Origin of the sequence: Plantibacter sp. H53, assembly GCF_001650455.1 — a bacterium.
In the GTDB taxonomy this organism is placed as follows: Bacteria; Actinomycetota; Actinomycetes; order Actinomycetales; family Microbacteriaceae; genus Plantibacter; species Plantibacter flavus_A.
Genome location: NZ_LWCT01000008.1, coordinates 1 through 55,903, shown reverse-complemented (window position 1 = coordinate 55,903; position 55,903 = coordinate 1). Strand labels below are relative to the sequence as shown.

The following is a 55,903-nucleotide window of genomic DNA, read 5'->3' as shown; positions in this document are numbered from 1 at the left end:
CAGGAGGAGCAGGGTGCTCCCGATCCAGACGACGCGGGCGTGACGGGAGATCAGACGGGCGATCCCACCCCACAGACCGGTGGTCGGCACAGCGGTGTCGTCGGTCGATGAGGCGCGCACCCGGTGCTCGCTCCCGTATTTCGGGCGCAGCGGCCAGAACGAGGTGCGACCGCAGGCCAGCAGGAGCGCGGGGAGGAAGGTGAGCGCCGCGAGGACCGAGAAGACGATCCCGATCGAGGCGACCGGCCCGAGCGCCTTGTTCGAGTTCAGGTCGCTGAGCAGCAGGCAGAGCAGTCCGGCGATGACCGTGCCGCCCGACGCGACGATCGGCTCGAACGATCCACGGAGCGCAGCCCACGTCGCATCCCACCGCCGCTCGTGGTCGCGGAGGGCCTCCCGGTACCGCGAGACGTAGAGCAGCGAGTAGTCGGTCGCCGCACCGATCACGAGGATGAAGAGGATGCCCTGCACCTGGCCGTTCAGCAGGACGACGCCGGCCTTCGCGAGCCACCACACGGTCAGGAGTGCGGTGCAGAGGGCGAACAACGAGGTGCCGAGTACGAGGAACGGGAGGACCGGCGAGCGGTACACGACGATGAGGATGAGGAAGACGGCGCCGAGCGCGGTCAGGAGGAGGATGCCGTCGATGCCGGCGAAGGCGTCGGTGAGGTCGGCGGTGAACCCCGCCGGTCCGGTGACGAAGACGTCGAGGCCGGCCGGGGCCGCTTCGGCGAGCTGTGCACGGATGGCCTCGACGACGTCGCCGACCTCCGCGTGACCGCTGATCGGGACGAAGACCTCGACCGCGGCTCCGTCCTCGGAGGGGATGGCCGGCGAGACGCCGTCGGCGACGCCCTCCGTCGAGGACAGCGCTGACAGCTCGTCGTCGATTGCGCCCCGGTCCTCGTCGGTGATCCCGCCGTCGCGGACGAACAGCACGAGGGCCGGGATGTCGTCGCCCTCTCGGAACCCGTCGAGTGCTGTCTGCACCTCGGTCGCGTCCGCGCTCGCGGGGAGGAAGCTCGTCTGGTCGTTGGTTGCGACCTCGCTCACCTTCCCGAAGTACGGACCGCCGACGCCGGCGGCCGTGAGCCAGAGGAGGATGAGGACCGCGGGGAGCACGACCCGCAGCCACCGCGGCGCACCCGCACGGTCCCGCTGCTGCGTCCGGGGTTCCGCGTCCGTCCGCGTTCCGCCGTGTCGTCCGTGCGTCATGCGCGCGCCCCGTTCTCGCCCTGCTCCGAAGAATACGCAGCTAGCTTACTATCTGCGTCGGGCACCCGGGGACGGAGGTCACACGGGGACGACCACACCCCCGGCCTCGGCGATCTCGGCGAGCGCCGCATCCCCGGCGGCCTGGTCGACGGGCGCGACGAGACCGGCGAGGACGCGGACCTGCAGGCCATGCTCGATGGCGTCGAGGGCACTGACCCGGACGCAGTAGTCCGTCGCGAGGCCGACGACGTCGACGTCGGTGATGCCCGCCTCGGCGAGGACATCCCCCAGGCTCCGACCCTCCGGCGTCACGCCCTCGAAGATCGAGTATCCGTGGGCGCCCTGGCCCTTGCGGATGTGGGTGTCGACGCTCTTGGTGTCGAGCGCGTGGTGGTACTCGGCGCCGGCACTCCCCGCGACGCAGTGCACCGGCCAGTTCGTCACGTAGTCGGGCTCACCCGTCGCGAAGTGACCGTCGTTGTCGCCCTCGGCGTCGTGCCAGTCGCGTGAGGCGAACACGTGCGCGTATTCGTCCCCGTGCTCGGCCAGCAGCCGCGTGACCCCCGCGGCGACGGCCTCGCCGCCGTCCACACCGAGCGCACCGCCCTCGGTGAAGTCGTTCTGTACGTCGATGATGAAGAGCGCGCGCGCCACGATGCCTCCGGGTTGTCGTCGTCCCGCCTCGGTGGAAGTGGGTTCCATCGAGGGTAACGCCGGGGAACCGACCGGGTGAGGTGGTTGCGCCGCGGTGACTCAGAGGCGACGTGCGCGTTCCTTGCGGCGATCGAAGAACTGCAGACCGATGTTGACACCCATCAGGACGGTGCCGAGCAGCATGGACACGAGCCCGGCGATGCGGAACCCGACGGGCAGCTCCAGGAGCAGCGCGAAGACGATCCCGAGCACGATGAGCGCGGCACCCGCGGAGAACAACACCAGATACTTCATGCCCCAACGGTACCGGCTGAGCGACGACCCCCGGACGGGACCGCGACCTAGGGTGGAGACATGAACCGTCTCCGTCGTCGCGCGCAGCTGCTCATCGCGGCGGGCGCCGCCGTCCTGCTCGCGGTCACCGCCGCCGGCTGCTCCACCTTCCCGAGTGGTGCGAGCTCCGACACCGGACCGACCCATTCAGCGGGCGGGTTCCCCACGGACGTCGTCTTCGACTACCAGCTCGGTGGCGGCTACGAACCGGCGGCAGGGGTGGGCGGCGTCGCGCGCGACAGCACCGACTCCCCCGACCCCGACCGGTACTCCATCTGCTACGTCAACGGGTTCCAGAGCCAGCCGGCCGATCGCGAGGCCTGGCTGGCCGAGCCCGACCTGGTCCTCACCGACGACACCGGTGAACCGATCATCGACGAGAACTGGCCCGACGAACTCATCTTCGACCTCTCGACCGACGACCGTCGTGCGCGCATCGCCGAGCGGGTCGGTGCGAGCATCACCCGCTGCGCTGAGGCAGGCTTCGACGCCGTCGAGATCGACAACCTCGACTCGTACACCCGGTCCGACGGTCGACTCACCGTGGAGGACGCGATCGCCCTCGCCACCCGGTACGCCGACCTCGCCCACGATGCCGGCCTCCTCATCGGGCAGAAGAACGCCGCCGAGCTCGGCACACGTGGTCGGGACGACGTCGGGTTCGACTTCGCCGTCACGGAGGAGTGCCACCGCTTCGACGAGTGCGCCACCTACACCGAGGTGTACGGAGGCGCCGTGCTGGACATCGAGTACACCGACGACCTGCGCGGCACCTTCGACGAGGTGTGCGCCGATCCGCAGGTCCCGTTCTCGACGATCCTGCGGGACCGCGACCTCACGCCGTCGGACGACCCCGACCACGTGTTCGAGGCCTGCGCACCGTAGGCACCGACCGGGCATCCGCTCCGGAGCAGGAGCCCCCGCAGCGGGGCATCCTGCTGTGGGGATCCTCGGCGCTCAGGCATATCCAGCAGGTGTCGGTACCGTGGAGGCATGATCCGGATCCACGACGCATGAACCTGGAGCAGCTGGAGGCGGTCGTCGCCGTCGTCGACTACGGCTCGTACGCCGCAGCGGCCGACGTCCTCCGCATCTCGCAGCCGTCGCTCACCAGACGCATCCAACGCTGCGAGACGGACCTCGGGCTCGCGCTCTTCACCCGGGTGGGTCGACGCATGCAGGTCACCGATGCCGGCCGGTCCGTGCTCGGTCCGGCGAGACGGATGCTCCAGGAGGCGAAAGGGCTCCGCGCGCTCGCCGACGCGCAGCAGGCGCTCACCGCCGGCACGCTCCGGATCGGTGCGCTCCCCTCGCTCGTCGCGACCCACGTCCCGGAACTCGTCGCCCGGTTCCACGCCGCGCACCCAGACGTCCGCATCGAGGTCACGGGTTCCGTCGACTCCGCCGAACTCCTCGAAGCCGTCGACCTCGGGCGCATCGACCTCGGTGTCGCCGATGTGGCCACCGCCGGCCCCGGTGTCGAGGTGCGCCTCCTGGAGGAACAGCGGTTCGCGATCGTCCTCCCCGGCCTGATGACCGTCGCCGAGCGCGAGGCCGGCCACACGCCGCCGACCATCACCGGCGACGAGCTGGCTGCGCACACCCTGGTGACCCTCCCGCGCGGGACGTCGATGCGCGCCGTGACCGACGAGGCCTACGCCCGCTTCGGCGTGCAGCCACCGCGGGTGATCGTGACCACCCAGCGCGACGCGCTCACGCGGTTCGCGACCGCCGGTGTCGGGCTGACCGTGGTCCCCGAGCGGCTCGCCGACTGGGCGGCGGCGAACGGCGCCCGGGTCCGCCGGTTCCCGACACCAGTCACGAGGGACATCGGCCTGCTCGTCCGCCACGACAGCCTCGGGACGCCGGCCGTGAGTGCCTTCCTCCGCTTGGCGGAGCGGGTCCCACCCGGGGTCTGACGACGCCCCGCGTCAGCCGCAGAGGTCCGCGGCGGCGTTGCGGGACTCGACCTCGACGGGCGCCGGCGCGGCAGGCGGGGTCAGCGAGCCGAAGTCGTCACCGATGACGAGCACGACGTCCTCCTCGTCCGGCCCCGGTTCGCCGCTCACGACGACCGTGATCCCCAGCTCCTGGGCGAGGGAGGCGGCCGTCGCCCGAGCCGCGTCCGAATCGCGCGCGAGCAGGACCGTCACCGGGGTGTCCGTCTCCGCGTCACCGATCGACGCGACGGTGTAGCCGAGGGCGGTCAGTCGGTCGGCCGTCGCCGTCGCGACCCCGTTCGTCTGCGAGCCGTTGAGGACGCTGACCGCCTCGACCCGCACCGGTTCGACCGGGGCGACCGGCTCCGCCGGGGACGCGTCAGCGACTCCCGCGATCGGCACCGGGACATCGGTGGCGAGGCTCGAGAAGACGATCGCCGCGTCATCGCTCGGGACGACCCGGTTGGCGTCCGACGGTGCCTCGGTCCACGGCATCGTCAGGAAGGTGATGGCCGACGCCGGCACCTGTGAGACCCGGTGCGCGAGCGAGGTCAGGCTCGCGAGGTCGCCGAGCGCGGTGTCGACGGTGAGCGAGGAGGTGACCGCGTCCAGGAAGCGGATGAGGCGGTCCGGCCGGGTGAGCACCTCGGCACTCAGCGCCCGCTGCACGATCGCGGACATCACCATCTGCTGGTTGCCGAGGCGCGAGATGTCACTGCCGTCACCCACCGCGTGCCGGGTGCGGGCGAGCGCGAGCGCCTGCGTCCCGTCGATGACCTGTGCTCCGGCGGGCAGCGCGAGGTTCGAATAGGGGTCCTCCATGTCCGCCGGCAGACACACGGCCAGCCCGTCCATGCCGTTGACGATCGCCTGGAAGCCGCTGAAGTCGAGCTCGATGAAATGGTCGATCGGCACACCGGTCATCGCTTGCACCGCGGCGACTGAACAGGCGGCCCCCGAGTTCAACGCCGCGTTCACCATCCCGTAGTCGTCGGGCGTCCCCCGCCCGGTGTCCGTGCACATCGACAGGTCGGTCAGCGTGTCACGCGGGATCTGCATCGCGTCGATCCGCGTGTTGCCCTCGGACACATGCACGAGCACCATCGCGTCGCTGCGCTTGGTACCGGTGTCCTCGCCGTAGTCGCCGATCTCGAGGTCACGACTGTCGGAGCCGAGGAGGAGGACGTTGATCGCCGGGTCCGGTGCGCCTGGCTCCGCAGGCTCGGTCGAACGTCCGGTCGGGGCGGCGATGGCCTCGGAGCTGAGATTGCCCTGCAGCCGCAGCGCGAGCGCACCGACACCTCCGAGGAGCGCGAGCACGAGGCCGCCTGCGATGCCGACGATGAGGCGCCGGCGGCGGACCCGTGCGCTCACCCCACCGCCGTGACGGCGAGCGTGGGCGGCACGTGGGCGGACGGGTGCCTCGGGGAGATCGGGTCTGCGCATCGTCCCAGTGCACCAAGCGCCGAAGCGGCGGACAAGCAGCCTGCCCGGTGCGACTCATACGCGGCGCGCATGCGTCGGAGGATCAGCTCACGGGCGAGGCGACCTCCGAGCCACGCAGTCCGGGCACCGCACGCTTCCCGAACTGGCCGGTGACGACCAGGATGAGCGCCGTCGCTGCGAGGAGGATCCAGCCCGGCCAGCCGAGCAGGGTGCCGAACACACTGCCGGTGTCCTGCATCGACGTCGGGCTGGCGAACAGCAGCAGCGCCCCGACGGCGGCGTTCACCGCGCCGTGGGCGATCACCGCCGGCCAGACCGAGGCCGAGCGGAGCCGCAACCATCCGATGAGCACGCCGAGCAGCATGCACCAGCCCACCATGAGGAGCAGGCCGACCACGTCGGTCCGCTGGTAGTTGTAGCCGAGGAGGACGAGTGGTGCGTGCCACACGCCCCAGACCGCCCCGGACAGCAGGAGGGCGGGCCAGGTGCCGAGCGGCAGGAGGTTCGGCAGCAACCAGCCGCGCCAGCCGAGTTCCTCCCCGAACGCGGACAGCGATGCCACCAGGACGCCGAGGGGCAGGGTGAGGAGCTGGACCAGGGCGACCGTGGTGAGGTCGTCCCGCCCGAGCTCGCCGGCGCCCGAGGCGGTCATGATGGCGGCCAGACCGGACAGGCCGACGAGGTCGAGCTCGATGAGCCCCATGGCCTGCCCGAGCAGCATGGAGCAGAACGCGAGGACGGGGAACCCGACGAGCGCCGCCGCGCAGAGCCCGAGGGTCCGGCCGAGGGGGCGCAGCGGCGCGAGTCCGAGCAGCCGCGGGATGCTCCTCGGCCGGGCGACGAACAGCACCACGACGAGCGCGGCGATGGTCGGGGTGTACATCATGCCGAGGGCGATGAGCTGGAACCAGGGGTTCGCGAGTCCCTCACCCGACAGCCACAGCGGTGCGGCGACGAGCCAGGCGAGGCCGACGGCGAGCACGGTGAAGACCGTGACGGCGACCCACGGGACCCTGGTGGGCAGGATCGGGGCCAGCTCGCGGTTGCGCCGGCGCTCGCGGTCCGCCGCCGACTCCGGCTGCTGCGCGAGCACGGCACGCCCGGCGGCACCGATCACCGGAGCCGCGGCCGGTGCCGGTGCCGGTGCTGGTGCCGGCGATCCGTCGGCGAGCGTCGTCCGGATCGGTCCAGGCGCGGGCTGTCCGATCGGCGCCCAGCCGCCCTCGTTCGGTGTGTCGTCCGGTCGCTGCATGTGATCCCCCGTGGTCGCGAACAGCTTCCCACGCTACGGAGCGACGGCGCGGGGCGCATCCGCCGCCCGGGGGATCACGCGGTGAGGTGACAGCCGCAGGACTCCCGCAGGAGGAGCCCGACGGGGACGACGGTGCTGCGCTCGTGCTCGCCGTCCGCGTCACCGAACCGGGCGAGCGCCCGGGTGGCGGCCAGGCGGCCCAGGCGTGCCGGGTCCTGTTCGATGACGCTGACCGCCGGATCGAGCTGGTCGGCCATCGGGAAGTCACCGAAGCCGAGCGAGGCGATCCCCCGTGAGCGCAGCGCGGGGACGAGCGCCATCGTCACGCGCGCGTTCGCCGAGAACAGGGCCGTCGGTGGGGAAGCGAGGGCGAGGAGAGCGTCGACCACGGCGGCGGCCGGCTCGCGGTCCGTCGCGTCGAGGCTGACGAGGGCGTCGTCGAGGTCGATCCCACTCTCGGCGAGCGCCGAACGGTAGCCCTCGAGCCGGCGACGGGTGCTCGGCGGGTGTGCCGAGTCGGCGATGAAGGCGACCCGGGTGTGCCCGTGCTCGAGCAGGTGCCTCGTCGCGAGGTAGGCGCCGCGGTGGTCGTCCTCGACGAAGCTGTCGGCGTCGAGTCCACCGGGGGCGCGGTCGACGAACACGATGGGCGTGTGCTCGGCCCACGGCGCGAGCCACGACTGGTCCTCCGCGACGGGCGCGAGGACGAGCCCCATGAGCTGTGACCGGAGCAGCGAGTCGAGCACGGCACGCTCGCGCGCCGGGTCGTCGCCGATGCTCGTGACGAGGGTGGTGATGCCCGAGACGGAACAGACCTCCTCGACGGCGCGGACGACCGCGGCGAAGAAGGGGTCGACGACGTCCGGGACCGCGACGCCGACGGAGGAGGACCGCCCGGCGCGGAAGGTGCGCGCCAGGACGTTCGGGACGTAGTTCAGCTCCCGCATGGCCGATTCGACCCGCGACCGCGTCTCGGGGAGCACGTGCGGGTCGTCGTTGAAGACGCGGGAGACCGTCTTCGAGCTCACCCCGGCGAGGGACGCCACGTCCTGCATCGTGGCCATGGCTGCTCCTCGGGTGGTTCCACCTGCGTGGCGTGGTCGGATCGGGCTGGTTCGCGGGCGGCGACCGAGGACGCCGCCCACGATCCGTCAGCGACCGGCGAGCGCGGTCTCGATGACCTGCTCGAGCTCACGGAGGCGGGGCAGCGCCCGGTTCGTGAGCAGTTCCTCGCGCTTCGCCGACGAGATCGAAAGGCTATCCTTCCACAGCGAGCGACCGGCCATCGCGCCGCCGGCACCGTTCTCGACCGCGGTGCGGACCTGACCGACGAAGGTCTCGTGGTCGACGCCGGCGGACAGCACGGCCCACGGCACGCCGGCAGCGGCCTCGGTCACGGCTGCGGCGGCCTCGGCGGAGCCCGGGTACTGGAGCTTCAGGACCTTGGAACCGGCGGCGACGGAGATCTCCGCGGCGCCGCGCACGAGCTCGGGGAAGATCTCGGCGTAGGCCTCGTCGCTCTCGCCGTCGAGCTGGTACACGAGGATCTCGACGATGAGCAGCACGCCCTCGGCGGTGCACTCCTCCACGAGGCGGGCGATCTCGTCGATGACGACCTGCTCGGCCTCCCGCTGGTCGGAGCGCAGGTAGAAGAGCATCTTGGCGGCGTCGCCACCGAGTTCGCGGACCCGGCGGGCGTCCATGCCGGGGACGTACTTCGTCCGGCGCAGACCGTTCTCGGTGTCGAATCCCGAGGAGTCCATGCCGACGACGAGACCGGTCGTGCGGGAGAGGGTGCGCTCGTCGACGACGAGCGGGAGGGCGACCTCCGGGTCGAGGAGGATGGCGGGTGCGTGGTTGCCGAGGAACCGGACGAGGTCGCTCTTGGCCTCGGCGAGTTCGTCACGGCTGATGCCGGCCGCGCCGTTCGGGGCGTCGGTCATGACGGCCTTCATGCCGTTGCGCTGGTCGCCGGCGACGATGAGCATGCCACCGCCCGGGGTGCTGATCGTGGCCATGGCGCGGCGTTCGAGCGTCGTCAGCTCGTTGGTCCTGGTGGCTACTGCGTTCATGAGGTACTCCTTGTGCTTCGGATGGGGTCTGGTCCCGGCAGCGGTCGCGCCGGGGAGGATCGGTCTGCGTGGTCGGGTGGTCGGTCAGGGATGTGATCGGGAGGTGGCGGGTTCGAGGAGGGCCCCGGCGAAGACGGCTGCGCCGTATGCCGTGTCCTGAGACCGGTGCGACACCTGCACGCCGGGCAGGACGGCCGCTCGGGCGCGTTGCACGGACCGCATGCCGGCCCAGCCGCCAGTGAGCAGCGCCGAGGTGGCCGGGGCGACCTCGCGGTCCATCGCCGCGATGAGCACGGCGAGTTCGTCGTTGCCATGCCGGAGCACCGCTTCGAAGATCTCGGCCGGTCCCGCACCGTCGGCACGGACCGTGAGCTTGAGGACGCCGTCGTCGTTCCGGGCGCCCGCGACCGAGACGTCGCCGTCGCCGAGCAGCCCGCGCGCCGGGAGCGCCATGACCTCGTCGTCCAGGCGGTCGCGCCCTGCGCGGTCGGTCACCCCGACGAGCTGGAGGGTGCGACGCATGAGCAGACCGGTCTTGACGCCGGCGACGAGCACCCAGGTGCCCGGCACGACGTGACGGACGCAGTTGATGAACACCTCGGCGAGCCGCTCGCGGGCGGCGAACGGGAGTGGTTCGTCGAGGCGTCGCAGCAGGACCTCGGCCGTGCCCATCGACACGTGGTACCGCTCGGCGGGGAACGAGCCGGTGGAGACGGCCGACACGAGGTGGTCGTGGCCGGCGACGGTCAGTGCCGCACCGGAGAAGACCGCCGGCACCCACGGACTGCTCGCGGTGCCGAGCGGGGCACCGGCGTCGGTGAACGGCGGGAGGAACGAGGCGTCGACGCCGAGGTGGTCGAGCAGCTCGGGCCACGGCTCACCCGTGTCCTGATCGAGCAGGCCGGTGCGCGACGAGAGCGAGTACTCGGCGGCCTCCTCGCCGCCGAGGGCCGCGACGAGGTACTCCGGCAGGTTGAGCCAGCGCGTCCCGGCGAGGTCGAGTCCGGCGTCACGGAGGTGGAGGAGCTTGACGACCGAGACCTGCACGCCGAGCGGCAGGCCGGTCCGACCGGCGAACTGCTCCGCGATCTCGGCGGGGAGGGCCGCGAGCTGTTCGGCGCCGCGCGGATCGAACCAGGCGATGGCGGGCGCGACGGGCCGGCCGACGGCGTCGAGGACGATCCCGGACTCCCCCATGCCGGAGACGGCGAGCGCCCGAACCCGTGCGGCTGGCCCGAACCGGTCCACGAGTTCCGCACCGACGTGGTCGAGGAGCTCCCGGACGGTGGCGATGAGGGACGCTGCCTCCATCACGGTCGTGCCGCCTGGACCGGCGAGCCACGGGGTGGGCAGCTGGTGGATGAGGACCTCGGCACCGTCGGCGTCGGTCACGAGGATCTTGACGCCGGTGCTGCCGAGGTCGAGGCCGGCGACGAATCGATCCGAGGCCACGGAGGTGACGGCGGTCGAGTCGAGGTTCGCAGCAGGGTGCACGGCGGTGTCCGTTCAGGTTCCGACGTCCGTGTCGGCTTCCGACGATGACTCCATGTCATCGATGTCATGGCGAGCATACCTCGTTCATGTCATCGATGACATACCCGAGCGCGAATTCTTCGGAAACCGGGAACCGGATGGTGACGGAGGCCGGTGGGCTCAGTCGCCGAAGTCGTCGGCCGCCGGCTCGAACACGATCTCGAGGTCGACCTCGAACGACTCCCCGGGCTCCACGATCCAGCCCGCCTTCCCGCGATCCGGACCGGCCGCGTGACTCGGCCAGCAGGTGCCGGGTTCGATGCCGAGGGCGTACGACCCCGCGGCCGTGCTCCGCCACACCGTGAGGAACGGCAACTGCTCCGGTCGGAACCGGACCGTGACCGTGCCGGCCTCGCCCGACAGGGTCGCGATGGACCAGCCGTCGGGCCCGGCGACCGCGTCGAGGGCATCGACCTGCTCGTCGGCCGCCGGCTCGGGCTCGCCGATCACCCGCCGCCAGCCACCGGGGTCCGTGCGTTCGGACCCCGCCCCGCCAGGGACGTCGGCCTCGGCCGCCACGACGGCACCGCCGTGCAGCAGCGGCCAGCCGAGGTTCACGTGGTAGAGCAGGCGCACCGGCTCGGCGACGAACCCCTCGTTCCGGACGACGTCGTGCAGACGGATCCGCGCGACGCCGACCTCCGCTCGGATGTTGCGGGACACCGTGAGGTTCTGTTGGAAGACGGCGCCCTCGCGGAGCAGGCCGCCGACGAGGAGCTCGTACCGGCCCGCCGCAGTCCATCGCCCCTCGCGGCGGGTCACGGTCGCCGGGATGCGATGCGCCCGACCGTGCATCCCGCCGTCCGCCTCCGCGGCCACGCCGACCGCGGCGAGCCCGCAGGTCGTCAGCAGACCGCCCTGCCAGCGACGGGCCCAGCTCTCGGCCTGCGGAGCGGTCGTCGGCGCGACGAAGGACACGACCTCGCCGTTCCAGGAGGCCTCGCCGAGGTCGAGGAACTGGTCGACCTCGACCGTCACCTCGAGTCCGCCGAGGTGGCGCAGTTCGACCTGGCGCCGGCCCGTCGACGGCCCGTCGTCGACGCGGACTGCACGCGGAGCCCACGCACGCTCGACGGCACCGGATCGGGCCTCGACGAAGCGTCGACGCCTGGCGCCCCACACGGCGTCGCGGTCGGCCTGGTCGTCAGGCGTCTGTTCGGGCGGCGTCGTCGTCATTGCGGGTCCTCGGGTCGGTGTGGTCGGGTCGAACGGTTCGGCGGGTGGGGCCGGCTCAGAGGGCGGTGTAGCCGCCGTCGATGACGAGGCTCTGGCCCGTGAGGTACGAGGAGGCGTCGGATGCGAGCAGCAGGACGAGCCCGTGGAGGTCCTCGGGCTGACCCATCCGGCCCGCCGGGATGGCCGCGGTCCACTCGGCGGCCAGGTCGGGGTTCGCCTCGGTGAACTCACGGGTCATGTCCGAGAGGAAGTACCCGGGGGCGATCGCGTTGACGCGGACACCGGAGGGTGCCCACTCGACCGCGAGCGACGACGCGAGGTGACTGACCGCCGCCTTCGACGCGTTGTAGGAGGCCTGGAACTGCGGCTGGTTCACGATGAACGCCGACATCGACGAGATGAAGACCGCCGAGGCGGGCCGGCCCGCGGCGATGGCTCGACGGGCGAAGGACTGCGCGGCGAAGAAGGTGCCGTCGAGGTTCACGGCGAGCACCTTCCGCCAGGTGTCCGCCGGCACGTCGACGCTGTCGCCCCAGATGGTGATGCCCGCCGCGGTCACGAGCAGCGACGGCGCGCCGAGCTCGGCCTCGGCAGCGGCGAAGGCGGCCTCGACGGCGGTGGCGTCGGTGACGTCGACCGCATGCGCCGAGGTGCGGACGCCGTACTCGGACGCCAACCGCTCGGCCGACTCGTGGACGGTCGGCAAGAGGTCGAGCAACGCCACCTGGACGCCCTGCGCGGCGAGCGCCGTGGCGATCGAGTAGCCGAGCCCGCGGGCCCCGCCGGTGATGACGGCCGTACGGCCGTGGAGGTCAGAGAACATGTGTGGTCCTTCGATCGGGGCGGGCTGATGGAGGTGTCGTCGGGCGACGCGAGTCGCTCAGATCTCCTGGTCGGTGGGCAGGATGACGAGGTCGCGGATGGTGACGTGTCGGGGTCTGGTGAGCATGAAGAGCACGGCGTCGGCGACGTCCTCGGAGCGGATGCCGGTGCGTGCGGCGATCTGGTCCTCCACGCCTGAGGCCCCCTCCGCGATCCCCCACAGCTCGTTGAGCACGACGCCGGGGGCGACCGCGCCCATCCGCACCCCGGATCCGACGAGGTTCCGCCGGGTGGTGTGGACGAACGACTGCATGGCGTGTTTCGTCGCGGAGTAGACGGGCTCCCAGTGGATGTCCTGGTGCCCGGACACCGAGCTCGTCACCAGGACGTCGCCCGCACCCTGCTCGACGAGGTGCGGCAGCGCTGCGCGAACCGTCGCCATCGCTCCGAGGACGTTGACGCCGACGAGCTCCTCGATCGCGGTCATCGGGGTGTCGACGACGTCACCACCGACGTAGAGGCCCGCGTTGGCGAGGACGATGTCGAGGCGTCCGAAGGCGGCGAGCGCCAGGGCGACGGCCTGCTCGGACACGGCGGGGTCGGCGAGGTCGCCCGCCAGGAACACGCTCGGTGTCGGCAGGGCGTCGGCGACGGCCGAGAGTCGCTCGGTGGAGCGTCCCACGAGGACCGTGCGCACCCCGGCGGCGGCGAGCGCCTGGGCGTACGAGCGGCCGATGCCCGAGGACGCTCCGGTGATGATCGCGACCTGCCCGGTGAGGTCGGTGGCGCTGGTCGGCTGGCTCATGTCGTGGTCCTTCCGTGCGCCGTCCCGGCGCGGTGGGTCGTGGATTCCTGTGCGGCGAGCGCGGCTCGACGCAGCAGTTCGTCGGGTCTCGTGTCGATGCGTGCGACGGCCTCGTCGCTCAGGTACACCGGCCCGCCCGCGGCGAGCGTTCCGAGGAGCACCTGGGCGACCTTCACGGCCATCTCGGTGATCCGGAGGACCTCGGCCGCACTCGAACCGAGGGCGAACATCCCGTGGTTCTGCAGGTACACGACCTTCGGCACCCGGCCGGTCGTGGCGAGCTGCCCACGGAGCATCCGGCGGACCGTGCGGGCGAGTTCGAGCCCGGGGTCGACGTAGGGCACGAGCAGCGGATCGGTGCCGAGGACCACGATCTGGTCGGGGAAGAGCGAACCGCGGGTCAGTGTGTCGGCCGACGGCGAGCAGAGCAGGGCGTTGACCGGCACGGGGTGGGTGTGGCCGACCGCGACGACGCCGGGCAGGTCGAGGCAGACGGCGTGGAGGATCGCCTCCACCGAGGGGCGCCGACCGTTCCCCGCGAGCGCCGCGGCATCGAACAGCGCGGCCACCTCGGCGTCCCCGCCCGCGTGCGAGTCGACGAGGTCGAGCACGGGTCCGATCGCGAGACGGACCGCGTCGTCGGCGGTCGCCACGGCCATGGACGCGCCGCTCGCCTTCACGAGCATCGCCCGAACACCGTCCTCTGGCAGGAGCAGGGAGGTGTTTCCCTCCGCCAGGAGCGCCCACGCCCGATCGGGGCGGCCGAGGTCGCGCGAAAAGGCGACGAAGCGGTCGAGGAGGTCCGTCTCGGTCTCCGGCTGGTCTATGCGGTCGGTCATGTCGGTGTCCGCTCATGGTCATGGTCATGGTCGTGATCGTCCTGGCCGTGCCGGTAGACCGCGTCGAGCGACGGCGCGTGACGGGCCGCGACGAGTTGCACGGCCAGGTTGCCGAGCGCCGAAGCCTCCGCCGGGCCGACGGTGACCGGAAGACCGGTCCGTGCCGCTGTGCGGGCACACAGGAGCCGGTTGCGCGATCCGCCGCCGACGATGCGGACCGAACGGATCGTCACCCCGGTGATCGCCTCGCAGGCCCGGACCGTCTCGGCGTAGGCGACCGCGAGGCTCTCGACCACGCTGCGCACGGTGTCGCTCCGTCCGCCCGGTGGACGCTGTCCGGTCTCCCGGCAAAGCGTCGCGATGCGTTCCGGCATGTCCCCCGGCACGAGCAGGCGTGGGTCGGCGACGTCGAACACGGCGGGCGTGACGTCCGTGGCCGCGTCTGTTTCTGCCTCCGACACGGCCGCCACGAGTTCGACGAGGTCGACCGCGCTCCCGTCCTCTGCGGACCAGGCGCGGGCGCACTCCGTGAGCAGCCACATCCCCGCCAGGTTGCGGAGGAGCAGGGAGGATCCGGCGGCACCGGCCTCGTTCGTGAAGCCGGCGTCCCGCGAGTGCTCCGTGAGCACCGGCGCCGGCAGGCACACCCCGACGAGGGACCAGCTGCCGCTCGAGACGAGGAGCTCCGCGCCGTCCGGGCGGGCGAAGGCGAGTGCGGACGCGGTGTCGTGCTCCGCGACGCGGTGGACGGGGATCGGCACGCTCGACCCGAGACGCGCGGTGACCTCCGGCGTCGTCGGGCCGGCGACCGTCCCCGGTGCGACCACCGGCGGGAAGTCGAAGCCGTCGAGACCCCAGCGACGGATGAGCTCCGCCGCCCAGTCGCCGGTGCCCTGATCGAGCAGCTGCGTCGTCGAGGCGATCGTGCGCTCCGCTCCGACGACGCCTGTGAGCAGCCACACCCAGAGGTCCGGGACGAGCAACACGGTCGGGCGATCGCCGTCGGCTCGGCGGACGTCGAGCTCCTCGGCACGGGACCGCAGCTGGTAGGAGGTGTTGATGGTCTGCTCCAGCACGCCGGTCACCGCGTAGGCCGTCGCGGCGTCGACGAGCACGGCGGCACGTGCCGGACCGTCGGCGTCGGCGCCGCGGTGGTGCGGCACGGTCGGGAACGCGGTACCGCTGCCGACGCCCACGAGGGCGACATCGACGCCCCAGCTGTCGACCCCGATCCCGTCGAGCACACCGCCCGCGGCCGCTGCGATCCGGACGGCCTCCGCGAGCCCGACGAGGGTCTCCTCGAACAGGCGCTCCGCATCCCACCGGAGTCGACCGTCCTGCGTGATCGGGCCGTTGGGGAACCGGTGCACCTCGGTGAGCGCCAAGCGGCCGTCGGCCCAGCGGCCGAGCATGACGCGACCGCTCGACGCACCGAGGTCCACGGCGGCGTGGAAGCGTGGAACGGCCTGATCGATCATGGCGTCGCCGTCTCGTCGCGTGGCGGCGTGGCCGGCTCGCTCAGCGGTGTCGTCGGGTCGGGGTCCTGGACGGCGACCGGTGTGGTCAGCGCCTCGAGGGAGGTGAGGATGGTCGTCGCGCTCGACACGGCGAGCGCACCCCAGGCGGCGGCCGACGCGACCGCGGCCGCCGGGTCGTCCCGGCCGTCCTCGCCGTGGAGTCCGACGAGGAATCCGGCCAACGAGGCGTCGCCGGCACCGGCGGTGTTCACGACCGTGGCTGCGACGTGCGCGTGCCACAGCCCCGCCGCGGTGCGGAGGAGCGCCCCGTCTGCCCCCATGCTCACGTAGACGAGGTCGCAGCCGGCACGGTGCAGTTCGTCGGCGGCGGACGCGACGTCACCGATCGTCAGCAGCTCACGGCCGGTGAGCTCGGCCAGCTCGTGCGCGTTCGGCTTGAGCAGGTGGACGAGGTCGAGGTTCGCGACGGCGGTCTCGAGCGCCGCACCCGCGGTGTCGACGGCCACGCGCGCTCCCCGGTCACCCGCCTGACGGAGCAACTGGAGGATGTCGACGGGGCCGGTGCTTCCCTGGACCGTCGGGATCGTGCCGGAGAGGACGAGCCAGTCCGCGCCGATCCGGTCGATCTCCGCGCCGGAGGTGGCGACGACGGCGGCCCAGTCCTCGGCACGCAGCGGGATCGCCGGTTCGTTGACCTTGGTCGTCCCGGTCGCGGCGTCGAGGATGGTCGTGTTCACCCGCGTCCGACCGTCGGTCGGAACGACGGCGAGCAACGTCCGGAGCGCCGGGTCGTCGGCGAGGATCCGTCCGTCCGCACCCATCGGCACCACCGCACGGACCGGGAGCGGCGAGAGGGTGACCGCCCGCGCGACGTTGACGCCCTTGCCGCTCAGCTCGGTGGACACGCCCACCGCCCGGTTGACGTCGCCGAGTCGGAGCCCGTCGACGCGGTAGGTCTGGTCGATCGCGGCCGCCGGCGTGACCGTCACGATGCCGCTCATGCGTCCACCCCGACCGTCTCGACGCGGACGCCGGTCGTGAGGAGGGCGTCGAGGGTCGGTTCGTCGACGCCGTGGTGCACCACCGCCACGTCGAGGCGGGCGGCCGGGACGGAGGCCGCGAGGCCGTCGGCGCCGAACGTCGCCGGGTCGGCCAGGAGGATCGCCGCGGAGGCGAGTTCGACCGCGGCCGCGACGACCGCCGCCTCCTCCGGCGAGGCGTGGAGCAGTCGGCCGTCCGCGGAGACACCGAGCGCCTCGACGACCGCGACGTCGAGGCGGAGGCCGGCGAGCTGCTCGCGCGCCCAGGCACCGATGAGGACGCCGCGCCCGTCCGCCGTTCCGCCGACGAGGTGGACGACGGCCGCTCCCTCGGCAGCGGCCGCGGCCAGGGCGACCGGCACCGAAGCGGTCACGATGACGGTCCCGGCGGTCGTCGCGAGGCCCCCGGCGAGCGCTTCGCAGGCTGAGCCCGCGCCGAGGAAGACCGCTGAGCCCGGGTCGACCAGGGTCAGCGCCCGCGCGGCGAGCGTACCGGACACTCCGGAGTCCTGGCCCGGGTCGAGGTCGGTGCGCACCGCCCCGCCGTGCGCGCGTCGGAGGCGTCCGTCGAGTTCGAGCACGCGGAGGTCGCGCCGGATCGTCTCCTCGGTCACACCGAGGTCCACTGCGAGCACGCCGACTTCGACCCGCCCGTCCTGGTCGAGTCGGGTGAGGATCTCCCGACGCCGGTCGTCCACCGGACTGGACGTGGCCGTCCCGCGGCCGCCGACGGACGCGCTCATCGTTCCACCCCGGCACGGTCGTCGCGTTCCCACGCCGGACCGTCCGGGCTCGACTCCTCAGCCCGTCGTCGCCACCAGGGGACGAGGGCATCGACGAGCTCGTCGAACGCGGTTCCGACCCCCGCCCAGTACGCCGCCGAGGCGTCCGTCGGCAGGACGGCGGGTGCGTGTCGGACGACGTCGTGCTGGGCCTGTTCCACCGACGGCAGGAGTCCGATGGCGACCCCGGCGACGATCGCGGCGCCGAGGGCTCCGGCCTCCTCGGAGTCGACGACCGTCACGGGCGCCCGGAGGGCGTTGGCCACGAGTTGCACGTACAGCGGCGACCGCGCGAGGCCGCCGCCGAGGACGATCGGCTCGTCCCACCGGAACCGTTCGCCGAGCGCCCGGGTGTGCCAACGGTGCATGAGCACGATGCCCTCGAGGGCTCCGCGCAGGACGTGTGCCCGGGTGTGCCAGTCTCGGACGCCGACGAGGGTGGCCGACGCCTCGGCGCCGAGCGGCGAGTCCGATTGGAAGGGCAGGACGAGCGGCACCTGCTCCTCCGGAAGGAGTGCTGCTGCCTCGGCGATCAGCGCGTCGCGGCCGGTGGCGTCGGTCACGCCCAGGAGCCGGAGCGTCCAGTCGAAGGAGGGCGATGCCGTCGCCGAGGTGGACATCGCGATCCGCAGGTCCGGGGTGATCGAGAGGCGGGACTGCCACCGCGGGTCCACGTCGGGCTGGGTCGTCGTCACGCCGTTCGTGCTGAACGAGCCGGCCACGAGGGCGAGCCGCCCGGGGACGAGCGCTCCCATGCCGATCGACGAGGCCTGCACGTCGTGGAGTCCCGACACGACCGGCGTCCCGGCGACGAGGCCCGTGACCGCGGCGGCCGCCGGCAGCACCGACCCGACGATCGTGCCGCTCGGGTTGATCGGCGGCAGCAGACGGAGCAGTTCGGCGGGCAGGCCGTAGGCGTCGAGGACCTCGGCGCTCCAGGTGGCGGTCCCGACGTCGAGGAAGGAGGCGCAGGCGTCGGAGTAGTCGGTGGAGATCTCGCCGGTGAGCCGCAGGCGGACCACGTCCTTGCAGAAGAGCATCGCGTCTGCCTGCTGGACACGCTCCGGGTCGTGGCGGAGCAGCCAGCGGAGGAGGTTGCCGGCGGCACCCGGCGTCGGCAGCTGTCCGGAGCGTTCGAGCACCACGCGCAGCCGGTCGGGATCGGAGGCGAGTTCGGCGGCCTCGACGTGCGCCCGGGAGTCCATCGCCGTGATGGCCGGGCCGACCGGCGCTCCGGCGGCGGTCACGAGGTGCAGGCCGTCGCCGTGGCCGGTGATCCCGACGGCGGCGACCAGGCTCGGGTCGACACCCGACGTCGCCATCACCTCCGACACCGCGTCGGCGACCGCGGCCCACAGGTCGTCCTGCGACCGCTCGGCGTGCCGGGCGACCGGGCGGTCGACGGGGCTCGCGCGCCGAGCGACGGCGACCGGGTGCAACCGCTCGTCGTGCAGGACGGCCTTGACGGCGGTCTGCCCGACGTCGATCCCGAGGAGGAACCGCGACCTCGACTCGTGGGGTGCGCTGTGCGGCCCGTGCTCAGCCATCGGCGGCCTTCCGTTCGTCGTCATCGTCGTCGTCGGGTGCGCCCGATCATGTTGATCTTCGCACCGATCCCACCGAATCGGAAGGGATATCGGACAGATTCGGATACGCTGGCCAGACGGGACGGAGCAGTCATGTACCCAGCAGAGCGTCACGCCGCGATCCTCGCGGGTGCCCGCGACGGCGACGGCGCCCTGTCGGTCGCCGAGCTGAGCAGCCGACTCGGCGTCACGCCGGAGACCATCCGTCGCGACCTCGCGGTACTCGAGCGACAGGGGCTCATCCGCCGCCACCATGGTGGCGCGGTCCTCGCCCGGCGACCCGCGTTCGAGCCCAGCCTCCAACGACGCCGCGAAGGCGAGCGCATCGAGCGCGCTGCCGTCGCGCGGCTCGTCGTCGAGCAGCTCCCCGAGGAGGGAGTGGTCCTCCTCGACTCCGGTGCGATGACCCTGGAGGTCGCCGCACTCCTCCCCCACGCCAGCCGACTCCTCGTGGTGACGAACAGCCTGCCGATCGTCGCCCTGCTCGGTGGCCGGCCGCGACTCACCGTGCTCGCCCTGCCGGGGCGGGTCCGCGCCGTCACCCAGGCGACCGTCGGCGCGTGGACCGTCGAACGGCTGTCGGGGCTCCACGCCGACGTCGCCGTCCTGGGCGCCAACGGGGTGGGGCTCACCTCGGGCGCCACGACGACCCTGCCCGAGGAGGCCGAGGTGAAGCGGGCGATGCTCGACATCTCCAGACGACGCATCCTCGCCGTCACCGCCGCGAAGTTCGGCACCACCTCGTTCCACCGGGCCGCGGGACTCGACGAGTTCGACCAGATCGTGACCGACGACGGGCTCGACCCGGACACCGTCGACGCACTCGCCGAGAGCGGACCCGAGCTGCTGCTGGCCACCACCTGACCATCCCCACCGGCACCGGGTCGATCGTCCCGCGTGCACCCCGAGAGGAACCATCATGACGCTCGTCTCCACCGCCGTGCTCCTCGACGCGCAGCGCGCCGTCCTCGCCTTCAACGTCATCCAGCTCGAACACGGCGAGGCCATCCTCCGCGGCGCCGAGCTCGCGGGCCGGGGTGTGATCCTGCAGGTGTCCGAGAACGCGGCGAGGTACCACGGCGGCCTCGCGCCGATCGGGCTCGCGAGTCTGGAGCTCGCCCGCGAGGCCGGCACCGCGACCGCCGTGCACCTCGACCACGCCGAGGACGAGACGCTCGTCGACGAGGCGGTGCGTCTCGGTTTCACCTCGGTCATGTTCGATGCGGCCACCCTCCCCGACGAGGAGAACCGCGAGCGCACCGCAGTGGTCGCCCGCGCGGCTCAGGCGCAGGGCGTGTGGGTCGAGGCGGAACTCGGGGCGATCGGCGGGAAGGGGGGCGCACACACGCCCGGCGTCCGGACCGACCCCGGTGAGGCTGCGGCGTTCGTCGCGGGCACCGGCGTCGACGGCCTCGCGGTCGCGGTCGGCAGCTCGCACGCGATGACGTCGCGGAGCGCGACCCTGGACTTCGGCCTCATCCGCGAACTCGCGTCGGCCGTCCCCGTCCCGCTCGTCCTGCACGGTTCGAGCGGCGTGAGCGACGAGGACCTCGTGCGGGCGGTGGACGCGGGCATGCGCAAGATCAACATCTCGACCCACATCAACGGCGTCTTCACCCGAGCCGTCCGTGAGCACCTCGACGCGACCCCCTCGCTCGTCGATCCGCGGAAGTACCTGGGGCCCGCGCGCGACGCCGTCGCCGCCGAGGTCGCGCGCCTCCTCACCCTCGTCGCCTAGGACTCGTCGCCGACCCGACCGTCAGTCGATCGAGTCGTTCACAGCCAGTGGACGATGTCCGGGTCCAGGCGGATCCCGCCGAGGCCCTCGGTGGTGGTGACGCCGTCCGCGAACCGGATCACCACGGCCGGTCCCTCCATCCGCACGTACTCGGCCCGGAGCCCGATTCGGAACGGGACGTCGGTCGACGCGCTGACCGCATGGCTCGCGCGTTCGGGGACCGTGATGACCAGGCGGTGGGCTCGCCCCGCCGCATCGACGACCTCCGCCTCGATCCGTCCCGGAGCATCGTCGGACAGCCGGCGCACCGCGGTCGCCGCGACGATCACCTGGGTCATGTCGCGATTCTCGCACCCCGTGGAGGGTGGCGTCGAGGCAGGGCGGACCGGACACAGCGCGACGGCGCCGGAGCTCGATGCTCCGACGCCGTCGCGGTCTGGTGATGCGGAGTGGCCGGAAGGCCTAGCCGCACTTGGACTGGTAGACGGCATCCTTCGCGTCGCCGTCGACGTTGTCCTTGGTGATGATGGTGAAGCCGGTCTGGATCTTGGCCTCGACCTTGTCGCCGTTCAGCGCAGCGATCGCCTGGGCGACACCATCGGAACCGATGGTGGCCGGCTCCTGAGCGACGAGCGCCTGGACGGTGCCCTCCTTCAGCTGCTTGACCTGGGCGGGACCCGCGTCGAACCCGACGATGGTGACCGAGTCCTCCTTGCCGGCCTGCTTGACACCGGTCGCGGAACCTTCGGCCGCGAACAGGTTCGCTGCGAAGATGCCCACGATGTCGGGGTCCTTCTGGAGCGCCGCGGTCACGATCTCGGCAGCCGTGGACGGCTCGTTGTGGCTGTACTGCACGCCGAGGTCGGTGAACTTGTCATCGCCCTTGACCGCTTCCTGGAAGCCCTCGGCACGGGCGTCCGTGGTCGAGATGCCGGGGTCGACCGAGACCACGAGGACCTTGCCGCCCTCAGGGTGCGCTTCCTTGATCGCGTCGAACGCCGCAGCGCCGCCGCCCTTGTTGTCGCTCGAGATCTGCGAGACCGCGAACGACGGGTCGTCGACGGTGGTGTCGACGAGGACGACCTTGATGCCCGCGTCGGCCGCAGCCTTCAGCGGGGCCTCCATGGCCTTCACGTCGGTCGGGGCGACCAGGATCGCGTCCGGCTTCGAGGCGACGACCGAGTCGACGAGCGGCTTCTGCAGCGTCGGGTCGAACTTCTCCGGACCCTGGGTCGTGACCGTCGCGCCGGCATCCTTCGCCGCCGATTCGATACCGCACTGCATCGAGATGTAGAACTCGTCGCCTGCGACGCCCTGGATGAACGCGATCTTGTAGCCGTCGGAACCTGCGCCTGCGCTGCTGCCGCCCGAGCTCGCGCCACCGGAACACCCGGTGAGCATGAGGCCTGCCGACGCGCCGAGCGCGAGGACTCCGAGAACTGACTTCTTCCACTTCATTGTGATTTCCCGTTTCTCTTGAACTGCTGGACTACTGGGATGGTGCGGGGGGTGTTGATCTGTGTAGGGGTTATTTCTTCTTCCTGCTGACGAGGGCTCGCCAGAAGCTCGTGGATCCACCGCGGGCTGCGGAGGAACGGCGGACCTGGTCGACGTAGACGGCCAGGATGAGGACGGCGCCGACCGCGACCTGCTGCCAGAAGGGCTGCACGCCGGTGATGACGAAGCCGTTCTGGAGGACGGCGGGGATGAACAGACCGACGACGGTGCCGAAGATCGTCCCGTAGCCACCGAAGAGCGAGGTGCCACCGATGACGACCGCGGCGATGACGTTCAGGTTCGTCTGCGACTGACCGGCGATCGCGGTGGTGCCGAACTGCGACAGCGACAGGATGCCGGCGAGACCCGCGAGGCCACCCGAGATCGCGTAGATGCGGATGAGGTGACGGTCGACCTTCACGCCGACGCGTCGTGCCGCCTCCTCGCTCGAGCCCACCGCGTAGGTGTACAGGCCGAACTTCGTCTTGTGGAGGACGAGCGCACCGATGATGACGACGACGAGGGCGATGACCGAGATGATCGGGACTGCGCCGAAGATGTTGCCGTACCCGATCGAATCGGTGAGGACCGACGGCACCTCGCGGATGTCGACGCCGCCGGTGAGGATCTGGGCGAGGCCGAGCGCCATGCCGAGGCTACCGAGGGTGACGATCAGCGGCGGCACCTTCGCTTTGGAGATGAGGATGCCGTTGAAGGTACCCCAGAGGATGCCGACGCCGATCGACACGAGGATGCCGACGATCGCGGTCCCCCAGTCGTCGCCGCCCATGGCCCGCATCGTCGTCGCGGACACGACGCCCGAGAAGACGAGGACGGAGCCGATCGAGAGGTCGATGCCGGAGGTGATGATGACGTAGGTCATGCCGACGCCGAGCACCGCGAGGATGGAGGCGTTCTGCACGACGAGCCGCAGGTTGGACAGCTGCGCGAAGGTGTCGGGTGCGATCGCGGAGAAGATCGCGATGACGACGAGGAGGACGATGAAGATCTGGAAGGCCTGAGCCTTGAAGAGCTTCTTGATCGGGGTCTCCCGGTCCTTGGCCGTCTCGATGGCGGTCGTCTCCGGCCCCATCTCGGCCTGCTTCACCGCGCTCATGCGACGTTCCTCGTGCTGGCACCGGTCATGAGACCGACGAGTTCTTCCATGTTCGTGTCCTTCGTGTCGACCGTCGCCGCGCGGTGGCCGAGCCGCAGCACCTGCACGCGGTCGGACACCTCCATGACGTGCGGCATCGAGTGGCTGATGAAGACGACCGCGATGCCCTTGTCGCGCACGCGGCGGATCGTCTCGAGCACGTTCTTCGTCTGACGGACGCCGAGGGCGGCCGTCGGTTCGTCGAGGAAGACGACCTTGTTGGCCCAGTGCACCGCACGGGCGATGGCGATCGCCTGGCGCTGCCCACCGGACATCGCGCCCACCGGGTCGGTGAGCGAACGGACGGTCGCGCCGAGTTCGTCGAAGGCGTGACGCGACTGCTTGCTCATCTCCTTGACGTTCATGAGGCCGAGCAGGCCGCCGAGGCCCGGCCGCATGATCTCGCGGCCGAGGTAGACGTTCTGCACGGGGTCGAGGTGGGGCGCGAGTGCGAGGTCCTGGTAGACCGTCTCGATGCCGAGCGCACTCGACTGCATGGGCGAGGTGAGGGTGATCGGTTCGCCTTCGAACCTGATCACGCCGCTGTCGACCGCGAGGTTGCCGGAGAGTGCCTTGACCAGGGTGGACTTGCCCGCGCCGTTGTCGCCGATGAGGGCGGTGACCTCGCCGGGGTAGACCTCGAAGTCCGCCTCGTCGAGGGCGCGGACGTGCCCGAACTGCCGGGTGAGGCCTCTGGCCTCCAAGACGGGAGTCGTCATGTCGTTCTCGTTCCTTTCCAGCCGGCCCCGGTGGACGGGTCCGGCGTGTGGTGGCTGTCGTACCGCCGTTCGGGGCGGTGGTGTGTGGTGCGCTGCTGCGTGATCTCGGGTCCTGCGTCGAGGGGTGGCGTCATCGGATGTCTCCCGACGCGAGGGTCGCCGGCCAGCCCGCACCGGGTCCGGCGACGAGCACCGTGCCCGAGCCGCTGACGGTCCAGGGCCCGAACCCGGCCGGGACGGCGAAGACCTCCCCGGCTGCGAAGTCGACGGCCTCGGCGCCGGCCTCCGGGACCAGCGCGCCTGCGCCGGTGAGCGCGAGTGCGACCGAGAAGCCGGCGTCCACGGATGCGCTGCCGTCGGTGCCGGGCGCCACGGCGAAGAGCTGGAAGTAGGGGTCGGCGGCCGCGGGCAACAACGAGACCGGTGCATCCGTCCGGGCGTCGAGGTCGTGCAGCACGACGAGGTGTTCGATCTCGGACTGCGGGAGCGCCTTCGTCGACACCGCGCCCATCACGGTCTCGAACCCGAGGCCGAGGTGGGACTCGTCGCGCGTCGAGGTCGTGACCGACCACTCCAGGAGGATGGAGAGGTCGGTCGGTTCCTGCACCTCCGCGAGGAAGATGCCGCCGTCGATCGCGTGGGCCGTGCCGGCCGGCACGAGAATGCCCATGCCGCGCTCGACGACGATCCGGTTCATGTGCGACAGCATCCACTCGCTGTCCTGGGCGTCGCGACGGCGGTCGAGTTCGTCGGGATCGACGTCCTCGCTCCATCCGAGGTGGACCGCCGAACCGGGCTCGGCGTCGAGGATGAACCAGGCCTCCGTCTTGCCGTAGGCGCAGTCGAGGTGGGAGGCGGCGAACGCCCGGTCCGGGTGGACGTGGACGGGGAGCCGCTGACGGGCGTCGAGCAGCTTGACGAGGATGCCGGTGTCGGCGGCGTCGGTGCCGTGGTCCTGTCCTGCCCCGGTCCACTGCTCGGGGTCGGCCGCGACGAGGTCTCGGAGGAGGACGCCGTCGACGGTGCGGGCGAGGCCGATGGCGCCGCCGGGCTCCTGGTCGGCGCGGCTCACGGTCGCTCCGAGCCACTCCTCCGGCTGGAACTCGCTCTGCTGCTCGATACCGCGCAGGCCGGCGATGCGGTCGCCGCCGCGGTAGAAGTGCTCGATGAGGTTCGGCGCGAGTCGCGTCGGCTGGGCGAGCCTCGTGGGCTGGGTCGTGCTCATGCTGCTGGTCCTCCGACCATGCTCGTGGTGGACGCGGTGCGTGCGTCCACGGTGTGACGCGGCACCGGGCCTGGGATCTCTCCGGAACCACGCGACACCAGGGAGGTCGGGACGACCCACTCGCGCGGTTCGTCGGCCGGTGATTCGCGCAGTTCGAGGAGTCGCTCGATCGCGGCGGTGCCGATGACGAACGGATCCTGGTTGATGCAGCTGACGGCCGGCCGCAGGACGTCGGCGAGGGTGAAGTCGCCGAACGCGATGTGCGCCGTCTCCTCGCGCCCGATGCGGTGCAGGGAGCTCGTCAGACCGATCGCCGCCTTCGCGTTCGACGCGAAGAACGCGGTGGGCGGGTCCTCGAGCCCGAGCAGGCGCTCCGTCTCGGCGGCGTAGTCGAGCGAGCCGTCGATGGTCCAGGAGACGAGTGACGGGTCGAGGTCGATCCCCGCCTCGGCGAGGACGTCGGTGTAGCCCCGGTAGCGCCGACGGATGGTGAGGAAGCGTTCGTCCCGGTCGTAGAAGGCGATGCGGGTGTGGCCGAGCTCGACGAACTGGCGGATAGCGAGCTGGGTGGCGGCGTAGTCGTCGACCACGACGCTGTCGAAGGCGGCGAGCGGACGGTCGACGGCCACGACGGGCGTCACGTTCCGGAACGCCTCGAGGTAGGGCAGCTCCGCGGCGACCGGGGCGATGATGACGCCGGCGACCTGGTGGCCGGCGATGAACCCGGTGAGCTGGTCGCGCTCGCGCCCCTCGTCGAGCCCGGTGCTCGCCACGAGGACGCTCAGGCCCTCCTTGAGCGCGCGGGCCTCGATGGCGCTCACGAGCGAGGCGAAGAACGGGTCGGCGAGCGAGTCGATGAGGACGCCGATCGCGCCGCCGGTGCCGGACTTCAGCGAGCGGGCGGCCGTGTTGGGCACGTACCCGAGGCGATCGATCGCCTCGAGCACGCGGCTTCGGGTCTCGGGGTGCACGGACGGTTCGCCGTTCACCACCCGCGAGACGGTCTTGATGCTGACGCCGGACTGCGCAGCCACATCCTTGATCCCGGGCGGCCGCATCAGCGGGTCCCCCTGACGGGAAGCGGAACGGGCCGGACGTCGCAGCCGGCCTGGAGCGACGGGACGTGCGCACGTGTCCGGATCGGACTGGTCGCGGTGATCGCGGGGTTGCAGGTGCCCATGGGCTCCACCTCCTGACAGCGTTGTCATCGGTCGGGGTGGTGCAGCTGCAGAACCCCGTCGTTCCTTCGTGCGCCTATACTGACCGCAGACCGACAACGTTGTCAAGCAACGTTGTCTGAAAGAGATCAAATTCATTTGGAACTTGCATCGAAGAGGCGTTCAGCCCCCTCGGATGCGGGTCGCCATCCCGGAATCATCGAGGAGTCAGCGTGATCGTCGTCGTCGCAGGAGCAGCCGGAAGCGGCAAGACCACCCTCGGACGTGAGCTCGCCCGGGCCCTCCGACTCCCGCTCCTCGACCTCGACACCATCACCAATCCGTTGCTCGACGGTCTCGGTGCGTTGACCGATCCCGACGGTGCCGAACCGCTCCACTGGAACGACGCGAAGCTGCGCCCGACCATGCGTCCGGCACGGTACGCGGCCCTCCGAGCGGTCCTCGCCGACCAGCGCGACAGCGGTGTCGGCGCGGTGCTCGTCGCCCCCTTCACCGCGGAACTCCGCGGCGGCGCCGAATGGGACGCGCTCGTCGAGGCGGCAGGGATCGTCCCGAAGGTCGTCTGGCTGCGCGCCGATGCAGCCACGCTCGCAGCCCGCCGGGCCGAACGCGGTGCCGAGCGGGACACGCACATCGTGGACCCGTCGACCGACACCCCACCCGCCATCGAGCATCTGTCGATCGAAGCGGCGTTGTCCACCTCGCAGCAGCTCGCCGCCGTCCAACGCGCGCTCGGCCTCGGACGGACCATCGAGGCCTCCGCACCGATCTTCGACCAGGTCTTCGCCGCCGGGCTCTTCGACCTCGACGGGACCCTCATCGACTCGACGCCGGCCGTGAACCGGTCATGGGCGCAGCTCGCCCGCGAATACGGTCTCGAGGGCGACCTGCTCGCCGCGGGACACGGCCAGCCCGCCGCCCAGGTGCTCGCCGCGATCTTCCCACCCGAGCAGGTCGCCGAAGCACTCGCACGGATCATCGAGATCGAGGCCGACGAGGTCGCCGACGTCATCGCGCTCCCGGGGGCGGCGGAGGCACTGGCGGCGCTCAGCGACGACGCGAAGGCGATCGTCACGAGCGGCACGAGGCTCATCGCCGGCAACCGGATCACGGCCGCCGGGCTCGTGCGGCCGGAGGTCGTCGTGACCTTCGACGACGTCACGAAGGGCAAGCCGGACCCCGAACCGTTCCTGCTCGGCCGCACCCGGCTGGGCATGGAGTCGCAGGCGTGCGTCGTGTTCGAGGACGCGCCCGCCGGGCTCGCCGCAGCGCGCGCCGCCGGCTGCTGGACGGTCGGCATCGCTGGGACGCACGAGGCGCACGAACTCGATGCGGACCTCGTGATCGACGGTCTCTTCCAACTGCGGCTCGAGCCGGTCACCGAGGGTGGGTTCCGGCTCGTCCCGGCGTCGCTCGACTGAGCAGCGCCCTCTGAGCGCGTCGGAACAGCCCGAGGCTGTCGATACTCTTCGGCAACCGCGGAGTCTCGTTTCCTGAGCCTGTCGAAGGGCACCCCGAGCAAGCATCAACTGTGGGATAAATTCCCAGATCAGGAGCTGATTCTTTGGCCGCTCGAATGTCAGTGGTCCGTGTTGGGATGGACCCATGACCAGCACCGCACCGAACCCGCTCACCGCCGCCGCGGCCGGGTTCGATGCGGTCTGGCAGGACGCGCTCGACGCGATCCGTCCAGGCGCCGGTGTCGCGGAGCAGCTCGAGAACATGAACGATGAGGCGATCCTCCGTGTCCTCGACGAGCTCGGCGCCGTGCAGCACGCGGTCGAGGTCCTCGCCGCCCACGTCACCGGCGCGATCGCGTTGCGCCCGTCGCCTTCCCGCCGCGACGGCACCCTCGTGCGCGCCGCCGGTTACGCGAACCCGGGTGTCATGGTGTCCGAGCGGTGGCGGGTGGCGCGCGCCCGAGGCGCGGTGATCGCGGAGGTCGGTGCCGCCATCACGCAGCCCCGCGGGTTGCTCGGCGAGCTGGAGGAATGCCCGTTCCCCGCAGTCGCGGCATCGCTCGAACCGGCCGCCAGTCTCGAGTCATCGAACCCCGACGTAGTCTCGGACGACCCCAACCCGTCAACCAGCACCGGCACACCCAGAGCACCCCTGAGCGTCGATGGTGCCGCGGCCATCGTCCGGGAGCTCCGCAACGCGGGCCGCATCTGCACCAGAAGCGAACTCGAGACGGCCTCCGCCATCGCCGTCGAGCACGCCGGACACGCGCCCCTGCAGGACGTCACCCGCATCGCCAAACTCGTCCGCACCCGCCTCGACCAAGACGGCCGCGAACCCCGCGACGAACTCCTCCGCCGCGCCGAACGCTGCACCATCCACGAACTCCCCACCGGCATGACCCTCCTCCGCGCCGAACTCGCCCCCGAAAGCGCCGCCTTCATCCGCGCCGGCCTCGACGCCCTCATCGGCGCCACCACCCGCAAACCCCACTTCRYCMACCCCGACACGGCCGACCCCGCCGACCAACCCGACGACTCCGGTCACCCCATGCCCCACGGGCCCACCCTCATCCCCATCGACCGACGACGCGCCATCGCCCTCACCGAGACCTTCCGACACCTCGCCGGCTGCAGTGGCGCCGCCACCGAACTCACCCCCGTCACCATCATCATCCGAACCGACCGAGACACCCTCGAAACCGGTCTCGGCACCGCCACCATCGACGGCATCGACGAACCCATCGGAGCCGGCGCCCTGCGCCGCCTCGCCTCCGACGCCAACCTCATCCCCATGATCCTCGGCGGACCCTCCCAAGTCCTCGACCTCGGCACCAGCACCCGCCTGTTCACCCGCGGACAGCAACTCGCCCTCGCCGAACGCGACGGCGGCTGCGCCTGGACCGGCTGCACCCACCCACCATCCTTCACCGAAGCCCACCACATCACCTGGTGGTCACAAGGCGGCCCCACCAACCTCGACAACGGGGTACTCCTCTGCCCCTTCCACCACCACCGCATCCACGACGACCACTGGACCATCACCACCCAAAACGGCATCCCCTGGTTCATCCCACCCAGCCACATCGACCGCCACCAAACCCCCATCCGAGGCGGACGCATCCACCTCGCCGCCTGAAACCGAGGCACCCGCCTGCCCTTCGACAAGCTCAGGGACCGACACGCGAACCACCCTTCGACAAGCTCAGGGATCGAAACGGGAACCACGCTGCGTCGACAAGCTCCGCGACCGACACGGGAACCACCACGCGTCGACAAGCCCGGTGAACGACGCCGTTCTCGACAACCCCGCCACCCCGGTCCCTGAGCCTGTCGAAGGGCACACGAACAACCGGCACACGCACCCTTCGACAAGCTCAGGGACCGAGACGCGAACCACCCTTCGACAAGCTCAGGGACCGAGACGCGAACCACCTTCGACAAGCTCAGGAACCGAAACCGGAACCAGCACGCGTCGACGCCGCATGGGCACCGCTCCCCATCGCGGGTGGACAGCCGACCTCGGTACCGTGATGGACGAGCCACCGGTCGCGCGGGTGCCGCGTGTTCAGCTGCGCGTCGCGACCGACACCCGAAGAGGAGCACACATGATCATCTGGACCCGTTGGGGCATCGTCGTCTTCCTGATCTTCGGGCTGTCCGTCGGCGCCGGCTTCCTCATCAAGGCGATCGTCTCCCCCGACGGCGGATCGGCGCAGTCCGGGGTGTTCGTCGGCATCGGCTTCCTGCTCGGCGCCGTCGCGTGCTGGGCCTTCGGGAAGTTCGCGCTGGCGAAGCTTGATGCACCGCGGCCGGTCGTCGTGTGGCAGCAGCTCGCGCAGCCGTACGTCAACGAGCACGGCATCACCGTGAAGCAGGAGGCCGTGCCCGTGCGCCACCCGCAGACCGGCGAGCAGCTCTACAGCCGTCCGAGCTCCACACTCTTCTTCATCCCCGTCCGCTTCTGGGCGTACGTCATAGCCGCACTGGGTGTCGTCACGATCGTCGTGAACGTCGTGCGCGGCTGACACTCAGCCCTGGCGACTCTTCCACCGCGGGTTCTGCTTGTCGATGACGAACACCCGCCCACGGCGGCGGACGATCTACGACCCCGGCCTGTCGTCGAGCGACTGGAGTGATGCGCGGACCTTCCTGGTGACCTCCTGGTAATCACGATGCGTGCTACTTTGTTGAGAACGATTCTCAAAAGAACGCACTGTAGCCCCATCGACCAGGAGAACCCGCCGTGACCACGCCTCGCATCCCGCTGACCGTGACGCTCGTGCTCGGCACCTGTCCGCCGGAGCGTCGCACCGTGGCCCGACAGATCGCCGGTCGATCCGCGGCGCTCGTCACGATCGAGCGGCAGGGCGAGGCTGAAAGCGCCCACCCTGACATCGACGACGCGATCGACGCCGTTGCACGACACCCGCTCGCTCCCCGGCACCTCGTCCTCGATTGCGGGAGCACGGTCCGCCCGGTCGACGCGGTCTCCGCCGTCCTCGGGCACCGCGACACGGCCGTCCTGGACGCCGTCGTGACGGTCGTCGACGCAGCCCATCTCCTGCACGACCTCCAGGACGACGAGTGGGTCACCCACGACGAGGACGGCGACACGGCCTACACCGCACGGTCGATGATCACCGTGGAGCAGCTCGAGTACGCGGACACCATCGCCGTCGCCGGCCGACGCGGCGTGACGCACGAGCGACTCGCGGTGCTCCTCGCTCTCCTCAGCCACCTGAACCCGACGGCGCTGACGCGGATGGTCGAGCCGGTCGCGGCCCGGCCACGGGCCACACCCGGCACTCCGGCGACCGCGAGCAACCGCGAGCCGCTCGCCCGCTACCGCGACTCCCCGTTCGAACTGGACCGTTTCAGCACGTCCCCCGGGTGGATCGCGATGCTGAACGGCGAACACCGGCCATGGGTGGATCACGACCGCGTGACCACCCTGCGGTTCGACAGCCCCCGACCGATGCACCCGGAACGACTCCTCGCGTGCTTCGACGGACCGATCGAGGCGGGGCGGTTCGGCCGGCTCATCCGTACGGCGGGGTTCCTCGTCCTCGCGACGCGCGCCTCCCGCGTCGGCGTCCTGCAGCACGTCGGCAAGATGATCGATCTGGAACCCACATCGTTCGAGACGAACGACCCTGGCGCACCGCTCGGCCAGGAGCTCGTCGTCACCGGGATCGACCTCGACGAGGTCGCCATCACCGCCGCCTTACACGCCTGCACGCTGACGGACGAGGAACTCCTCGCCGGGCCGGCGGCGTGGGCGCACTACCCGGACGCCTTCACGCCATGGAGCACCACCCGCGAGCACTGAGCAGCGGGCCCGTCAACTGCCCGAAACGGTTCGGATCTCGGTCGATTTCGTGCAGGTTCGGGCGACTCAGTGGATCCGCGCGCTCACCCACTCCTCGCGCACGAACCGCACGAACTGCTCGACGGCCCGCGACACCGCCCGGGCACGGCTGGTGGCGACACCGATCACCCGGACCGCCTCGTCGTCGAGCGGGACGAGCACGACGCCCTCCATGCTCGTGGAATCGGGGAGAACGGCGATCCCGACCCCGGCGCGCACGAGACCACGGAGCGTCGACAGCTCGGACACCTCCATCGTCACCCGGGGCACGACGCCGTGCCTCGCGAAGTACGCGTCCGCGATCTGCCGGAGCCCCGAGTCCGTCGTCATCGCGAGGAACTCCGTCTGCTCGAGATCGGACGCCGCCAACGACGTCCGGTCGGCGAACGCATGCCCGACCGGCACGCCCAGCGCGAGCCGCTCGGAGGTGAGCGGACGCCACTCGATCTCCGGATCACGCGGTTCCGGGCTGATGAACGCGACGTCGGCCGAGCCGGAGCGGAGCGCGTCCAGCACACTGTCGGCCTTCCCACCGTCGAGGACGAACCGGATGTCCGGCAGCAGCTGGCGGTACTCGCTCACGATGCGCGGGATGAGCCAGCCGCCGAGGGACGAGACGTAGGCGATGGACACGAGACCGGCCGAGGGGTCTCGGAGCTCGTCGATCCGCGACTGCGCGTTGTCGAGCTCGGTCTGCGCACGGAGCGCGTGCACGAGGAGGATCTCGCCGTAGCGGTTGAGTTCGAGCCGGCTGCGGTGACGGTCGAACAACTCGACCCCGGCGTCCGCCTCGAGCCGACCGATCGCCCGCGTCAGCGTCGACTGGGAGATACCGAGGGCCTCAGCGGCGTACGGGACGTGACCGTCTTCGGCGAGCGCCCGAAGGTACGCGAGTTCGTCGATCCTCATGCCCTCATGATGCCGCACCGGCGAGCCCGGCTGGGGCGGCACCTCGACAAGCTCGGTGACCGGGGAGCCGCTCGGCGACCGGGGCGCCGCTCGGCGACGGGATGAGTTCGGCGACCGGGGCGCGCTAGCGTGGTGCAGTGATCCGCAGACCGCGACCGAGCGAGGCGGCGACCGGCGCCCTCCTCGTCCTGGCCGGACTCGTCTGTCAGGAGCTCGGCGCATCGATCGCGGTCACGCTGTTCCCGCAGGTCGGTCCGATCGGCATGGTGACGCTGCGCCTCGTGTTCGCCGCGCTCATCCTGCTGGCCGTCGCCCGCCCATCCCTGGGCGGACACCCGAGGAGCGCCTGGGTGTCGGCGGTCGGTTTCGGAGTCGTCCTCGCCGCGATGAACGTCTGCTTCTACCTGGCTCTGGACCGCATCCCGCTCGGTCCGGCGGTGACCCTCGAGATCCTCGGCCCGCTGGCGCTCAGCGTCATCGCGGGTCGTCGATGGACGAGCGCGCTCTGGGCGGGCGTCGCCCTCATCGGCGTCCTCCTCCTCGGCGGGGTGCTCCTCCACAGCGGACCGACGGCCGCACTCGATCCGATCGGCGTCGTCCTCGCGCTCGCCGCCGGCGCCCTCTGGATCGGCTACATCCTGCTGTCGGCGCGGACCGGGACGGAGTTCCCCGGCCTGAACGGTCTGGCGATCGCCGCCGCCATCGGGGCTCTCGTGACCATCCCGCTCGCCGCGACGACCGCCGGCACCGCGCTGTTCGATCCCGTCATCCTCCTGCTCGGCCTGGGCGTCGCCGCGCTCTCGTCGGCTGTGCCGTACGCGCTGGAGTTCGTCGCCCTCCGACGACTCAGCGCTGCGACCTTCTCGATCCTGCTCGCATCCGCGCCGGCCATCGCCGCGATCGCCGGACTCCTCGTGCTCGGTCAGGAGCTCACGACACCGCAGTGGCTCGGCATCGCCTGCGTGGTCGGTGCGGGCATCGGCGCCGTGCTCTCAGCCCGGCGGGGTCCCTCACCCGAGGTGCAGCCGAGCATCGCGCCGAGCTGATCGTCAGGTCAGGATGCGGCGAAGCGGGCGTGCACCCGGGACGAGACGGTGATGTCCTCCGGCTTGAGGTCGAGGGCGGTGTCGCCGGCAGGAGCCGCGGCCCCGCGCATCATCGGTGCCGCGGCCTGACTCGACGGCGAGCGGGTGTCGTCGCCCAGCATGCCGGGTTCCGCCAGGGCGACCGACCGCACGGCGCCGAGCCCGAGGCTCCTGGCGTAGGCGGTCGCGCGGTCCACGGCGTCGCGGACGGCGTTGTGCTGAGCCTCGGCCGTGATGCGGTGCTTCGTCGCCTCGGTGAGCGCCCAGGTGACACCCGTCACCGTGACGCCGTCCTGGGTCGCGATCTCCTCGGCCCAGCGGGCCAATGCCTGCAGGTCGGCGAACTTGACCTCGAGCGCGACCGTCGCGTGGTGCACGAGCGGCAACTGCTTCCCGTCCTTGTTCCACGGCCGCTCGCTCCACACCCGCAAGCGATCGGCCGACCACCAGGTCACGGCCGACTGTGCGCGGAACTGCTCCGCCGCCTGACTGAGCGCACGGTGCAGTGCGGTGGTGTGGGAGACGACGGGCTCACGTTCCGGCCCCTGGAACCCCGCCGAGATGAGGACGGTCCCACGTTCGGCCGGGTGGTGGTAGTCGAAGCGGCCCTCGACGGTGATGATCGTTTCACTCATACCCGGCACTCTATCCCGCGACGGCGGCTACGCTCTGGACCATGACGGACGGCGGAACCTGGGCGGATCGACGACATGGACGACGGGGGAACGAGTACGGTCCAGCCAGTCGGGGACTCCCGCCGGGCGATGTGGAGACCGTCGCGAAGTACCTCAAGGAGCGCGTCTACGCGACCTTCACCGGCCTCGCGATCGTCCTCGTGCTGGCGGCGAACGTGGAGCACCACGACGCGCCCGACGCGCTCTTCTCGCTCGTCATCGGCGTGGTCGGCATCACCCTCGCCGGCCTGGTCGCCGAGATGATCGCGCACCTCGCCGCCCACGGTGCGTTCCCCGACGAGCGCGGGTGGCACTCCATGCTCCGGATCGCCTGGGGCTCGCTGCTCACCGTCGCGACCCCCACCATCCTGCTCGTGCTCGCCGTGTTCGACGTCATGGAGGTCGAGACCTCCCTCCGCGTGTCCGCGATCGTCTACCTCGTCACCCTCGGGCTCAGCGGGTGGGTCGCCGTCCGGCGCGCGCGGCTGTCCGTCTGGCAACAGCTCATCGCGCTCGCGGCACTCGTGCTCCTGGGGGTCCTCGTCATCGGCGTGCAGGTCCTGGCCCACGGCTGAACCGCGGACGCGGGCTCGGCCCCGTCGGAAATGTCGGCGCGGTCGACGACGTTGAGGAGCACGTGAGCACTCCGGAGACCGTCGACGTCGTCGTGATCGGCGCGGGTCAAGCCGGGCTGTCGGCCGCGTACCACCTGCATCGCCGCGGATTCGTCCCGCTGGGCACCGCCGAGGGCGCGACCGCAGCACGCACCTTCGTCGTCCTCGACGCGAACGACGCCCCGGGCGGTGCCTGGCAGCACCGATGGCGGTCGCTCACCATGTCGACCGTCAACGGGATCTACGACCTGCCCGGCATGCCGAAGCCCGAGCTCGATCCCGCGTCGCCGAGTGTCGACGTCATCCCGCCGTACTTCGCGGCGTTCGAGGAGCGTTTCGCCCTTGTGGTCCGCCGCCCGGTACAGGTCCGCGCAGTCCGCCGCGAGGACGACGACCCGCACGGTCGGCTCCTCGTCGAGACCGCACCGGGCGCCGACTCCCCGGGTGCCGATTCCTCTGCCGCCGTGTTCCGAGCACGGGCGGTCGTCAACGCGACGGGCACGTGGACGAAACCGTTCTGGCCCGCGTACCCGGGGCGGGAGCGCTTCGCCGGACGCCAGCTGCACGTGGCCGACTACGTCTCCGCTGACGAGTTCCGCGGCCAGCGCGTCGTCGTCGTGGGTGCCGGCATCTCCGCCATCCAACTCCTCGAGGAGATCTCGCGGGTGGCGGAGACGGTGTGGATGACGCGACGCGAACCGGAATGGGTGGAGGACGACTTCGACACCGCCGCCCGGGTGGAGGCGATCAAGGGCGTCGAGGAACGCGTGCGCCAGGGCCTCCCGCCGGGCAGCGTGATCTCCGTGACGGGGATGCACTGGACGCCGTGGGCGCGGGCGGCCGAAGCGCGCGGTGTCCTGGTGCGTCAACCGATGTTCCGTCGGATCGAGGAGCACGGCGTGGTTCTCGCCGACGGCTCCTTCCTCCCGGTCGACGCCATCCTCTGGGCCACCGGGTTCCGGGCGGCGCTCGACCACCTCGCACCGCTCGGCATCCGGCTGCCCGGGGGCGGCATCCGGATCGACGGCACCAGGGCGGCCGACGAGCCGCGGGTGCACCTGATCGGGTACGGCCCCTCAGCCTCGACGGTCGGCGCGAACCGGGCCGGGAGGGCGGCGGTCCTGGCGATCCTCGCCGACCTCGACGCCACCGTCGCCGTCCCTCAGCGCTGACCCCGTCACTGCACCGGCACGGGGATGGGCACCGCGGGAGCCCGCTCGGAGCGCACGAAGCCGATCCCCAGCAGGATGCACACCCCGCCGAGGAGCTGCGCGAGCGACAACTGCTCCCCCAGGAGGATCCACGCGAATCCGGTCGCCGCGACCACTTCGAGGAGGCCCGCGAACGACGCGAGTCGGGAGCCGAGCATCTGACTCGCGGTGATACTCGCCGCATAGGCGACCGCCGTCGACACCACCCCGACGAACAGGAGCGGCACCCACCAGGCGACGTCGGTGCCGAGCACCGTGACGTCGGCGTCGGAGGTCGTGAAGGGCACGCCGACGAGCCCGGCGAGCCACAGACTGAGTGCCCCGATGAGCAGACCGATGGCGGCGAACGCCACCGGAGGCAGCCCCTTCGCCGGCCGCGCCGAGATGACGTAGTACGCGGCGCAGCCCACCATCGCGAGGATGGCGAACAGCAGGCCGACCGGATCGAGCGTCGAGCCACCGCTCGGAGCGACGACGAGCACGAGCCCGACGAGTGACACGACGGAGCCGACGAGGACGACCGTCGCGGGACGACGTCGGGTCAGCACCCACGCGACGGCGACGAGCAGCAGCGGCGCCATGTACTCGACGAGGATCGCGGTCCCGACGGCGATGGTCTGCAGCGCCGCGAAGTAGACGAGCTGCGTCGCCGCCACCCCGATGAGGCCCATGCCGAGGAGTCGCCAGCGGCCACGCCAGACCGCGTCCCAGCGACCGCGGAGTGCGATGAGGGCGAACGGAGCGAGCACCAGGCCACCGATCAGGGCGCGGACCGTGACCGCGGCAGCGGGGCTCCACCCCGACGCGAGCACCGGTTTGATGAACGCTCCGGAGGTGCCGAACGCGACCGCCGCGAGCACCGCGACGAGCAGACCGACCGTGGTCGAGGACGTGTGCTTCATGGGTGTCTCCAGCTGCCGCGGGTGGGGCCGGCGGAAGAGGTGGACGCCCGGCTGAGATGAAGCTACTCTCGGAGAGAGTAAGGAGTCAACTTGCATTTTGCCCCTGACACCGAGGATGCGCTGCTCTTCGCCGCGCTGCTCGTGAACACCCGCGCATCGGCGTCCCGCAGCGGCGACGACGAACTCGCGACACCGCCACAACTCGTGGAGCTCTTGCGCGTCAGTCGGTACTCGGGTCGGGTCGACGGCGACGAGCCCGAGCGGGCCGCAGTGGCGGCACTCCGAGAGCGGATCCACGCGCTCTGGGCCTCCGACGCTGACGCCCCGGACACCCGCGACCGCGCCGTCACCGAGATCAACGCGATGCTCCGGGAGTCAGCCGCGCTCCCCCAACTGCGCCGCCACGACGGCTTCGACTGGCACCTCCACGCCACCGAGTTCGACGCACCACTCGTCGATCGTGTCCAGACCGAGATCGCCATGGCACTCGTCGACGTCGTCCGGTCCGACGCCTGGGACCGCCTGAGGCTCTGCGCCGCGGACGACTGCGACGGCCTGCTCGTCGACCTGTCCCGCAACGGTTCGAAGCGCTACTGCTCCGTCCGCTGCAGCAACCGCGTCAACACGATCGCCTTCCGCGCGAGAGCGCAGTAGCGGGCGTCACCAGACCCGGATGACGACCATCACTGCGATCTCGTCACATCCCAGAGGTGGTGCACCGGGTCATGGATGAAGTAGCGGCCGAGGGTCTCGGTCGTGAAGCGCGCGCCGTCGCTCCGGCGGCCCGTCCGCGTGAGCGCGTCGACCGGCACCCGCTCGAACGCTGCGGCGAGCACCGTCGCGGCCTCGACCAGTTCCGCGGAGACCCGTTTGGGGTCCTGCTCGCCGTAGCGCTCCTCGAGAGCCGTCGCATCCTGGTCCCAGTTCTCGAACGCGGGATCGTCCTCGTCGAGGACGAGCCGCAACCGGACGTCGAAGATGCGGAACACGTCGCGCACGTGGGCCGCGTACTCGAGCGGCGACCAGGTCCGCGGGTCGGGCCGCTTCCGGACGTCGGCACGCTCCAGCACCGCCGGCCACGCGGCGGCGTTCGCCAGGATCAACCCGGGGAGGTCCCGGAAACCGAACCGCGAGGTGTCCATCCCGCACTCGGAGCAGGCGCGCTCGAGGACCCAGGTCCAGTTCTTCGTGTCCGGGACGATGGTGTCGCCGTCGGGGGTGTTCGTCGTCATGGGTTCACTCTAGGAAGCGGCGTGACCCAGCGCCCTCGCGAAAGCGTCATCATGCCGCGATCCGCAGCCACCGTCCGCTGGCGGCGCCGTGCCGATGCCTCCGTTACCCGGCGGGGGCGACCGGCGGGGCGCAGACCATCGCCGAGGCGGCGAGCTGCTCCGCCATCTGCTGCTCGGACCACGGGAGCGCGATCTCGGGGGCTTTCTGCCCGCTCGCCGGTGCCGCCTTGGCGCCGATCGATGCGAGCTGCATCGCGAGCGTCTGCGCGAAGCCCGCCCCGAGCGTCGAGTTGTTCAACATGACGACGACCGTCAGTCCGGACGTCGGGTCGGAGAAGGCCGCCGAGAGCGAGCCGGGGATCGCGCCGGCCTGCCCCCGGAGGGGACCGATCTGCAACCCACCCACACCGAAGCTCTTCCAGGTCGGCTCAGCCTCGCCCAGCGAGACGGGGTCCTTCCACTGCTTCTTGTACGTGCTGTTGTTCACGAGGGACCCGGACGCGAACGACTGGGTGAACTTCCGCAGATCGTCGACCGAGGAGACGACGCCGCCGGCGGTCCACACCATCGAGGGCGACAGCTCGGTCTCGTCCGTCGGTGCGTCGCACTGGTAGGTGCCGTCCGCGATGCGCGGCGTCAGGTACCCCTTGGGGTGCGACCCCGGCAGCTCGACGGTGGAGGCGTCGGGGAAGCTGGACTTCGACATGCCGAGCGGCGAGAAGACGTAGTGGTCGTACAGGGACTGCCAGGACTGACCGGTCAGCTCCTCGAGCGCCATGCCGAGCAGGATGTACCCGGTGTCACTCGAACCGAAGAGCGCCCCCGGAGCCGTCCGCGTGCCGCTCGCGAGGCCGTTCGCGAGGATCTCGGCCATCGACCAGTTGCGGGTCGGGTTGGTGACGAACTGGGCGTTGAGCGCGGGCGTGTAGGTGCCGAGCCCCGACGTGCCATTGCACAGCTGCTGGTAGGTGATGCCCTCGATGCCCTGGACCTGCGGGAGGGTCTTGTGGACCTGGTCGGTGAGCTTGATCTTGCCCTCGTCGACGAGTTCGAGGAGCACGGTGCAGGTCATCGGGCGCGTGGTGTCGCCGATGCGGTAGACCATGGACGGGTCCATCTTGGTCTTGCCACCCGGCTCGGTCGTGCCGACGCCGGCCGTGTAGCTCCCGGCCCACGGCGCCCAGACGCCGACGATGGCACCGGAGGATCCGGACTGGGTGACGGCGGCCTCGACCGCCGCCGTGATGGCGTCGGTCGTGTCGCCCGCGAGCGTGCCGCTGACCTGGTCGGGGAAGTCGGTGTCGGACACCGAGGGGCCCGAGCAGCCGACGAGCACCGTCGCGAGGGTCGCCGCGGTAAGGAGTGCGGCGAGACGCCGGCGCCTCGGAGCTGTTGCAGTCAAGTCATCCCCCTGATGAGCGGTCTGCGGAGCTGCAGACTGTTCCCGATTGTAACCGGGCGCGGCTGAGAGCTGCGGTCGCACGCCGCGTGCCGGTCACACGGGCGGCGGACCTGGTGCGGGGCCAGTCGATGGTGTTCCCTGGAGAGGTGACCTCGAACGCCTTCCCGCAGACCACCGTCGACGCCGTCCTGGCGCACATGAACGGCGACCACCCCGACGACAACGTGCTCATCGTGCGAGCCTTCCTGGAACCCACGGCCGAGGCCGCCACCATGATCTCGCTGGACGGGACGGGTGGCGAATGGACCTGGACAGTCGACGGCACCGCCGCGGGTGGGCGGGTGCCCTGGCCCGCCGGCGCGATCACCGAGCGCGGCGAGATCCGACGCGAGGTCGTCGCCCTCTACGACGCCGCGTGCGCCCGTCTGGGCGTGGAGCCACGCCTGCACGACTGAGCGACGGCCACCCCTCGGCCGTCGACCTCGGATGACGGCCTCAGGTGACCAAACCGTCGACGCCCGCACCTCCGAACTCCTCAACGCCCCGGGACGACTCGCGGCACGAAGGATCAGGAGGCATTCCCATGCGTCATTCACCCAACCGGCTCCTCGCCGCCGTCTTCGGCGCGGTCTACGTGGTCGTCGGACTCCTCGGCGGGATCGTCGCCGGAGGCCTGCCGTTCCTCACCACCGAGGGCGGTCTCCTGCTCGGGATCTTCGAGGTCAACCCGCTGCACAACATCGCGCACGTCCTCATCGGGGCGGCCCTGCTCATCGCCGGGCTCTCGAACGTCGTCGCGGCCAAGACCGTGAACACGGTGATCGGTGGGTTCTACCTCCTGCTCGGTGTCGTCGGGTTCTTCATCGTGGGCTCCGCGCTCAACATCCTCGCGCTCAACACGGCCGACCACTTCCTCCACCTCGCGAGCGCCGTGGTGCTGCTCGGCGCCGGGCTGGCTGCGGACAAGCGCACGCACCGGGCGGCGACGGCCTGACATGTCGGTCTCCGTCGAACGGCAGGACGCCCGGACGGGTGAGGACGACGCGGTCCGCTCCGGCACGACGTCGATCTCGAACTGTCTGCTCGCGATGTGCGCACTCGGCGCCGGTCTCGTGTTGATCGCGACCGGCGCCGGGTCCTCTCCCGTGGGTGCGATCCCGCTCGTCACCCTCGGCGTCGCCGCACTGCTCTGGTCCGTCGTGGTCCTCGTCCGTGACCGGGTGCCGGGCCTCCGTGCGTCCTTCGCCGGCGCGGTGGGCGCGGTGGTCGTCTGGGTGGCGCTCTACGGACTCGCCTCCCTCGGCGTCACGACCGTGCCGCCGTTCCTGCCGACCCTCTCGTCCACGGTGTTGCTGCTCTTGGTCGCCGGGGTGCTCGCACGGCGACTCCGGCGGGTCACCCTCGCATCGACGGCGCCGGACGAACTCGAGCTCGACGCCCTGGTGACGCGCGCGACCCGTCGGCCGCATCGCGAGCCGAGCACCGGACGGTACGTGCTCACCCTGCTCGTCGGGGCGGCGTTCGTGGCGGCCCTCACCACACCGGCGCTGGCGCAGACCAACGCCGGTGCGTTCGCGGTCCCGCACGGTTCCCTGCACAGCAGCCACTGATTTCCTCCACAGCGACAGATCCACCCTCCCGTTCAGGAGCCCGGCCCGTTACACTTAGGTAACCCTTACCGAGCCAGCCGACGCGGAGTCCGACATGAGCACTGTGATCCCCTTCTCCCAGGCCCTGCGCGAGCGCACGTCCTCCGGCCACTCCTCCAGCGAGGGGGCGGACTTCATGAGCGACCTCATGACCGGGAAGGGCTCGAAGGAGGACTACATCGCCCTCGTCGCGCAGCACTTCTTCATCTACGAGGCCCTCGAGGTCGCAGCCGACCGCATGCGCGCCGATGCCGTCGCCGCTCCGTTCATCAGCGACAAGCTGACGCGGCTCCCCGCCATCGTGCAGGACCTCGAGTTCCTCATCGGTCCGGACTGGCGCGACCAGATCACCCCGCTCCCCACCACGGCCCGGTACGTGGCACGGATCAACGAGGTCGGCGCCGTCTGGCCCGGCGGCTTCGTGGCGCACCACTACACCCGGTACCTCGGCGACCTCTCGGGCGGGCAGATCATCCGCACGCTGATGCAGCGTCAGTTCGGCTTCGACACCAACGGCGTCGGCTTCTACCTCTTCGGCGACATCGCGAAGCCACGCGAGTTCAAGGACACCTATCGTGAGCAGCTCGACGCCGTCCCGTGGGACGACGAGGAGCAGGCCCGCGTGATCGACGAAGTCATGGTGGCGTACCGCTTCAACACCGACCTCTTCCGCGACCTGGCGACCGCGAAGGCCGCGGCGACCGCCGTCGCCTGATCTCCCGCCCATTCGCCCGTTCTCGGGCGAATGGGTGTTCGTCCGCCCAAGAACGGGCGAACGAAGAGCGGGCGCCGAACCACGCCTCCCGCGGGTCGTCGGCGCGGCGTAGCATCTCGGGCATGGACGTCATCCTCGTACCCGGTTTCTGGCTCGACGCATCCTCCTGGAGTGCGGTCACACCCCCACTCGAAGCGGCAGGCCATCGGGTCCGACCGCTCACCCTCCCCGGGCTCGAGAGCGTCACTGCCGACCGCGCCGGCATCGGCCTCCGCGACCACGTCGACGCCGTGGTCGCCGAGATCGACGCCGGCGCCGAGCCCGTCGTGCTCGTCGGGCATTCCGGCGGCGGCGCCATCATCTCCGCCGCGATCGACGCCCGCCCCGACCACGTCGTCCGCGCCGTGTACGTCGACTCGGGTCCGCTCGCCGACGGCGCGTGCATCAACGAGGAACTCCCCTCGTCGGGTTCCGACATCCCACTGCCCGACTGGACGGTGTTCGACGCAGAGGACCTCGTCGACCTGGACGACGAGCTCCGTGAACAGTTCCGGGCCAGAGCCGTCCCGCAACCGAAGGGCGTCGCCGTCGACCGACAGCAGCTCTCCGACGACGACCGTCGCCTGTCCGTCCCGGCGACCGTGGTCGCGTGCGAGTTCTCCTCGGAGATGCTGCGCGGCCTGATGGAACAGGGGCACCCGTACGTCGCGGAACTGGCGCGGCTGCACGACGTCGAGTTCGTCGACCTCCCGACGGGTCACTGGCCGCAGTTCACGAAGCCGGCGGAACTCGGCGCGATCCTCCTCCGGGCCGTCGATCGCACCTGACGACGGTCCACCCTCGACCAGGCCGGTCAGCGCGAGGCGTCGACGGGCGCTCAGGTCATGAGGTACGCGAGCGGCAGGATGCCGAGAATCGCGACGAAGATCAGTGCCAGCACGGCGTACACGGCGATCTGCGCGCCGCGTCCCTTGATGACCGCCTGCCCCCGCGGTGCGAGCGAGCCCGAGACCCACTGCTGCGCCGGGGCGATGTAGTCGAGCGTCGGCGCCTCACCGGGGTGCAGCAGGTAGTCGGCGCGGCCGAACTCCCACAGCCACGCCATCGAACACGAGACCTGCACGGGCCGGTCGGCCGGCACCGTGAACTGCGACGGTCCCCAGCTCGGGCGATGCTCGAAGCCGTCGATGCGGACCACGAGTGGGATGAACCCCCAGTATCCGGCGAACGGCGGCTTGCTGGCGTTCAGCTCGAGCGTGCGCCAGGCGGTGATCGGACCGGGCTGCGGCCAGCCCTGCTGCATGGGATGCGTCATAACCGACAATCGTAGGGTCACCGACCCCGTTCGTTCGCCCCTTCTGGGCGACGGAGCGCCGATTCGCCCGACAATGGGCGAACGGACGCTACTGCCCCGACATGAACCGCTTCACGTCGGTGTCGACGATGATGTCGCTCGGACGCAGCGGCCGGGAGAGGTAGAGGCCGTCGAGCGTCGAGATGCGGCTGAGCGCGACGTAGCTCTGTCCCGGGCTGAACGCGCGGCTGCCCAGGTCGACGATCGCGCGGTCGTAGGTCTTGCCCTGCGACTTGTGGATGGTGACCGCCCACGCGAGCCGCAACGGGAACTGGGTGAACTCGGCCACGATGTCGCGCTTCAGCTGCTTCGTCACCGAGGAGTAGGAGTACTTGTACTTCTCCCACGTCGCCGGCTCGACCTCGAACTGCTCACCGTCGACCTCGACCCAGACGGTGGAGTCGATCTTCACCACGGTCCCGAGCGTGCCGTTCACCCAGCGACGCTCGCTGTCGTTGCGGAGGAACATGACCTGCGCACCGACCTTGAGGTCGAGCGCCTCGTCGGCGGGGAACGCCCGCCCGCCGAAGTCGCCCGAGACCTCCGCGTTGGCGGTGAGCGGCTTGCCGTCGAGCTTGGCGAGCGCCGCCTTGTTGATGCGGTCGACGGTGTCGTTACGGCTCGCGAGGGTGATGACGCCGTCCTCCGGAGGGGTCCTGGCGCCCATGCCGTTCAGCCGGCCGGCCATCTCGGCAGTGACCTGGCCGTGCCGGACACCGTTGAGGAGGTACTTGAACTCGGCCTCGTGCTGGCGGTGGATCTCGGTGAGCTCGACGAGCTGCAGCGGCGTCTCGGACCACACCTTGGCGTCGAAGAACCAGAACGAGCGGTAGGTGTCGGCGATGTACGCCCGCTCCTCGAGGCTGCCCGGCACGGGAGCGAGCTGGTACGGGTCGCCGAAGAGCACGATCTGCACCCCGCCGAACGGCTCGCGCGGCCGCTGTCGGGCCTGCCGGAGGCTCCGGTCCATGGCGTCCATGAGGTCGGCGCTCACCATGGAGACCTCATCGACGACGAGGGTGTCGATGGAGTTGAGCAGCTTCCGGGTCTGATCGTTCTGGTCGATCGTGTGATCGGCGATGAGCCCGATCGGCAGGCGGAACAGCGAGTGGATCGTCTGGCCGCCGACGTTCAACGCGGCGACACCCGTCGGGGCGCAGATGGCCAGCTGCTTCGAGGTGTTCCAGGCGAGGTGGTTGAGGAGCGTCGACTTCCCGGTGCCCGCTCGACCCGTCACGAACAGGTGCTCGCGGGTGCTCTCGATGCGATCGAAGACGGCTTGCTGCTCGGCGGAGAGGGCTACGCTCATGATGCTTCGGTTCCCTCCCGTTTTCGCCCTCCAATCCTATGCGAGGTGCCCGCCTAGGATGTCAGGATGAGCCATGTCGCGACACGTGGGGAGCTGCGACGCCCGGGAACGGTGCGCGGTGCGCTCGTCCGCGCCGTCGTGCTGTGGCTCTGCATCGCGGCTCTGCTCGTCGCGGCCATCGTCTCCGCCTGGTCGGCCGTCGCCCGCGACGTCTACGGCGCCGGTTCCTTCGCACGCGGGTACCTGGACGCCCTCGCAGACGACGATGCCGCGACCGCGCTCGCGTTGCCAGGAGTCGCCCTGAGCTCCGCCGAACTCGCCGACGCGGGCCTGCCGGCCGACAGCTCGGACGCCCTGCTCCGGAGCGAGGCGCTCGGCACGATCGAGGACGTGCGCCTCGTCTCCGACGTCACGACCGCCTCGGGCGCCCACGAGGTGACCTTCTCGTACCGACTCGCGGGTCAGCCGCACCGCACGGCGTTCTCGATCACGAGCGGCGAGCGCACCTTCGGGCTGTTCCCGTCGTGGCGCTTCGAGACGAGCCCGTTGAGCGTCGTCCAGCTGACCGTCGCACACACGACCGGGTTCCGGGCGAACGGCTTCGAGCTCGACACCCGCCGCGTCGCGGAGGGGACCGAGGGGGCCTTCACCTCCACCATCCCGCTCCTCACCTTCACACCGGGCAGCGTGGACTTCGACGTCGACACCACCTACCTTGCGGCGGCGGTGGAGACGGCGACGACGACCGAGGTCGCGAGCGTCGTCGACGCCGAGGTGACCGCGACTGCCACCCCGGACTTCGTCGGGGAGGTCCAGACCCAGATCGACGGGTACCTCGACAACTGCGCCACGCAACAGGTCCTCCAGCCCACCGGGTGCCCGTTCGGCATGGTGATCCGCGATCGCGTGGACGACCTACCGGTGTGGTCCATCGCGACCTACCCCGTGGTGGCGGTCCAACCGGGCGACACCGGTTGGCAGATGCCGGCGACGGCCGGCGCCGCGCACCTCGTCGTCGACGTGAAGTCACTGTTCGACGGCACGGTCTCGACCCTCGACCAGGACGTCCCGTTCACGTTGTCGGCGTTCGTGACGATCCGCGACGACGGCTCCCTCTACATCGACCTCCGCTGAAGCCCGCGAACTGTCACTCCAGCACAGTCCGACACCCCTCACACTGTTCCGGAGTGACAGTTCGCGGGCTAGGAGCGGGTGTCGTTGGCCGCCATGCGCGCGAGACGCTCGTTGTACTCGTTGAGCTCCGCGTCGTTCGTGCGGTCCGCGTTGCGATCGAGTCGCTTCTGGTCCTTCGCGTCGCTCTTGCTCCACGAGATCGCGACGGCGACGGCGAGCGCCAGGGTCGGGATCTCGCCGACGCTCCAGGCGATCCCGCCGCCCGTCTGCTGGTCGAGGAGCGGCACCTGCCCCCAGGTGCGTCCCATCGCCCCGAACCAGTCGGCGAGGAACAACCCGGTCGAGGAGATGATCGCCAGCCCGAAGAACGCGTGGAACGCCATCGTCGCGAAGAGCAGCAGCAGCCGCATGGGGTACGGCAGGCGGTACGGGACCGGGTCGATGCCGATGAGCGACTGCACGAAGAGGTAGCCGGTGATGAGGAAGTGCACGACCATCCACTCGTGACCGATGTGATCCTCCATCGACCAACGGAACAGCGGCGTGTAGTAGAACACCCAGAGCGATCCGGCGAAGAGCACCGCGGTGACGATCGGGTTCGAGATGATCCCCGCGAACTTCGAGTGCACGGCGAGGAGCACCCACTCCCGACCCCCTCGGGAGTCGTCGGAGCGCTTCCGCACCGCCCGCGCGAGCAGCGTGACCGGTGCTCCGGGGACGAGGAGCACGGGGACGAGCATGGTGAGCCCCATGTGCCCGAGCATGTGCACGCTGAAGAGGTACGGCTGGTAGACGTTGATGCCGCCGCACGTGAGGTAGAAGAGCACGAGCAGCCCGAGGACCCAGCTGACGGTGCGCAGGATCGGCCAGGAGTCGCCGCGGCGGTGCAGGCGGACGACGCCCGCGATGTAGAAGAAGATGCCGAACGCACAGGCCAGCAGCCACAGGAGGTCGATGTTCCACTCGGTGAAGTACCGAGCGAAGGTCAGTTCCGGCGGCAGTTCCTCCCCGGTGAGCAGCACCGCTGGTGTCGGCGCGGTCGGCACGGTCTGGTCGACCGGCGGGGCGGTCTTCGCGAGGGCCGCGGCGGCACCGGAGGCGATGCCCATGAACCCGAGCTCGAGGGCGACCAGCCACCAGAAGGTGCCGGTGCGGCCCGCGGGGCTGTCCGCGCGCGCAGCGGCGGAGCGCTCGATGCGGCCGATGAGCACCCGACGCTGCAGCGCGCCGAACAGGCCGAGCGCAAGCAGCGCGAAGACCTTGACGAGGACGAGGATGCCGTACGGGGTGCCCAGGCGGTCGAGCGAGCCGATGCGCAGCTCAGCACTCACGTATCCGGAGACCGCCACGACGACGAAGGACACGAGTGCCACGGTCGAGTACCGCATGAGCACGGGGGCGAGCCGGCCGTCTTCGAGGGTCTTGCGGATGAAGACGAGCGTGAGCAGACCGCCGAGCCAGATGGCGGCGAACACGAGGTGCAGGCCGAGTGCGGTGACGGCGGCGTTGTGCCCGCTCGCCTCGGCGGAGTGACCCTGCTGGGCCATCGGCAGCAGCGACACGAGGGACAGCCCGAAGACGAACACGAGCACCGTGTGGTTGCGAACGGCGAAGCAGAGCACCGTGACGGCCGCGGCGATGAGCGTCGTCTGCAGCCAGGCCTGACCCGACTCGATCCCGGTGAAGAAGAGGCTGAGCTTCGCGCCGAACGCGTCGTCGAAGGTGAGCGGCACCTGCGTGACGTTCAGGAAGGTGAAGAAGCCCGTCACGCCGGACGCGACGGTGAAGACCGCGGCGCCGGCTGCAGCGACGTCGAGCGCCGCGCCGTACTCGCGCCGGTCCGGGCTGAGCGCCCAGCAGGCCATGAGCAACGCGCCGATGGTGACGGCGGCGCTCAGGTTGACGAGCAGTTGTGCGATCGGGAGCCCCCACCGCACGACGGCACCGGGATCGCCCAGGAGTTGCGCATCCGCTCCACCGCCGAAGGCCAGACCCGCGAGGAGGGTCGCCACAGCCACGAGGAGCAGGAGGGCAGGACCCGCGAGGCGGACGACACGATTCACGCTGCAAGCCTACGCGGCGCTGCTGGGAACCCCGACCGCAGTGGGATCAGCCGGCGCTTGGTTCCTGAGCCTGTCGAAGGGCGCCGCTCACGCCCGGACGAGAAGGGTCGACGACCCGTCCTCGAGCCGCCGCACCTCGATGCGTTCGCCGATGCGCTGCTTCATCTCCTCGACGTGGCTGACGACGCCGACGACGCGGCCGCCGGCAGAGAGCCGACCGAGCTCGGCCATCACGGTGTCGAGCGTCTCGGGGTCGAGACTGCCGAATCCTTCATCGACGAAGAGCGTGCCGAGCTCGACACCGCCGGCCTCGCCCGTCACGACGTCCGCCAGCCCGAGTGCGAGGCAGAGCGAGGCGTAGAACGTCTCACCACCGGACAGCGACTTCGGATCGCGACGCCGGTCGGTCCGGTGATCGTGGACCGTGAGCGACAACCCGACGCGCTGGCTGCGGGAGGGTCCTTCCTTGACGTCGCTGCGGACGAGCTCGTAGCGCCCGCCTGACATCGACTCCAGGCGCGCGTTCGCCGCCGCCACGACATCCTCGAAGCGGCGCAGGAGGACGTAGGTGCCGAGGGTGACCTTCGTGCTGTTCTCGCTACCGGTGGCCGACACCACGTCGGCGAGGCGGACGACGGCCGCGGCCTCGCGGACCGCGTCGGCGTTTTCGTCGGCCGCCTCGGCGAGTGCCGTGCAGGCGGCAGCCGCGTTGGCCGCTCGTCGCGCGGAGACGGCGGCCGCTGCCGTCGCGGTGCCTGCCGCCGCCTCGGCGTCGGCCAGTCGTCGGGCCGTCGCTTCGACGTCGGGGGCGGCGGTACCGGCGACACCGGCGAGAGCCGGGCTCGCGAGTGCTTCCGCGTTCGCGGTCGTGTGACGCAGGTGGTCGGCCACCCGCGCCTCGGCGCTCGCCCGTTCGACCCCGTTCATGGCTGCGGCTTCCGCGGCCGCGCGGTCGGCGAACCCGGCCCGCCCGAGTGCCGCCTCCAGCTCGACCGCGCGCTCGGCGTCACGCAGGCGCCGGTCCGCGACGGTCGCTCGTGCCGCCGCGAGCAGCGAGAGCGAGGAGAGCTCGGACTCCAGCATCGCGTCGAGCTCGGCGAGTGAAGCTGCTCGGCCGGCGAGGACACCGGCCACCTCGGCGCGGGCCTGCTCGTGGGCGCGCTGCGCGGCGGCGAGCCGCTCGGTCAGTGTCGCCCGAGTGGCGGTGCGTTCCGACACCGCGACCACGCCGGCCAGGTGCTCGTCCGCGAGGCGCCCGGCCTCCGCGACCTCGGCGTCCGCCTGCTCGGCGGCGACCACGGCTTCCGCGTACTGCCGATCGGCCTCCGCTGCGGCCGCATCGACGGCCGCGCGTGCAGCGACCGGGTCGAAGCCGGTGGTCGCCGCCGTCGACGCGTCGGACGAGCCGGTTACAGCCACGTCGCTCGGGTCGTCGGCCAGCGCGGCGAACTGCTCGACGAGGCGGTGACGCTCCGCCCGAGCGATGTCCCGGGCGTTCTGCGCCGACTGCATCCTCGCCTCGGCTTCGGCCCGGGCGACGGATGCCGCTTCGACCGCGTCCGCGTCGGGGTGGTCTCCGTCGAGCACCGCGGGCGCCGGGTGGCTCAGCGAGCCGCAGACGCTGCACGGCTCGCCGTCCCGCAAGCCGGTGGCGAGTTCACCCGCCATACCCTCGATCCTCCGGAGGCGCAGCGACGTCTCGACGTCGATCGCCGCCTTCGCGGCGGTGGCGGCCTCGGTGACCTCGTCGGCGAGCCCCGCGAGGCGTTCGTCGGCCGCGTCCACCCGATCCAGCACCGCACGGCGTTCAGCCGCGCGCTCGACGGACCGGGCGGCCCTGGCCGACTCGGTGGCCGCACGTGAGGCGCGCTCCGGTGCCGAGCCGAGCGCTGTCCGGCGGGCGTCCCGTCGCGTCTGTTCCGCTGCAAGCTCGGCGAGCCGTTCGTCGACGGTCGCGAGCTCCTCGGCGAGTGCTGCGAGCGCGCGTTCGCGATCGGTGTCGGCGGCTTCGAGGACGAGCACGGCCGCCATCGACGCCCGCTCGACGGTGAGGGATTGGCGGCGCGCGGTGACGGACGCGTCGTCGAGTGCGATGATCGCCTCGTCGGCCTGCTCCTCCATCGCGGCGAGCGACGCGACGGCGTCCTCGAGCGCCACCGATGCCGTGGCCGCTCCGGCGAGCGCGGACGCCACGGTGTCCGCCCGAGCCGCTGCCGCGATCCGTTCGGAGAGCCGCGCGACCGGTTCGTCGTCCACCGAGAGCAGCTCGCGCTCGGTCAGCAGCTCCGCGCGACGTTCGATGGACGCGAGCAGCGTCTGGGCCGCGGCGTGTTCGGCGCGAGCGCGTTCCAGGGCGACCCGAGCAGTGCCAGCGGTCGAGGCATCGGCGGCGGCGTGGCGCTCGAGGACGGCGACGATACGCGTAGCGTCACCGACGAGGTCTTCGGAATCGGGTTCGAGCGGGACCGCGAGGGTCGCGACGTCAGGGTCTGGGTCGGGCTCCGCAGTCGCGGTGTCGCCTGGCTCGGCATCGACTCTCGAGGGAGCGTCCATCCCGGCCGGGGTGTCCGCTCCCCTGCCCGCGACGAGTTCCCGTGCGTCGTCGAGTTCGGCCGCTCCCGCGAACCGGGCGATCGCGCGGCCCAGCGCTTCTCGTGCCCCTTCGATGTCCCGCTGGGCCTGCCGTCGCTGCTCGACGAGGTGCTTGGCGACCCGCTCGTAGTGCTCCGTCCCGAACAGGGACCGGAGGAGTTCGCTGCGCTCCTCACCGCCGGCGGCGAGGAACTTCGCGAACTCGCCCTGCGGGAGGACGATCGTCTGGACGAACTGCTCCCGGGTGAGACCGACGATCCGGCTGATTTCGGGACCGATCTCCTGCGCGCGGGTCGACAGGGTCTCTCCGGCCAGTGCGTCGGGATCGGTCAGGCGGACGAGGGTGGCGCTCGCCTGCTGCGGTGTGAAGCCGGCACCGCGCTGCTTCGGCCGCTGGTAGGCCGGCGTCCGCCGCACCCGGTACACGCCGGATCCGGTCTCGAACACGAGTTCCACGAACGGTTCCGTCCCGGGCTGCGCATGGTGGGAGTGGAGGCGGTCCTTGCTGGCCCCGGTACCGGCGAGTTCGCCGTACAGCCCGAACACGATGGCGTCGATGATCGTGGATTTGCCGGCGCCGGTCGGTCCCTCCAGGAGGAACAGACCAGCCCGCCCGAGTTCGACGAAGTCGATGGTGTGCTCGCCGGCGTACGGCCCGATGGCCTGCAGCGTCAGTCGGTGCAGTCGCATCAGGCGCTCACCTCCGCGGCGAGTGCCGCCTCGTTCGCCGCCGCGATGAGCTCACGCTCGCGAGTGGTCGCCGGTGCACCCGTCGCGTACTCGATGAACTCCGCGGTGACCTCGACCGGATCGGAGACCGCCGTGACGGCTGCGGCGCGCGCTTCCTCGGAGCGGTTCGCCGGCGCGTGCGACCAGACGAGCAGGTGCGGGAAGCGTCGGGTCAGCGTCGCGTACAGCTCCGGTGGCCGGACGTCGTCGGTGACCGTGGCGCGCACCCAGGCGTCGACGGCGTCGTCTCCCGCGGGGCCCTGCAGCTCCGCGAGGGTTCCGATGACGTCGACGAGCCGACGCGGCACCGGCGCCGGCAGCAGCTCCAGGTGCACGGAGCCGTCGGCGGCGAGGTCGACCAGCACGCTCGACTTCACCTGGTTGCGTTCGGAGAAGGAGTAGGCGAGCGGCGACCCGGAGTACCGCATGCGGTCGACGCCCGTCGCGGCCCCGACGCGCTGCGCACCGTGGAGGTGGCCGAGCGCGACGTAGTCGAAGTCGTCGAACAGCTGGGCGGGCACCGCATCGACCCCGCCGATCCGGATGTCGCGTTCGCTGTCGCTCGCGAGACCACCGGTGACGAAGGCGTGCGCGGCCACGACCGATCGGACCGCTCCGTGCTCGCGGCGCTGCGCGAGATCGGCTCGGACGCTCGCGAGGGCTGCACCCATGACGGCGGCGTGCGACCGCGCGAGCGGCTGGTCGTCCGGGGAGAGCACCCCTCGTGCGGTGTCGGGGTCGAGGTAGGGCAGCGGGTAGAAGGCGACGGGCCCGTGTTCGTCGTCCACCAGGACCGGTTCGCCGATCCGCGCGAGGTCGGCTCTGATGTCGATCCCGTCGCGCAGCATGGCGGCGCCGAAACCGAGCCGGATGGCCGAATCGTGGTTGCCCGGTGCGAGGATGACCCGGGTGCGGCCCGCCAGCCGCCCGAGCGACTCCGACAGCAGCGTCACCGCCTCGACCGGCGGGATGGCGCGGTCGTAGATGTCGCCGGCGACGAGGAGGACGTCGACCTCGTGGTCCACGACCGTCTGCTCGAGGTGCGCGAGGAAGTCGCGTTGGAAGGGGAGCAGGTCGACCCCGTGCAGCGAACGGCCGAGGTGCCAGTCCGAAGTGTGGAGGATCCGCATGACAGCAATGCTAGGCCGAGCCGCCGACACCTCGCCGCGCCCCGGATGGCACCCGGACGAACGACAGCAGGGCGTCGCTCTCGCGACGCCCTGCTGTGTGGTCTGGACCGACGGAGTGTCTCCGCGGTCCGAGTCCGTGCGGGCTCGCGCCCGCGACGACCTACTTGACGGAAGCCTTGAGCTTCGAGCCGGCGGTCACCTTGACGCGCTTGCCGGCCGGGATCTGGATCTCGGCGCCGGTCTGCGGGTTGCGGCCCGTGCGAGCGGCGGTGTCGGTCTGCTCGAAGGCGATCCAACCCGGGATCGAGACCTTGCCGCCCGTGGCGACGGTCTCAGCGACGGTGGTGAACAGCGCGTCGACAACGCTGCCGACGGTCGCCTGGCTCTGGCCGGTCGATGCGGCGATGGCGGCGACGAGTTCGGTCTTGTTCAAATTTGCCATTGTGAGGGTCCTCCTCGGACGTTGCTGCAACGTACAGCTGATGTGTTGGTAGCGAAGGTGTCGCTGATACGGCACCAACTGGTCGGTGTGACCGCCTCGAATGTAGCAGCAATCCGCGAGATTTCGCGGATTTCTCCGCTCTACGCGGACAATCGGGCCCGCGTGTCGGTCGTTTCCCAGCTGGGAGCCGTCGGTGCGAGCGCTCAGCGGACCCCGATGACGCTGTGCCCGGCCGCCCGCGACAGCAACCACGCCTCGATCGTCGGGAAGAGGGTCAGGACGGCGATCGCGAGGAACGCGAACTGATACGGCAGCAGCTGGCCGCCACCGACCCCGTCCTCGAGGGAGAATCCGGTCGTCAGCAGGATCGCCCCGACGGCGACACCGAAGCCGCTCGCGACCTGTTGCAGGGTCGAGTTGAGCGTGTTCGCCCGAGACATCGCAGCGGGTTCGACGTCGGCGAACGTGATGGTGTTGTACGCCGTGAACCCGATCGACCGGGCGACGCCGCTGACGAAGAGCAGCAGTGCCGTCAGCACGATCGACGTGTCAGCGGTGAGGAACGCCATCCCGGCCATGCACAGGACCCCGATCAGGTTCGACGACACGAGCACCAGACGGAATCCGAACCGCCGCAGCATCCAGGTCGTCGCCGGTTTGATCGCGAGGTTGCCGGCGAAGAGGAAGAGCACCATCGATCCCGCCTGCACCGGTGTCCAGCCGAACGCGTCCTGGAACAGCAGCGGCAGGAGGAAGGGGACGGCGCTGATCGTGAGTCGGTAGACGCTGCCGCCAGCGTTGGCCAGACGGAAGGTCTCGATCCGCAGCGAGCGGAGATCGACGAACGGGTGCGGCGCACGGAACAGGTGTCGGATCGCGAGGGCGAGCAGGACGACACCTGCCACGAGCGACCCGATGAACCACCGGGCGTCGAACCCGGCTCCGGACACCAGGGACGCCGCCACCAGGAGCGACGCCAGCCCGACACAGGCGAGGGACAGGCCGAGCCAGTCGAGCGGCGGCACCTCGTCGGCGGCGAAGTCGGGGACGATGCGGATCGCCACGACGAAGGCGACGACACCGATCGGCACGTTGATGAGGAAGATCCAGTGCCAGGAGGCGTACTGGGTGATCAACCCACCGAGGAACGGCGCGATGATCGGGGCGGCGAGGGCGGGCCACGTCAGGAGGGCGATGGCCTGGATCAACCGCTCCTTGGGCGTCACCCGGAGCACGGCCAGCCGGCCGACCGGCACCATCAACGCCCCGCCGACGCCCTGGAGCACCCGGAAGCCGACGAGCATCGGCAGGCTCGAGCTCAAGCCACACAGCACGGAGGCGATCGTGAACACCGCGATCGCCAGCGCGAAGATGCGCTTGGCACCGAACCGGTCCGTCAGCCAACCGCTGACGGGGATGAGGACGGCCACCGTGAGCAGGAATGCGGTGACGGCGAGCCCGACGGCCGTTGACGAGGTCCCGAGGTCGCGCGCGATGCTCGGTGCGGCTGTGGTGAGGATCGTCCCGTCGAGGTTCTCCATGAAGAAGCATCCTGCGACCAGGAGGGCGATGGCTCGTTGCGTGCGGACGTCCAGCAGCGCCTCCTTAATGGATGTGGGAACCGTTCGATCCTTGCAGCTGTCGCCGACGACGCGAAAGGGCCGCCCGCGATGCGGACGGCCCTTTCGGTGGTGCGATGCTGTGTCAGCGGAATGTGAGCTCCGACTGAGCGGGTGTTACCAGCTCGACTTGCGGACGCCGGGCAGTTCGCCCTTGTGCGCCATGTCGCGGAAGCGAACGCGGCTGATGCCGAACTTCGAGAGGTTGCCTCGCGGGCGACCGTCGATCGCGTCGCGGTTGCGAAGGCGAACCGGCGAAGCGTTGCGAGGAAGCTTCTGGAGGCCGAGGCGAGCTGCTTCACGCGACTCGTCGGTCCCGGCGGGGTCGACGAGGGCCTTCTTCAGCTCGGCGCGCTTCGTGGCATAGCGGTCGACGATAACCTTGCGCTGCTCGTTACGGGCGATCTTGCTCTTCTTAGCCATGTTTAGCGCTCCTCTCGGAATTCAACGTGCTTGCGCACTACGGGGTCGTACTTCTTGAGCACGAGACGGTCGGGGTTGTTACGACGGTTCTTCTTGGTCACGTACGTGTAACCGGTACCAGCCGTCGAACGGAGCTTGATGATTGGACGGACGTCCTGCTGCTTAGCCATTAGATCTTCACCCCACGAGCGAGAATGTCCTTGACGACGGATTCGATGCCACGGGCGTCGATCACCTTGATGCCCTTGGCGGACACCTTGAGGGTGACGTTACGACGCAGCGAGGGCACGTAGTAGGTCTTCTTCTGCACGTTCGGGTCGAAGCGGCGCTTCGTGCGACGGTGCGAGTGCGAGATGTTGTGACCGAAGCCGGGAACGGCTCCTGTCACCTGGCACACTGCTGCCATAGTAGTTTCTCCTTCATTACCGCAGGGCGACTGCCCTGCCCAAGATCTCTTGTCGGCGTGCGCGATCCCGGTCTGCGTGAGCGGTGGGGGATCGTGGACACGATGTGGACATGGAGCGTCCACACCAAGGGTCAAGCGTACGCTGTGACCAGGCGTTTTGCAAATTCGTGTTTCTCGTACTGCACGCGCTGTGCGTGTTAACGCAAAATGGCCACCCAAGAACCTTGGGTGGCCATTTCAACGAAGAAGTCCGGCGGTGTCCTACTCTCCCACAGGGTCCCCCCTGCAGTACCATCGGCGCAAAGAGTCTTAGCTTCCGGGTTCGGAATGTGACCGGGCGTTTCCCTCTCGCTATGGCCGCCGAAACACTATTGATGTATCAAAGTGAACAAGCAAACCAACACGCTGTGCGAACACAGTGGTGTTGTCTGCGGGTTCTCGACCGTACATCGAGAACCACTCAGTGGACGCGTAGCATCTTCGTATTCAAACAAA

General features: G+C 70.7%; 54 protein-coding genes, 1 rRNA gene and 2 pseudogenes (1 of these 57 cut by a window edge). 18 read left to right on the top strand and 39 right to left on the bottom strand.

All coding sequences use genetic code 11. The features are described 5' to 3' along the window. The 3 genes from A4X17_RS06240 to A4X17_RS06230 all read right to left on the bottom strand — a co-directional run. Window positions 1-1,215, bottom strand: the 5' portion of a protein-coding gene (locus A4X17_RS06240; RefSeq protein ID WP_064294805.1) for an efflux RND transporter permease subunit. 1,056 nt of this gene lie to the left of the window's left edge; the window shows 1,215 of its 2,271 coding nt (coding positions 1-1,215); its start codon is at window positions 1,213-1,215; its stop codon lies beyond the left edge, outside the window. Window positions 1,216-1,293: 78 nt separating this feature from the next. Next, window positions 1,294-1,869, bottom strand: a complete 576-nt coding sequence (locus A4X17_RS06235) for an isochorismatase family protein (RefSeq protein WP_064294804.1) — start codon at window positions 1,867-1,869, stop codon at window positions 1,294-1,296. A 99-nt stretch (window positions 1,870-1,968) separates the two neighbouring features. Continuing rightward, entirely contained in the window at window positions 1,969-2,163 is a 195-nt protein-coding gene (locus A4X17_RS06230) for a hypothetical protein (protein WP_064294803.1), read from the bottom strand. A gap of 60 nt (window positions 2,164-2,223) precedes the next feature. Between A4X17_RS06230 and A4X17_RS06225 the strand changes: the two genes are divergently transcribed. Further along, complete coding sequence (locus A4X17_RS06225) at window positions 2,224-3,087, top strand: endo alpha-1,4 polygalactosaminidase (RefSeq protein WP_064294802.1); 864 nt, start codon at window positions 2,224-2,226, stop codon at window positions 3,085-3,087. Window positions 3,088-3,215: 128 nt separating this feature from the next. Continuing rightward, the gene (locus A4X17_RS06220; RefSeq protein WP_064294801.1) at window positions 3,216-4,121 is read left to right on the top strand and encodes a LysR family transcriptional regulator; all 906 of its coding nucleotides are present in this window, start codon (window positions 3,216-3,218) and stop codon (window positions 4,119-4,121) included. Window positions 4,122-4,133: 12 nt separating this feature from the next. Here the strand turns inward: A4X17_RS06220 and A4X17_RS06215 are convergent, their stop codons facing one another. The 13 genes from A4X17_RS06215 to A4X17_RS19180 all read right to left on the bottom strand — a co-directional run bounded on the left by A4X17_RS06215 (window position 4,134) and on the right by A4X17_RS19180 (window position 18,934). Beyond that, window positions 4,134-5,588 carry an LCP family protein gene (locus A4X17_RS06215; RefSeq protein WP_082915970.1) on the bottom strand — a complete coding sequence of 485 codons (1,455 nt, stop codon included), beginning with the start codon at window positions 5,586-5,588 and terminating at the stop codon, window positions 4,134-4,136. Between the two features lie 82 nt (window positions 5,589-5,670). Continuing rightward, the gene (locus A4X17_RS06210) at window positions 5,671-6,840 is read right to left on the bottom strand and encodes a CPBP family intramembrane glutamic endopeptidase (protein ID WP_082915969.1); all 1,170 of its coding nucleotides are present in this window, start codon (window positions 6,838-6,840) and stop codon (window positions 5,671-5,673) included. Window positions 6,841-6,914: 74 nt separating this feature from the next. Beyond that, entirely contained in the window at window positions 6,915-7,904 is a 990-nt protein-coding gene (locus A4X17_RS06205) for a LacI family DNA-binding transcriptional regulator (protein ID WP_064294799.1), read from the bottom strand. A gap of 87 nt (window positions 7,905-7,991) precedes the next feature. Continuing rightward, window positions 7,992-8,912 (bottom strand): hypothetical protein, encoded by a 921-nt coding sequence (locus tag A4X17_RS06200; protein ID WP_197479028.1) that lies wholly within the window; start codon window positions 8,910-8,912, stop codon window positions 7,992-7,994. An 84-nt stretch (window positions 8,913-8,996) separates the two neighbouring features. Next, a complete protein-coding gene (locus tag A4X17_RS06195) occupies window positions 8,997-10,406 on the bottom strand; it encodes an L-fuculokinase (protein WP_197479027.1) in 1,410 nt (469 codons plus the stop codon). A gap of 159 nt (window positions 10,407-10,565) precedes the next feature. After that, entirely contained in the window at window positions 10,566-11,621 is a 1,056-nt protein-coding gene (locus A4X17_RS06190; protein ID WP_064294798.1) for a DUF4432 family protein, read from the bottom strand. Window positions 11,622-11,676: 55 nt separating this feature from the next. Continuing rightward, window positions 11,677-12,444 (bottom strand): SDR family oxidoreductase, encoded by a 768-nt coding sequence (locus tag A4X17_RS06185; RefSeq protein WP_064294797.1) that lies wholly within the window; start codon window positions 12,442-12,444, stop codon window positions 11,677-11,679. Window positions 12,445-12,501: 57 nt separating this feature from the next. Next, window positions 12,502-13,248 (bottom strand): SDR family oxidoreductase, encoded by a 747-nt coding sequence (locus A4X17_RS06180; protein WP_064294796.1) that lies wholly within the window; start codon window positions 13,246-13,248, stop codon window positions 12,502-12,504. Continuing rightward, window positions 13,245-14,087, bottom strand: coding sequence for a class II aldolase/adducin family protein (locus tag A4X17_RS06175; RefSeq protein ID WP_064294795.1), 843 nt, complete (start codon window positions 14,085-14,087; stop codon window positions 13,245-13,247). The genes A4X17_RS06180 and A4X17_RS06175 overlap by 4 nt, the downstream gene beginning before the upstream one ends. After that, window positions 14,084-15,565 carry a rhamnulokinase family protein gene (locus A4X17_RS06170; RefSeq protein ID WP_064294794.1) on the bottom strand — a complete coding sequence of 494 codons (1,482 nt, stop codon included), beginning with the start codon at window positions 15,563-15,565 and terminating at the stop codon, window positions 14,084-14,086. The genes A4X17_RS06175 and A4X17_RS06170 overlap by 4 nt, the downstream gene beginning before the upstream one ends. After that, complete coding sequence (locus tag A4X17_RS06165) at window positions 15,562-16,566, bottom strand: 1-phosphofructokinase family hexose kinase (protein ID WP_064294793.1); 1,005 nt, start codon at window positions 16,564-16,566, stop codon at window positions 15,562-15,564. The genes A4X17_RS06170 and A4X17_RS06165 overlap by 4 nt, the downstream gene beginning before the upstream one ends. Next, a complete protein-coding gene (locus A4X17_RS06160) occupies window positions 16,563-17,348 on the bottom strand; it encodes a DeoR family transcriptional regulator (protein ID WP_064294792.1) in 786 nt (261 codons plus the stop codon). Before A4X17_RS06160 ends, A4X17_RS06165 begins: the two co-directional genes overlap by 4 nt. Continuing rightward, window positions 17,345-18,934 carry an FGGY-family carbohydrate kinase gene (locus A4X17_RS19180; protein WP_064294791.1) on the bottom strand — a complete coding sequence of 530 codons (1,590 nt, stop codon included), beginning with the start codon at window positions 18,932-18,934 and terminating at the stop codon, window positions 17,345-17,347. The genes A4X17_RS06160 and A4X17_RS19180 overlap by 4 nt, the downstream gene beginning before the upstream one ends. Before the next feature lie 132 nt (window positions 18,935-19,066). Here A4X17_RS19180 and A4X17_RS19175 point away from each other — a divergent pair, with 132 nt between their 5' ends. Next, the gene (locus tag A4X17_RS19175) at window positions 19,067-19,837 is read left to right on the top strand and encodes a DeoR/GlpR family DNA-binding transcription regulator (RefSeq protein WP_064294790.1); all 771 of its coding nucleotides are present in this window, start codon (window positions 19,067-19,069) and stop codon (window positions 19,835-19,837) included. Between the two features lie 55 nt (window positions 19,838-19,892). Next, the gene (locus tag A4X17_RS06145) at window positions 19,893-20,711 is read left to right on the top strand and encodes a class II fructose-bisphosphate aldolase (protein WP_064294789.1); all 819 of its coding nucleotides are present in this window, start codon (window positions 19,893-19,895) and stop codon (window positions 20,709-20,711) included. A gap of 38 nt (window positions 20,712-20,749) precedes the next feature. Here the strand turns inward: A4X17_RS06145 and A4X17_RS06140 are convergent, their stop codons facing one another. The 6 genes from A4X17_RS06140 to A4X17_RS06115 all read right to left on the bottom strand — a co-directional run bounded on the left by A4X17_RS06140 (window position 20,750) and on the right by A4X17_RS06115 (window position 26,342). Continuing rightward, entirely contained in the window at window positions 20,750-21,049 is a 300-nt protein-coding gene (locus A4X17_RS06140; RefSeq protein ID WP_064294788.1) for a hypothetical protein, read from the bottom strand. A gap of 124 nt (window positions 21,050-21,173) precedes the next feature. Continuing rightward, on the bottom strand, window positions 21,174-22,169 hold the full coding sequence (locus A4X17_RS06135) for an ABC transporter substrate-binding protein (protein WP_064294787.1): 996 nt from the start codon (window positions 22,167-22,169) through the stop codon (window positions 21,174-21,176). 70 nt (window positions 22,170-22,239) lie between these two features. Next, window positions 22,240-23,325, bottom strand: a complete 1,086-nt coding sequence (locus A4X17_RS06130; protein ID WP_064294786.1) for an ABC transporter permease — start codon at window positions 23,323-23,325, stop codon at window positions 22,240-22,242. Then, complete coding sequence (locus A4X17_RS06125) at window positions 23,322-24,083, bottom strand: ATP-binding cassette domain-containing protein (protein WP_064294785.1); 762 nt, start codon at window positions 24,081-24,083, stop codon at window positions 23,322-23,324. The genes A4X17_RS06130 and A4X17_RS06125 overlap by 4 nt, the downstream gene beginning before the upstream one ends. 130 nt (window positions 24,084-24,213) lie before the next feature. Then, window positions 24,214-25,308, bottom strand: a complete 1,095-nt coding sequence (locus A4X17_RS06120) for a class I mannose-6-phosphate isomerase (RefSeq protein ID WP_064294784.1) — start codon at window positions 25,306-25,308, stop codon at window positions 24,214-24,216. Next, the gene (locus tag A4X17_RS06115; RefSeq protein ID WP_064294783.1) at window positions 25,305-26,342 is read right to left on the bottom strand and encodes a LacI family DNA-binding transcriptional regulator; all 1,038 of its coding nucleotides are present in this window, start codon (window positions 26,340-26,342) and stop codon (window positions 25,305-25,307) included. Before A4X17_RS06115 ends, A4X17_RS06120 begins: the two co-directional genes overlap by 4 nt. Window positions 26,343-26,698: 356 nt before the next feature. On the opposite strand from A4X17_RS06115, the gene A4X17_RS18870 reads away from it, so the two are divergent. The 3 genes from A4X17_RS18870 (at window position 26,699) to A4X17_RS06100 (ending at window position 30,471) form a co-directional block, all read left to right on the top strand. Then, window positions 26,699-27,907 (top strand): HAD-IA family hydrolase, encoded by a 1,209-nt coding sequence (locus tag A4X17_RS18870; RefSeq protein WP_082915966.1) that lies wholly within the window; start codon window positions 26,699-26,701, stop codon window positions 27,905-27,907. Between the two features lie 184 nt (window positions 27,908-28,091). After that, a complete protein-coding gene (locus tag A4X17_RS06105) occupies window positions 28,092-29,582 on the top strand; it encodes an HNH endonuclease signature motif containing protein (protein WP_064294782.1) in 1,491 nt (496 codons plus the stop codon). A 469-nt stretch (window positions 29,583-30,051) separates the two neighbouring features. Beyond that, on the top strand, window positions 30,052-30,471 hold the full coding sequence (locus tag A4X17_RS06100) for a hypothetical protein (protein ID WP_064294781.1): 420 nt from the start codon (window positions 30,052-30,054) through the stop codon (window positions 30,469-30,471). A gap of 3 nt (window positions 30,472-30,474) precedes the next feature. Here A4X17_RS06100 and A4X17_RS19630 read toward each other — a convergent pair. Continuing rightward, window positions 30,475-30,594: pseudogene (locus A4X17_RS19630) on the bottom strand (ribosomal protein bL36); the annotation flags it as partial. Window positions 30,595-30,689: 95 nt separating this feature from the next. Here A4X17_RS19630 and A4X17_RS06095 point away from each other — a divergent pair. Continuing rightward, complete coding sequence (locus A4X17_RS06095) at window positions 30,690-31,775, top strand: GTP-binding protein (protein ID WP_064294780.1); 1,086 nt, start codon at window positions 30,690-30,692, stop codon at window positions 31,773-31,775. A 66-nt stretch (window positions 31,776-31,841) separates the two neighbouring features. Here A4X17_RS06095 and A4X17_RS06090 read toward each other — a convergent pair whose 3' ends face one another. Next, window positions 31,842-32,723 carry a LysR family transcriptional regulator gene (locus A4X17_RS06090; RefSeq protein ID WP_064294779.1) on the bottom strand — a complete coding sequence of 294 codons (882 nt, stop codon included), beginning with the start codon at window positions 32,721-32,723 and terminating at the stop codon, window positions 31,842-31,844. Window positions 32,724-32,860: 137 nt separating this feature from the next. Here A4X17_RS06090 and A4X17_RS06085 point away from each other — a divergent pair, with 137 nt between their 5' ends. After that, window positions 32,861-33,769, top strand: a complete 909-nt coding sequence (locus tag A4X17_RS06085; protein WP_231884306.1) for a DMT family transporter — start codon at window positions 32,861-32,863, stop codon at window positions 33,767-33,769. Window positions 33,770-33,777: 8 nt separating this feature from the next. On the opposite strand, the gene A4X17_RS06080 is transcribed toward A4X17_RS06085, so the two are convergent. Continuing rightward, window positions 33,778-34,443 (bottom strand): SIMPL domain-containing protein, encoded by a 666-nt coding sequence (locus A4X17_RS06080; RefSeq protein WP_064294778.1) that lies wholly within the window; start codon window positions 34,441-34,443, stop codon window positions 33,778-33,780. A gap of 41 nt (window positions 34,444-34,484) precedes the next feature. Here A4X17_RS06080 and A4X17_RS19625 point away from each other — a divergent pair, with 41 nt between their 5' ends. Then, window positions 34,485-35,057: a hypothetical protein gene (locus A4X17_RS19625; RefSeq protein ID WP_231884305.1), complete on the top strand. Its 573-nt coding sequence runs from the start codon at window positions 34,485-34,487 to the stop codon at window positions 35,055-35,057. 62 nt (window positions 35,058-35,119) lie between these two features. After that, window positions 35,120-36,268 (top strand): NAD(P)-binding domain-containing protein, encoded by a 1,149-nt coding sequence (locus tag A4X17_RS19620; protein ID WP_064294776.1) that lies wholly within the window; start codon window positions 35,120-35,122, stop codon window positions 36,266-36,268. 5 nt (window positions 36,269-36,273) lie between these two features. Here the strand turns inward: A4X17_RS19620 and A4X17_RS06065 are convergent, their stop codons facing one another. Next, window positions 36,274-37,209, bottom strand: a complete 936-nt coding sequence (locus A4X17_RS06065; protein ID WP_064294775.1) for a DMT family transporter — start codon at window positions 37,207-37,209, stop codon at window positions 36,274-36,276. Window positions 37,210-37,299: 90 nt separating this feature from the next. On the opposite strand from A4X17_RS06065, the gene A4X17_RS06060 reads away from it, so the two are divergent. Then, complete coding sequence (locus tag A4X17_RS06060; RefSeq protein ID WP_082915964.1) at window positions 37,300-37,863, top strand: ABATE domain-containing protein; 564 nt, start codon at window positions 37,300-37,302, stop codon at window positions 37,861-37,863. A gap of 29 nt (window positions 37,864-37,892) precedes the next feature. On the opposite strand, the gene A4X17_RS06055 is transcribed toward A4X17_RS06060, so the two are convergent. Next, window positions 37,893-38,441 carry a DinB family protein gene (locus A4X17_RS06055; protein WP_064294774.1) on the bottom strand — a complete coding sequence of 183 codons (549 nt, stop codon included), beginning with the start codon at window positions 38,439-38,441 and terminating at the stop codon, window positions 37,893-37,895. Window positions 38,442-38,544: 103 nt separating this feature from the next. Beyond that, the gene (locus A4X17_RS06050; RefSeq protein ID WP_064294773.1) at window positions 38,545-39,843 is read right to left on the bottom strand and encodes a serine hydrolase; all 1,299 of its coding nucleotides are present in this window, start codon (window positions 39,841-39,843) and stop codon (window positions 38,545-38,547) included. A 146-nt stretch (window positions 39,844-39,989) separates the two neighbouring features. Between A4X17_RS06050 and A4X17_RS06045 the strand changes: the two genes are divergently transcribed. From A4X17_RS06045 to A4X17_RS06025, 5 genes are all read left to right on the top strand, one after another. After that, window positions 39,990-40,298: a DUF2470 domain-containing protein gene (locus A4X17_RS06045; protein WP_369808447.1), complete on the top strand. Its 309-nt coding sequence runs from the start codon at window positions 39,990-39,992 to the stop codon at window positions 40,296-40,298. A 128-nt stretch (window positions 40,299-40,426) separates the two neighbouring features. Next, the gene (locus A4X17_RS06040; protein WP_064294771.1) at window positions 40,427-40,837 is read left to right on the top strand and encodes a DUF4383 domain-containing protein; all 411 of its coding nucleotides are present in this window, start codon (window positions 40,427-40,429) and stop codon (window positions 40,835-40,837) included. A gap of 1 nt (window position 40,838) precedes the next feature. After that, window positions 40,839-41,453, top strand: a complete 615-nt coding sequence (locus A4X17_RS06035) for a hypothetical protein (protein WP_064294770.1) — start codon at window positions 40,839-40,841, stop codon at window positions 41,451-41,453. Window positions 41,454-41,547: 94 nt separating this feature from the next. Next, window positions 41,548-42,207 (top strand): heme oxygenase (biliverdin-producing), encoded by a 660-nt coding sequence (locus A4X17_RS06030; protein WP_064294769.1) that lies wholly within the window; start codon window positions 41,548-41,550, stop codon window positions 42,205-42,207. A gap of 122 nt (window positions 42,208-42,329) precedes the next feature. After that, window positions 42,330-43,034, top strand: coding sequence for an alpha/beta fold hydrolase (locus A4X17_RS06025; RefSeq protein ID WP_064294768.1), 705 nt, complete (start codon window positions 42,330-42,332; stop codon window positions 43,032-43,034). Between the two features lie 50 nt (window positions 43,035-43,084). Here the strand turns inward: A4X17_RS06025 and A4X17_RS06020 are convergent, their stop codons facing one another. Beyond that, window positions 43,085-43,522, bottom strand: coding sequence for a hypothetical protein (locus A4X17_RS06020; RefSeq protein ID WP_064294767.1), 438 nt, complete (start codon window positions 43,520-43,522; stop codon window positions 43,085-43,087). Window positions 43,523-43,610: 88 nt separating this feature from the next. Then, window positions 43,611-44,870 (bottom strand): ATP-dependent RecD-like DNA helicase, encoded by a 1,260-nt coding sequence (locus A4X17_RS06015; RefSeq protein ID WP_079003639.1) that lies wholly within the window; start codon window positions 44,868-44,870, stop codon window positions 43,611-43,613. 66 nt (window positions 44,871-44,936) lie between these two features. Here A4X17_RS06015 and A4X17_RS06010 point away from each other — a divergent pair, with 66 nt between their 5' ends. Beyond that, window positions 44,937-46,004, top strand: coding sequence for a hypothetical protein (locus A4X17_RS06010; RefSeq protein WP_082915962.1), 1,068 nt, complete (start codon window positions 44,937-44,939; stop codon window positions 46,002-46,004). Between the two features lie 68 nt (window positions 46,005-46,072). Here the strand turns inward: A4X17_RS06010 and A4X17_RS06005 are convergent, their stop codons facing one another. The 9 genes and pseudogenes from A4X17_RS06005 to rrf form a co-directional block, all read right to left on the bottom strand. Next, a complete protein-coding gene (locus A4X17_RS06005) occupies window positions 46,073-48,067 on the bottom strand; it encodes a cytochrome c oxidase assembly protein (RefSeq protein ID WP_064294765.1) in 1,995 nt (664 codons plus the stop codon). Between the two features lie 87 nt (window positions 48,068-48,154). Beyond that, a complete protein-coding gene (locus A4X17_RS06000; RefSeq protein WP_064294764.1) occupies window positions 48,155-51,349 on the bottom strand; it encodes an AAA family ATPase in 3,195 nt (1,064 codons plus the stop codon). Continuing rightward, entirely contained in the window at window positions 51,349-52,518 is a 1,170-nt protein-coding gene (locus tag A4X17_RS05995; protein ID WP_064294763.1) for an exonuclease SbcCD subunit D, read from the bottom strand. Before A4X17_RS05995 ends, A4X17_RS06000 begins: the two co-directional genes overlap by 1 nt. A 160-nt stretch (window positions 52,519-52,678) precedes the next feature. Next, complete coding sequence (locus tag A4X17_RS05990) at window positions 52,679-52,960, bottom strand: HU family DNA-binding protein (RefSeq protein WP_064294762.1); 282 nt, start codon at window positions 52,958-52,960, stop codon at window positions 52,679-52,681. Window positions 52,961-53,163: 203 nt separating this feature from the next. Beyond that, window positions 53,164-54,576: pseudogene (locus A4X17_RS05985) on the bottom strand (DHA2 family efflux MFS transporter permease subunit); the annotation flags it as partial. 120 nt (window positions 54,577-54,696) lie between these two features. After that, window positions 54,697-55,002 (bottom strand): 30S ribosomal protein S14, encoded by a 306-nt coding sequence (rpsN, locus tag A4X17_RS05980; protein ID WP_064294760.1) that lies wholly within the window; start codon window positions 55,000-55,002, stop codon window positions 54,697-54,699. 2 nt (window positions 55,003-55,004) lie between these two features. Next, the gene (rpmG, locus tag A4X17_RS05975; protein ID WP_056010525.1) at window positions 55,005-55,172 is read right to left on the bottom strand and encodes a 50S ribosomal protein L33; all 168 of its coding nucleotides are present in this window, start codon (window positions 55,170-55,172) and stop codon (window positions 55,005-55,007) included. Continuing rightward, a complete protein-coding gene (rpmB, locus tag A4X17_RS05970; RefSeq protein ID WP_056010522.1) occupies window positions 55,172-55,408 on the bottom strand; it encodes a 50S ribosomal protein L28 in 237 nt (78 codons plus the stop codon). The genes rpmG and rpmB overlap by 1 nt, the downstream gene beginning before the upstream one ends. A 248-nt stretch (window positions 55,409-55,656) precedes the next feature. Further along, window positions 55,657-55,773: ribosomal RNA gene (gene rrf / locus A4X17_RS05965) — 5S ribosomal RNA — on the bottom strand. Window positions 55,774-55,903: the final 130 nt, after the last annotated feature.

What these genes read in the sequence shown, in the direction of transcription:
- A4X17_RS06010 (WP_082915962.1), top strand. Translation starts at nt 44,937, where the DNA reads ATGAGCCATGTCGCGACACGTGGGGAGCTGCGACGCCCGGGAACGGTG.
- rpmB (WP_056010522.1), bottom strand. Translation starts at nt 55,408, where the DNA reads ATGGCAGCAGTGTGCCAGGTGACAGGAGCCGTTCCCGGCTTCGGTCAC.
- A4X17_RS06035 (WP_064294770.1), top strand. Translation starts at nt 40,839, where the DNA reads ATGTCGGTCTCCGTCGAACGGCAGGACGCCCGGACGGGTGAGGACGAC.
- rpsN (WP_064294760.1), bottom strand. Translation starts at nt 55,002, where the DNA reads ATGGCTAAGAAGAGCAAGATCGCCCGTAACGAGCAGCGCAAGGTTATC.
- A4X17_RS19625 (WP_231884305.1), top strand. Translation starts at nt 34,485, where the DNA reads ATGACGGACGGCGGAACCTGGGCGGATCGACGACATGGACGACGGGGG.
- A4X17_RS06065 (WP_064294775.1), bottom strand. Translation starts at nt 37,209, where the DNA reads ATGAAGCACACGTCCTCGACCACGGTCGGTCTGCTCGTCGCGGTGCTC.
- rpmG (WP_056010525.1), bottom strand. Translation starts at nt 55,172, where the DNA reads ATGGCTAAGCAGCAGGACGTCCGTCCAATCATCAAGCTCCGTTCGACG.
- A4X17_RS19175 (WP_064294790.1), top strand. Translation starts at nt 19,067, where the DNA reads ATGTACCCAGCAGAGCGTCACGCCGCGATCCTCGCGGGTGCCCGCGAC.
- A4X17_RS06120 (WP_064294784.1), bottom strand. Translation starts at nt 25,308, where the DNA reads ATGAGCACGACCCAGCCCACGAGGCTCGCCCAGCCGACGCGACTCGCG.
- A4X17_RS06205 (WP_064294799.1), bottom strand. Translation starts at nt 7,904, where the DNA reads ATGGCCACGATGCAGGACGTGGCGTCCCTCGCCGGGGTGAGCTCGAAG.
- A4X17_RS05990 (WP_064294762.1), bottom strand. Translation starts at nt 52,960, where the DNA reads ATGGCAAATTTGAACAAGACCGAACTCGTCGCCGCCATCGCCGCATCG.
- A4X17_RS06160 (WP_064294792.1), bottom strand. Translation starts at nt 17,348, where the DNA reads ATGAGCGCGTCCGTCGGCGGCCGCGGGACGGCCACGTCCAGTCCGGTG.
- A4X17_RS06090 (WP_064294779.1), bottom strand. Translation starts at nt 32,723, where the DNA reads ATGAGGATCGACGAACTCGCGTACCTTCGGGCGCTCGCCGAAGACGGT.
- A4X17_RS06000 (WP_064294764.1), bottom strand. Translation starts at nt 51,349, where the DNA reads ATGCGACTGCACCGACTGACGCTGCAGGCCATCGGGCCGTACGCCGGC.
- A4X17_RS06190 (WP_064294798.1), bottom strand. Translation starts at nt 11,621, where the DNA reads ATGACGACGACGCCGCCCGAACAGACGCCTGACGACCAGGCCGACCGC.
- A4X17_RS06030 (WP_064294769.1), top strand. Translation starts at nt 41,548, where the DNA reads ATGAGCACTGTGATCCCCTTCTCCCAGGCCCTGCGCGAGCGCACGTCC.
- A4X17_RS06230 (WP_064294803.1), bottom strand. Translation starts at nt 2,163, where the DNA reads ATGAAGTATCTGGTGTTGTTCTCCGCGGGTGCCGCGCTCATCGTGCTC.
- A4X17_RS06210 (WP_082915969.1), bottom strand. Translation starts at nt 6,840, where the DNA reads ATGCAGCGACCGGACGACACACCGAACGAGGGCGGCTGGGCGCCGATC.
- A4X17_RS06225 (WP_064294802.1), top strand. Translation starts at nt 2,224, where the DNA reads ATGAACCGTCTCCGTCGTCGCGCGCAGCTGCTCATCGCGGCGGGCGCC.
- A4X17_RS06040 (WP_064294771.1), top strand. Translation starts at nt 40,427, where the DNA reads ATGCGTCATTCACCCAACCGGCTCCTCGCCGCCGTCTTCGGCGCGGTC.
- A4X17_RS06135 (WP_064294787.1), bottom strand. Translation starts at nt 22,169, where the DNA reads ATGAAGTGGAAGAAGTCAGTTCTCGGAGTCCTCGCGCTCGGCGCGTCG.
- A4X17_RS06130 (WP_064294786.1), bottom strand. Translation starts at nt 23,325, where the DNA reads ATGAGCGCGGTGAAGCAGGCCGAGATGGGGCCGGAGACGACCGCCATC.
- A4X17_RS06025 (WP_064294768.1), top strand. Translation starts at nt 42,330, where the DNA reads ATGGACGTCATCCTCGTACCCGGTTTCTGGCTCGACGCATCCTCCTGG.
- A4X17_RS06125 (WP_064294785.1), bottom strand. Translation starts at nt 24,083, where the DNA reads ATGACGACTCCCGTCTTGGAGGCCAGAGGCCTCACCCGGCAGTTCGGG.
- A4X17_RS06185 (WP_064294797.1), bottom strand. Translation starts at nt 12,444, where the DNA reads ATGTTCTCTGACCTCCACGGCCGTACGGCCGTCATCACCGGCGGGGCC.
- A4X17_RS06200 (WP_197479028.1), bottom strand. Translation starts at nt 8,912, where the DNA reads ATGAACGCAGTAGCCACCAGGACCAACGAGCTGACGACGCTCGAACGC.
- A4X17_RS06020 (WP_064294767.1), bottom strand. Translation starts at nt 43,522, where the DNA reads ATGACGCATCCCATGCAGCAGGGCTGGCCGCAGCCCGGTCCGATCACC.
- A4X17_RS06165 (WP_064294793.1), bottom strand. Translation starts at nt 16,566, where the DNA reads ATGAGCGGCATCGTGACGGTCACGCCGGCGGCCGCGATCGACCAGACC.
- A4X17_RS06080 (WP_064294778.1), bottom strand. Translation starts at nt 34,443, where the DNA reads ATGAGTGAAACGATCATCACCGTCGAGGGCCGCTTCGACTACCACCAC.
- A4X17_RS06140 (WP_064294788.1), bottom strand. Translation starts at nt 21,049, where the DNA reads ATGACCCAGGTGATCGTCGCGGCGACCGCGGTGCGCCGGCTGTCCGAC.
- A4X17_RS06175 (WP_064294795.1), bottom strand. Translation starts at nt 14,087, where the DNA reads ATGACCGACCGCATAGACCAGCCGGAGACCGAGACGGACCTCCTCGAC.
- A4X17_RS05995 (WP_064294763.1), bottom strand. Translation starts at nt 52,518, where the DNA reads ATGCGGATCCTCCACACTTCGGACTGGCACCTCGGCCGTTCGCTGCAC.
- A4X17_RS06055 (WP_064294774.1), bottom strand. Translation starts at nt 38,441, where the DNA reads ATGACGACGAACACCCCCGACGGCGACACCATCGTCCCGGACACGAAG.
- A4X17_RS06145 (WP_064294789.1), top strand. Translation starts at nt 19,893, where the DNA reads ATGACGCTCGTCTCCACCGCCGTGCTCCTCGACGCGCAGCGCGCCGTC.
- A4X17_RS06180 (WP_064294796.1), bottom strand. Translation starts at nt 13,248, where the DNA reads ATGAGCCAGCCGACCAGCGCCACCGACCTCACCGGGCAGGTCGCGATC.
- A4X17_RS06170 (WP_064294794.1), bottom strand. Translation starts at nt 15,565, where the DNA reads ATGATCGATCAGGCCGTTCCACGCTTCCACGCCGCCGTGGACCTCGGT.
- A4X17_RS06100 (WP_064294781.1), top strand. Translation starts at nt 30,052, where the DNA reads ATGATCATCTGGACCCGTTGGGGCATCGTCGTCTTCCTGATCTTCGGG.
- A4X17_RS06215 (WP_082915970.1), bottom strand. Translation starts at nt 5,588, where the DNA reads ATGCGCAGACCCGATCTCCCCGAGGCACCCGTCCGCCCACGTGCCGCC.
- A4X17_RS06015 (WP_079003639.1), bottom strand. Translation starts at nt 44,870, where the DNA reads ATGAGCGTAGCCCTCTCCGCCGAGCAGCAAGCCGTCTTCGATCGCATC.
- A4X17_RS06220 (WP_064294801.1), top strand. Translation starts at nt 3,216, where the DNA reads ATGAACCTGGAGCAGCTGGAGGCGGTCGTCGCCGTCGTCGACTACGGC.
- A4X17_RS19180 (WP_064294791.1), bottom strand. Translation starts at nt 18,934, where the DNA reads ATGGCTGAGCACGGGCCGCACAGCGCACCCCACGAGTCGAGGTCGCGG.